We start from the raw sequence: 56,321 nt of genomic DNA on the forward strand, positions 1-56,321 counted from the left end.
GGTGGCCAGCGACTCGCCTTCTCCGACCTTGATGCCGACATCCGGGCCCGCCAGCCGCGCGAACGCCTTCTCGTCGGTGACGTCGTCGCCCAGGAAGACCGTCGCGGTCGCGCCCGCCTGATGGCGCATGAAGTCCAGCGCCTCGCCCTTGTCGGTGCGGATGACCGCGAGCTCGACGACCTCCTTGCCATCGGTGGTCGACACACCCTCCCAGGTGGACGGCCCACGGTGCACCTCAGCCAGGACTCTGCGACCCGCCTGGTACTCGGCCCGGCGGACGTGCACCGCGATGCTGGCGGGCTTGACCTCCAACGTCACGCCCGGCACGTCGAGCACCAGCCTCTCAAGCTCCGCCTGCAGGCGGTGGAACAGCTCGCGGGGCCCCGGCTCGATGGCGTGGACGAAGCCGATGTCGAACTCCGAACCATGACTGCCGACCAGGTGCACCTCGGCCGGCAGCCGCGACAGCGTGGCCAGGTCACGCAGGGCGCGGCCGGAGATGACCACGGTGGTCGTCTCATGCAGCGAAGCCAGGGACCGGAGCGCGCCGACCGACTCCGGAAGCGGCCGGGCCTCCTCCGGATTCAACGTGATGGGGGCAAGCGTGCCGTCGTAGTCGCAGGCAACCAACAGACGCGGGGTCCGAGCGATCTGGACGATGGCGCGTCGCAGCTCGGCGGGAAGGGCCTCAGCGGGCAACACAGCTCCTCAGGGAGTTCGAGTTCGACGGCGGGTTCGAGTTCGTGGGCAGGTTCGAGTTCGTGGGCGGGTTCGGTGCGGATCGGGGAAGTCGCCTTGACCCGTCCATCATCGCGGACCGCGGTGGCCGCGATGCAGATGTGTCCGTATCTCGCCAAACGGCCCGCGCGCGCCGGGGATTCAATTTCGGCCGATGGGCTGCTGCTTCGTGATCTCCGCCATGGCTTCGGCCTGTCCTTCGAGCACGTTCTGGTTCTCGAAGCTGTAGGTCGGATTCGTTGAAGACTCTCCTTGATGGCGCGGCGCTCGTCCATGGCGCGATAGGCCTCGGCGGCCTGTTTGAGCGGCAGGTCGTTCCTGGCGTGGCCTGGTGCTACCTGGTACGCGCCGTCAGCGGGTACTGCGGCGCGGGCCGTTGTATTCGATGTCCGTGACGTGCTCGAGCCAGGCGACCTCGTCGCCTTCCCACAGCGCGAGGTGCGCCATGAACCGGTCGGGGGCGGCGCCGTGCCAGTGCTCCTCGCCGGCCGGGGTGAACACGACGTCGCCGGGGTGGGCTTCGACGATCTCGCCGCCGCGGGCTTGGATCAGCGCGATGCCCTCGACGATGTACAGGGTCTGGCCCAGCCCGTGGGAGTGCCACGCGGTGCGGGCGCCGGGGGCGAAGCGGACCATGTTCGTCCGGACCCGGGAGGGATCGTCGCCGCGGTAGATCACATCCGCCCAGGCATCGCCGGTGAACATCTCCGCGGGCAGCTTCATGGTCGCGGGGCGCTTGAGGATCTCCATGGTGGCGCTCTTCTCTCTTCGTCGGGGGATCGTTGGCTTGGAACAGAAGTCGGCTACTCGGCGGCGGGCTGCTCAACGATCGCGTGCAACTGGTTGATCGCGGTCATCGCGCTCGGCCATCCGGCGTAGAAGGCCAGGTGGGTGATGGCCTCGGCCAGCTCTTGCTCACTCAGCCCGTTCTTGAGGCGGCAGGTGTTGAATCTCGCTCCGACCACTACTCAACCGGCGATCCCGACGACGTGGGAGTCACGCTCGAAAGGGGTAACGGCAGGGACTCCCAACCGCGGCTCCACCACCCCGAACGGTCAAGCGGTGCGGTCGGCCGGTTCGGCGGGGTCGTCGGAGGGTTCAGGTGTCGCGCTCCAGCTCGCCAGCAGCGCCAACGCGTCTGCGGTCGGCTGCCGGGCTCGGCGCTGTAGACGGCGAGGGTCTGGCCGGTTTCGGTCGGCAGCTGCAGAGTCTCGTGGTCGAGGTCCAGCGCCCCGAAGACCGGGTGATGCAGCCACTTCTTCTCCTGCCGGAAGACGTAGACGTCGTGGGCCGCCCATCAGGGGCCTTAGTCCCAGGTCAGGCTCAGCCCGGACGCCTGTGAAAAGAGGGCTGTCGGTGGCATGCCGTTAAATCCGTCGTCCCAAGACTGCCATCGCTACGATCCGGTCACGCGACTACGGAGCCCGCGGCGAAAGGGAACGACGTGCCATACCTGGGTCGAATCAACATCACCGGGCCGGAGCCCGAGGTGGAACGTCGGCAGCATTTCGTCAATGCCTTGTCTTCGGCCATGACCGAGGGGTGGACATCGGTCTTCGCGGTCGCTCTCAGCGCGGGCGACGTAGTCGGCCCGGCGGCGGGCCGAGTCGCGCCCGCTCGCAAGGTGCTCGAGCACCACACCATCTGCTACTCCGGCGGGGCGACGGTCACGGCCGTTATGGACGGCGACGGTTTGGACTTTGAAGAAGCGGCGGCTGCGCTCGCGTCGCTGGGGCGGCATCTGACTACCTGGAGTCCTGAACTGTTGCAGTACACGTTGCAGCGAGTCGAGATCTCCCGGCTTGAGCAGCGCTGGGATGAGGACCACTGGCTGCCTCCGCTCGATGTCCCCTAGAAGCTGCCGCCGATCCTCGATCTCATCGCCCGGCTCGCGTAGGAGGCCGCGCGCGAGACGATCACAGATCGGTGGCGCCGATCCAGCTGATCGACGCCACGAGGCCAGGGGCCGTGTCGACCGCCTCGGCAGCCAGCAACGCCCAGTCGCGGCAATGCGCGACGTTCCGGTCCCACGTCCAGCTACGGTCGAGGTCCCAGTCGACGTCGGACGCGCCGTGCCAGAACCGCCGTCCGTCGGTGCCGATCTGCCAGATCTGGAAGTACAGCACCGCCTGGCTGTGCGCCGCGAGGTCTTCGACGATCTCGGACAGGTGGACCATGGGCCACAACGGATACGCTTCGTCGCCGCTGCTGACGCGCAGCGCCGCCGACCGCGGCGGAAGCACGACACGACGAGCTCCGAGTCGGGTCAGGGCCCAGCGGATCCCCTCGCCTTCGCTATGGTCCGGTGACTCGCCGCGCTGCCGAAATGCCTCATAGGCCCTCGCCAAGGCTGGTACGGCACGCTCGACAGCGAGTTCACCCAAAGCCTCGGCGGCCCACTGTCGGACGGTGTCGCTCTCGCTGTTCAGCAGGCTGATGAGGATGTCCGCAGCCCTGGGGTCACCCAAGGCAGTGAAGATCTCAATCGCGCACAACTGTCCGAACCGGCCCATGCCGGGAACCGCGGCGATCACGTCGTCCAGAACGTCGGGCCCCATGGCCGTCAACGCGTGCTGAGCGTCCTCCGCGGTCTCGGTCGAGTCCGCGTCCAGATCGCGTACCCGGCGTGCGATCTCGCTGTTCACAGTCATCTCATAGTCATCGAGCGGCGCGGGGCAGTCGGAGGGCGGACACGAGGAAGAAGATACCTCCGAGCGCCGCATAGCCCGCGAGCACCTTCAGCGAGGGATCAGTCTTGGCCGAGTCGGCGAGGAACGAGGCGCCGGCCAGTACCGAGATGCCGCCACTGAGGATCATGGGCCACTGGCCGCCCATCGAGCGGCGCAGCAGCGCCACGGCGAGTTGGACCAGGCCTGCGGCGATGGCCCAGGCTCCCCAGACGCGCAGGGCGTTGGCGGTCCCGGAGGCGCCAGCGGTGCCAGCGGTGCCGGCGATGGCCAGGCCGATCGCGGCGGCGGTGCTGATGGCCATGTTGGCGTAGAGGGCCTTGGTGGAGCGTGTGGTCCGCGAAGTCTTGGCGTCGACGATGGCCGCCGCCACGTCGAAAGCGGGATAGAGGAACAGCAGGATCTTCGTCGCAGGCTTGAGATCGGGGCCGAGCGAGGCCAGGAGCGCCGCCCACAACGCGGCGAAGACGAAGCGGACGATGTACAGCCGGCGCAGGGTGGGAGCCGAGGTGGCCTGGTCGGATGTGGCGGTGAGAGTCATGGCTGCTCCGTAGGGTTTCGGTGGGGACGGGGACACGGAGGTGCGGCAGCCCGGTTGGCCGCTGCCCTGCAAAAGGAGTCTCGGCGTCTTCGGCCGGCGCCACGTACTTCGAACGAAGTAGTTCTCCGCCAAGGCCCCGCAGCCCCGCCAACCGGGTTCGCGTCTACATCGTTCGAAGTACGCGACCGCGGCACACGTGAACGAGAATCAAGCCATGGCCCAGCCGCAGGACGATCACCAAAGGACCGCGACTCCCCTGTGGATCCGCCGCCCCGAGGTGCTGCATCTCGCCGCCTACACCGTGGCCGCGCTGGTGTTCGCCGGCCAGGTCGTGGCCGTGCTGGTGCGGGGTTCGGACTGGCCGACGTCCCTCGCCGTGCTGCTCGCCGGCGGTGGTGTCGCCCTGTCGTGGCGGTGGCCGTGGGCCGGCCTGGTCGTCACGAGCGCGGCGTCCTTCGCCGTCACCGCCGTGGGCCGGGATCCCCTGTCGGTGTGGATGATGGCCGTCCTCGTGCTGTTCTCGGTCACCTTCCGGGGACGCCAGGCCCTGATCGGAATCGCCGTCGTGGCGGCGTCCTTCCTGGGAGCGTTCATGACGGTGGGAGGCTTCCGCGGCGGCGCCGTCGTGGGCGCCGCCGCCCTCTTCTCGGCCATCGCAGGCGGAGCGACCGGGGCGGCACTGCGCATCCACCGCGACCGGTGGTGGATGCTGGCCGAACGCGCCGCGAGCGCCATCGCCACCCGCGAGATCGAAGCCACTCGGCGGGTGGTCGAGGAGCGGCTGCGGATCGCCCGGGACCTGCACGACGTTGTCGGCCACCAGGTCGCGATGCTGAGCATGCATCTGGGAGTCGCGGAGATCGGACTCCCCGAGGGCTCCGACGCGTCCCGGCAGGCCCTCGTCTCGGCCAGGTCCGCCGCGCGCACCGTGGTCGTCGAGACGCAGCGGATTCTCACGCTCCTGCGCCGCACGGACGACGCGTCAGAGGCTGAAGCGCTCCGGCCGATCCCCGCGCTGAGCAGTTTGGAAGGGCTCATCGGTTCCTTCGAGAGCATCGGCCTGGACATCCGGCCCTCGATCGACGTCCCCGCCGTCTTCGTGGAGCCCAGCGTCGGCGTGACCGTCTACCGGGTCGTCCAGGAAGCGCTGACGAATGCCCACCGGCACGGACAGGGGACGGCGACAGTCGATGTGCACGAACGCGACGGCAGGATCTGCGTCACCGTGGAGAACCGCGTCGGCCAGCCGTCCCCCGGCTCCAGCCCGGGCGGCGGACTCGGGCTCGTGGGCATGCGCGAACGCGTCGAGTCCTCCAGCGGACGCCTGACGATCGACAACGACGGCGAACGCTTCCGGGTCCGTGCCGAGTTCAGCCCGCTGGGAGCGGCCCTGCGATGACGCGCATTCTGATCGTCGACGACCAGGACGAAATCCGCGCCGGCATCCGGGCGATGCTGCGGCTCGACCCGGATCTGGTCGTCGCCGGCGACCTCTCCGACGGGCTCCAGGCCCTGCCCTTCCTCCGAGCCCACCCCGTCGACCTGGTCCTGATGGACATCCGGATGCCCGGCATCGACGGTGTCGAGGCCACCCGCCGGATCCGCAAAGAACACCCGCCCGAGAAGCTGCGGGTGATCGTCCTGACCACCTTCGACCAGGACGACATCGTGCTCGCCGCCCTCCGCGCGGGCGCCAACGGCTTCCTGAGCAAGACCGTGAGCCCCGCCGAACTCGTCGCCGGCATCACCGAGGTCGTCGCCGGAGGCGGTGCGCTCTCCGCGGTCGCGACCGCCGCGCTCATCGGCCACATGACCCACAATCCGCCGCCGGTCGTCGACCGGGAGCTGCTGCGGCGCTTCGACGCCCTGACCCCCAGGGAGCGGGACGTGATCGTGCTCGTCGCGAGCGGTCTGGGCAACGACGAGATCGCGGCCCAGCTGCACGTCTCGCCGTTGACTGTGAAGACGCACGCCGTGCGGGCCATGACGAAGGTCGGCGCCCGCGATCGAGCGCAGCTCGTCTCGTTCACCTTCCGCGCCGGCCTCTACCCCGGAGCCCCCGGGACTTGAACAGGGCCTGGGGCTTCCAGGCGAAGTTCGGGGGCAAGCCCAGCAACTCCACAGCGTCGACACTGCCCCGGACGAAGGCGTCGACGATGACGACGGCGACCAGCCTCGGGGTCTGGCTTGCGCCGGCGAGCGGGTGTCCGCGCCGCGGCCCGGGGTGAATCAGGGATTGTGTGACGTCTATGCGGCTGCTGCTCGTACCGGGGTCCGCCGCCCCAGACACCTGGCCGGGAGCGGGGCGGCGGACCTGCCAACCTCTGTCAGAAGTCCGCCAACCCCTTCGGCGTCCCCCACCCGGTGGGACCGTCGTAGCCGACCACCGCGTTGCACTGGTAGTCGCCGCCGCAGTCCATGCCGCTTACCGAGTTGTTCCCGCCGACCACGTCGTTGAGGCCGGACGCGTGCGCGTACAGGTACGACGCGTCGGGGAACCGTCCCGGGTGTCCGCCGAGGGCGACGACGCCGGCGAGGAACGGGGAGGAGGCGCTGGTGCCGCCGATGATGCCCCAGCCTTGGCAGCCTTCCGTGCAGTAGACGGCGGGGCCGGTGTTCGGGTCGGCGTCGGCTGCGATGTCGGCGACCATGCGGCCGGGGCAGTTCGGGTCGGTCTGCCACGCCGGTTTGGCGAACCAGGCCGAGCAGCCGCTGCCGGAGCCCGACCACGCCGTCTCGGACCAGCCGCGGGCGTTCGCGGCGCGGGTCAGCGAGGTGCCGCCGACGGCGATCACGCTGCTGTAGACGGCCGGGGCGCTGGCCGGCTGGAAGCCGTAGTCGCCGCTCGACGCGAGGATCGCGACCCCGGGGTGCGAGTAGTGCGGGGCGAGCCGTGCCGAGTCGGAGCCTTCGGGGCCGCCGTAGCTGTTGGAGACCTCGTTCGCCCCCAGCGCCACCGCTTCGTCGACGGACGCGGCGAGGTTGTCGGTCGTGGCGTCGTCAGCCTCGACCAGCAGGATGTGGCACTGCGGGCACGCCGCCGAGACCATGTCCAGGTCCAGCGCCTCCTCCACGCTCCAGCCCTGGTCGGCCGGCAGCGGCGTGGCGGCGCCGCGCTGGTTCACCTTGGTGAAGCAGCCGTTGGCGGTGGTGCACGCGGGCAGGCCGTAGGTGGTGCGGTAGACCGCGAGGTCGGCCTCGGCCGTCGCGTCGTCGCCGGCGTCGACGATCGCAACAGTCTGCTTCGCGCCGCCGGTGGCCGGGAGGCCGTAGGCCGCGCGCAGGTCGGTGGGGCTCAGGCCGGCGGGCAGTGTCGCGGCCGCCGGTGTGGCACGGGCCGCCGCCGGGCCCCGGACGCCGGTTCCGCCGTGGACGTCGGTCCGGATCCGGGCGAAGCAGCTCGCGTGGCCGGGCAGGGCCGTGGCGCACACGGGTACCGAACGTGCCGCGCCGAGCTGGGTCCCACTGCCGTTGGCGGTCGTCGGCGTCGCCGCCGTTGTCGCGCTTGTCGTGGTTGACGCGGTCGCCGCGCTCCCGGTCGCCGCGCTAGCCGTCGGCGCGACTGTCGTCGCCAGGCCGAGAGCCGCGGTGGCGCCGGCGGCCAGGAGTGCCAGGACTCTTATTCGAGACTTCATATCTGCGGGAATCTCCTTGCTGGAGCGCCGGTCAGCCGACGGTGTAGGGGTTGGTGACGGTCTGCGTGATCGAGCCGCCGATCGCGTCGGTCGCGGTGACGCGCACCGTGACCGAGCTCCCCGGCGCGGGGTTGCACCACTGCGCGACGTAGTGGCCGACAGCACCGAGAGTCGGCACGTCCTGCCAGCTGGTGCCGCCGTCGAAGGACACTGACACCCGCGCGGAGACCACCGGGGCGAGCGAGCCGTGCCCGCCGAAGGAGTGGTGGCCGATGTCCAGGACCAGCACCTGGTTCCGGCCGGTCGAGACGTTCGTCTGGGACAGCCCGCCGTACTTGTAGCCGACGGTCAGGACCGGCATGATCTGGCACGGCGCCGACGGCTGGCCCGCGGCCCGGGCCGCCGGGCAGTAGTTCCCGTCCGGGAGTGTGGACCACGCGTCGGTCTTGCCGGTGTACTGGAACGTCACGTCGGTGTGCGTCTTCGTGGACTGAGTCGCCCCGGCCGGCCGGGCGGCGTCCAGGACCGCGCGGATGGTCGCCGGGCCGGTACCGATGTTCGGCAGGATGATCGCCGGGGCCTGGAACGGCCCGGGCGGCTGGGACACCTGCTGGCCGTTCACATAGAAGGCCGCCGTGGTGGTGTCGCCGATGCCCGCGCCGATGGTGTCCGGGTTGCTGTCGCCGGTGTCGTCGAACTCGAGGTCCATGTTCCCGGCACCGACGCACGCCTGGCAGTCCTCATCGGCCGCGGCCTCGGGATAGCGGCCGAAGACCGGGGCGGACGGCGCCTTGCCCCAGGTGTGCTCCGAAACCTGGCCGGCGTAGTAGGTCTTCGCGCCGGACTGGAGGCCCAGTCCCCCCAGGCCGCCGGGCGCACTGGCCCAGGGACCGCTGACGCCGGTCACCCAGCGCCCCGGGGTGAAGTACGACGTCGACTTCAGCGGCATGGAGGTTCCGAACATGAAGGCATCACCCGCGCCCGGATCCACCGGTGCGGCGTCGACACCGCGCGTGGTGCCGGCGAGGGCCGGATCGGAGGCGATGTCCTCGGTCTCGGCGGCCAGGTCGCGGTCCGCGAGATGGTGGGTCTGATCGGCGTCGATGTGGTCCGAGGTGAAGTCCGTGAAGTACTGGTACTGGCTCTGGTCCGCAGTGGCGCCGACCGGGCCGGACGCGGACTCGAACGTGTCGATCAGGAACTTCCCGACCTTCGCCGTCGGCTGCGGCGACACCGTGATCGGCGTCGTGCCGGTGTAGATGAAGAACTCCCCGAGGACTACGGCAGGGCCCTGAGCCGGCGTCCGGACGATGCGCTGCATCGAGTCCTGCGGCGTCGAGGGCTGCTGCGTAGTGATGGAAACCGGCGCGGTGGCGGTCCGCGCGTCCAGGGTCAGCGCCGGCACGTCGCCCGACGCGGGGACCGCGAAGTCGTTGACCGCGACCTGCGCGTCCGCGGTGATGTCGCCGATGGAGTCGTAGGAGTAGTCGCTCATGTAGGCGGCGTAGTTCCCGGCGGGCAGCGCGATCCGGGCGACGCCGTTCTCGATCGGCTCGCTCAGCGTCATGATCCGCGAGTCGTCGGTGTTGATCACCGTGACGTAGCTGTCGAGGGCGGCCCCGTCGGTCCCGACGGCGTTGATCTGCAGGATCCGCATCGGATAGGCCGGAGTGACCGGCGTTCCGACGCCGGCCAGCCGCATCGAGGCCAGGCCGAGGAGCCCGCCGCTGCCCACGATCCGGCCCGCTGCCTTGTCGGCGGCGATCTGCTGCCGCAGCGCGGCGGCGAACGCGGCCCCGGACGCCGGGGTCAGGTAGCCGGTGGCCGTCTGCCCCGCGACCGCGGTCAGGGTGACGCCGGCCGGCGCGCTCGGCGTGACCCCGGCCCGGAACGCCAGCGACACCGGGACCTGCCCGTTCGGCGCGGTGGCGGCGAGCCGGGTGACGTCGAACAGCGACAGGTCGAGCAGCCGGCCGGCGAACGGCACCGCCTCGGCCGGGACCAGGTAGTTGTCGCCGTTGGCGTCGGTGAAGGTGTTGAAGGCCTGGCTCGGCCCCCCGGGCTGCACGCGCATGCCGGCCGGGGACATGGTGACGCTGTCGCCGGTGGGCAGCACGACCTGGCCGGTCAGGCTTGATGAGGCCTGGATCGCCGCCCCAGGTGTGGCGGCCCTGGCGACGTCAGCGGAAGCCCCCTCAGGCATGACGGTGAGCGCCGCGACAGCTGCCACGGCGACACCCAAGGCCGCCACGCGGGCGGTTCGAGTTCTCTGGTTTCGCACCCTGATTCCCTCTGGTGAAGGTCGGTAGGACGCACCCAATCAACCAGACAGGCGCAGTCTCCGTCAGGGAGCTGATTTGGCGAGAACCCGACAGGGCTACGAGCCAACCCGGAGGCCGGGCCAGCGCGTTCTCCGGACTGGCCGAGCTTTCACGCCGAGTCCGGAGAAGATCACGCCGATTCCCGGATCACCAGCTCCGGGGACAACGTCACCGGCGATCCGGCCGCACCGCCGCCGATCTGTGTCAGCAGGCTGTCGACCAGCGCCTGGGCCATGGCCTTCAGCGGCTGGCGCACCGTCGTCAGCGACGGGTCGGCCAGCTTCGCCGGCGGCGCGTCGTCGAACCCGATCACCGCGACGTCGTCGGGGATGGCCCGGCCCGAGGCGCGCAGCGCCCGGATCGCGCCCAGCGCCATCAGATCGCTGGCGGCGAAGACGGCGTCCAGGTCCGGCGCGCGGTCGAGCAACTCGGTCATCGCCGCCTCGCCCTGGTGCAGCGTGAAGTCGCCAAAAGCCACCACCGGCGGGCCTTGCAGCTCGCGCCGGAAACCGTCGAGGCGGTCCACGCCGGCCGCCATCTCCTGAGGGCCGGCGATCGTCGCGATCCGGCGGCGTCCGCCGGCCGCCAGGTGCCGGACGGCCCGCGCCGCGCCCTCGGCGTTGTCCGCGTCGACGTACGCCATGTCCGGCGACGCTCCCCGCAGCGGCCGGCCCAGCACCACGGCCGGGAACCGCGCCTGCGCGACGGACCGGACCGGCGGGTGGTCGTCGTGGAAGGACACCAGGATGACGCCGTCGACGGGGCCGCCGTCCAGGAAGCGATCCAGCCCGACGCGCTCGGCGGCACTGCCGACCATCTTCAGCACCATCTCGATGTCCGACCCGGCCAACGCCCGCCCGACCGCCCAGATCATCGAGCTCAGGAACGGATCGGCGAGCACCAACTCCGCGGGCTCGCTGACGATCAGCGCCACCGAGCCGGCGCGCCGCGTGGCCAGCGACCGCGCAGCGCGGTTGGGCAGGTAACCGAGTTCCGCGACCGCCGCCTCGACCGCCCGGCGCACCCGCGGCGACACCACCGACGAACCGTTGACCACCCGCGAGGCCGTGGCGCGCGAAACACCCGCGCGCGCCGCCACCGATTCCAGCGTCGGCAGATCGGGCCCGCGGCCGGCCGCCTCGGTCATCTGCCCCTCCCGTATGGCTCTTGGGAAAGCGTATCCCGCCGGCATCCCGCCGGGGCATGAGATTCCGCCGGGTAGAAGCCGGAGCCGACGTCGCGGGGCCGCCCGCCGCTCCGGCTCAGCCGGGCGAGCCGAGGACGCACAGGAACCCGCTCGCGTGCTGCGGGTCGAGCGCGTTCTCGATGAGGTGCCAGACGTTCGGGTCGTAGGCCTCGCCGATGTGGCCGACCGGGTCGAAGGGGCAGGTGTCCTGGACGTACTCGTTCGTGACGCCCGGTTCGTTCACGAAGGACGTGGCGGTCGGCGTGACGAGTTCGTCCGTGCGTGAGGTGATGACCGTGTAGTGGACGCCGGGCTGCGCGATCGGGCCGTTGTCGAGCGCCGTGACGGCGGCGCCCCCGGTGACGAGGTCGGAGCAGGCGCCGCAGCCGAAGGCGTCGAGCACGGCCTGGGTCTGCGGCTGGATGCCGAGCGCCATGGCGATCGAATAGAGCCCGGCGAAGCTGGTGCCGTGGGCCGGCGGGGCCAGCGCCACGACTTTGTCGACGGCGGCGGCGACGTTCTGCGTCTTGGTCACGTACAGCGCCTGGAACGCGCCCTCGGAGTGGCCGACCAGATCGACCTTCGGCGCGCCGGTCTCGGCGAGCACCTGGTGGATGAAGGCCGCGATCTCGGGGGCGGAGTCGCTGATCTGCCTCAGACCGCCGACCAGCGGGAAGCCGGGGTAGGCGCCGTAGGTCGCGCTGAAGGTGCAGTAGCCCTTGAGCGCGAGGTCGGCTTGGAGGAAGTTCAAGTCCTCGTAGTAGGTCGCGCCGAGACCGTGCAGGAGGACCACCGGGTAGGGATGCGCCGCGCTGGGCTTGCACGACGCGTCGTTGTCGCCGCCGCCGGTGCCCGCCGAGGCCTGGCCCGCGCCGGTAGTGAGGGAGGCGGCCAGGACGAGGGCGCCGGCGACCAAGGGGGCTGCGATCCTTCGGATCCGGCCGGATGGGGGCGTGCGGAAGCCTTTCGGTCTCATGGGGATCCCTTCTGCTGCGTCAGGGATGGTGTCTCGGTTCGATACCGTGCGGTATCGGATACTCGGAAGTATCGACCTGTTAGATTGAAAGTCAATACTCGACGACTCAGCGCGGGGAGGTCGACGTGGCGGCACCATCCACCGGCGACGCCGCCGATGCCATCACTCCTGCCGCCGTGCGCGCACGGAAACGCCCCCACCGGTCACAGACCCGGCGGCAGGTGCTCGACGCGGCGTTCGCCGTGTTCAGCGAACACGGGATCGCAGCCAGCAGCCTGAACCAAGTCGCCGCAGCGGCCGGCCTCACGAAGGGGGCCGTCTACTCGAACTTCGCCTCCAAGGACGACCTCGTACTCGCCCTGATGGAGGAACACGCCGCGGCCCGCACCGACGCCGCACTGGCCGGCTTCACGAGCGCCGACGCCGGCGACCCGCAGCGCGCCCTGGCCCAGATGGCCGCCGCACTGGTCCACGGAATGCGCGCCGACGCAGCCTGGCACCGGCTGCTCGCCGAGTACTTCGCGATGTCGTCGCACGACGCCGGACGCCGCGAAGGCCTGCGCCACCGGCGCCGCGAAGTCCGCGACGCGGTGGCACGGGCCGTGGCCCGCGTCAGCCAGGACCTCGCCATCAATCTGCCGTTCGCCCCGACGGAGATGGCCACGGTGATGCTCGCCTTGAGCAACGGCCTCGCGGTCGAAGCCGCCATCGACCCCGACGCCGTCCCGGACGACCTGCTGGGCCGGGTGCTGGTTCTGATCGCGGGCGACAGCGCCGCGCCGGGGTAGGCGGCGGTCGCGGCACGCCGGTGAGGGGTAGGTTCAGGCGGATTGGGCGCGCAGGGTAGCCCAGTGCGCGATCTTCCTACGGTTCAGCCGTCGCGGCAGCCGCCACCCTGATCACACGCGCCACGACGTCAGGCTGCGAAAGCGGGACGGCGTGCGAGGATGCGACCTCGGCGATCCGTGATCCGGCGCGGGCGGCCATGAAGTGCAGGATTTCCGGCGGGAGTGAGCGGTCTTCGGTGGAGACCACGGCCCAGGAGGGGATCGTGCGCCAGGCGGGCCGGCCCGTGAACGTCTCGCCGAGGGCCGCGGGCTCGATCGGGCGCTGGCTCACGGCAAGCACCGCGGCGTCCTGCGGGGGCAGGTCGGCGGCGTAGGCCTCCGCGAACCGCCCCGGCTTGAGGGTCAGGTCGGCGCCGCCCAGTGGGTTCGGAAACACATCAAGGTTCTCCGGAACCAGCAGAGTGCCGGGGTACTTGGCGTTGAGCTCCCCGGCGCTCTCCCCCGAATCCGGCTGGAACGCCGCGACGTACACCAGCGCGCTCACGCGGCCGGTGGCCGCGATGTCCGGATGCGAGATCACGGCGCCGGCCCACGAGTGGCCGGCCAGGACCACCGGTCCGTCGATGCGTTCCAGACAACCCACGAGGTAGGCCACGTCCTGCTCGAGGCTGCGCATCGGCAGTGCGGGGGCGGTGATCGGATGGCCGGAGTCCAGGAGTCGCCGGGCGACCTGATGCCAGATCGAGGCGCCGGTCAGGGCGCCGTGGACGAGGACGGCGGTGCGAGTAGAAGTAACGTTCGTTCTCTCCATGACGCGGAGCCTAGGGCCCGCGCTCGACGGGAGTCAACAGAACGTTCGTTCTCTAGTACCGCACGTCGCTTTGCAGAAGCGGCGGGTAGACCGCCGATTCCTCGCCGTCGACGGTCGTTCCGGCGAACTGGAGCATCGCACGCTGCGCGCCGTGCATCGGGGCCGGATAGTTCAGCGTCGGGGCGGAGACCTCGTTCAGGGTCCGTAGTTGCTCGGCGCTCAGGGTGACGTCGAGCACGGCGAGGTTGGACTCGAGGTGCGTGATCCGGCGGGCCCCGATGATGGGGACGACGTTGCCCTGGGCTCGGAGCCAGGCCAGGGAGACGGCTGCGGAGGTCGTGTCCAGCGCTTCGGCGATCGCGGCAACGGCCTCGATGACCTCGTACTCGGCCTCGGTCGGGCCGCCGACGAAGGAGGTGCGGGCCGAGTCGGTCACCTGCGTGCCGCGCCGGTATTTGCCGGACAGGAAGCCGTTCTTCAGGGGGCTCCAGGGGACCAGCGTCATGCCCTGGTCGTGTGCCAGAGGGCTGAGTTCGCCTTCGACCGTGCGGGCCAGCAGCGAGTACTCGACCTGCAGGGCGATCAGCGGGGTCCAGCCGCGCAGGAGGGCGGTCGTCTGGGCCTGCGCGGTGAACCACGCGGGGGTGTTGGAGAAGCCGAGGTAGCGGATCCGGCCGGCGCGCACGAGGTCGTCCAGAGTCTGCATCGTCTCCTTGACCGGGGTGTTGCGGTCCCAGTTGTGCAGCCAGTACAGGTCGAGGTAGTCGGTGCGCAGGCGGCGCAGGGTCTGATCGAGTTGCCGGCGGATCGAGCTCCGTCCGGCGCCGCCGCCGTTGGGGTCGCCGGGGTGCATGTTGAAGAAGAACTTCGATGCCAGGACGGTGTGCTCGCGGCGTCCGGGCCGGGCGGCGAAGTAGTCGCCGAGGATCGCCTCGGAGTGGCCGTTGGTGTAGAAGTTGGCCGTGTCGATGAAGTTGCCGCCCTGGTCGAGGTAGGCCTCCAGGATCTTCTCCGACTCCGCGACGCTGCATCCCGCGCCGCCGAGATCCTCGCCGAAGGTCATGGCGCCGAGCGCGAACGGGCTCACGCGCAGCCCGGAGCGGCCGAGGGTGACGTAGCTGTCGAGTGTCATGATCGTGCTCCTCAAAGCGAGTGGTGCATCGTGTCCCCTCGATCAAACCCTCGCCGATCTGCGGCTGGTAGACCAGAACGGGCCCAGGCTTGCACGATCCTGCTCCATCCGCGCGGATCGGGTTGTCCGAGCCGGGACGCGGATGGTTTCGTGAAGTCATGCTGGAGGAGATCCGCCGCCTCATCGCCGCGCACGCGCGGCCGGACCTGCGCACGCCGATCGACGGCCTGCTGCTCTCGCGCGTCAGCTCGAGCGAGACCGACTATTCGATGACCTCGCCGCTGCTGGTCGTGATGGCGCGGGGCGGCAAGCGCCTGCTGCTCGGCGACCGGGTCTTCCAGTACCGGGCCGGCGATCTGCTCCTGGTCACCGCTGACCTGCCGGTCACCGGCCACTTCTTCGACCTCTCACCGCGGGCCCCGTCGCTGGCCGTGGGCCTCGAACTGCGCCCCGCGCTGATCGCCCCGCTGCTCCTCGACGCGGCCTCCGCTCCCCCGGCTCGTCCCGGCACGGGCGCCAGGGCAGGCGCCAGGGCAGGTGCCAGTACAGGTGCCAAGGCAGGCGCGATCGCGACCGGCGTCGCGGACGCCGACCTGCTCGACGCCCTCGTCCGCATGCTGCGGCTGCTCGACCACCCGGCGGACGTGCCGGTGCTCGCGCCGTTGTACGAGCGCGAGATCCTCTGGCGGCTGCTGACCGGCCCGCACGGCGCGGTGCTGCGCCAGATCGGGCTGGCCGACAGTGCCCTGACTCACGTGCGCGGGACCATCCAGTGGATCCGCGAGCACTACGACGAACCGCTGCGGATCCCCGACCTCGCCCGGCAGGCCGGCCTGAGTCCGTCGGCGTTCCATCGCCGTTTCCGCGACGTCACCGCGCTGAGCCCCTTGCAGTTCCAGAAGCGCATCCGGCTCCAGCAGGCGCGGGAGCTGCTGGTCACCGACGCCGGCGACATCGCCGCAGTCGGCCACCGCGTCGGATACGACAGCCCCTCGCAGTTCAATCGCGAGTACCGGCGGCTGTTCGGCGCGCCGCCCGGGCAGGACGCGGCCAGACTGCGCGTCGGGTCGGGTTCGGGCTCAGGCGCCGAACCGCAGCAGGTCCTGCCCTAGTCGGCCGTGGTCGGCCGTAAGTCGGCGATCACTCGACGCTCGCCACGGCCTTCAGACGATCGCCGGAAGAAAGAACAAGCTCCCCCAGTTCGGCATTGACCGCTCCCAGCCACGCGACCAGGGCGGCGCCGTCCACGTCCAGCTCGGCCGCGAGGTCCCGCTCGTCGAAGCAGGAGCCGAGGTACGCGGCGCGGGCCCACCGCACCGCCAGCCGGTCCGTGAGCTCGGATTCGGTGTGCTCGAGTCCGAGTCCGTCGCGATCCAGCAATGCGACCGCGTGGAGAAGCGTCAAGTGGACGTACACGTGGAACGCCGCCAGAGTGCGGTCCGCGGTAAAACTGCGGCCGGGCCCTCCCCACGGCACCGGGGCACGGTGGCTGGCAGCATCCTGATAACCACTACGGAGCATGCGACGGGCCAGGCCGAAGTCGACGAGTTTCTGGTGCAGGGACTCATGAAGTACCGAGTCCGCGCCGGCCAGGGGGTCGGCCGCGACGCGTTCGTTCAGGTAGATCACGAGCGGCGTGGCGCTGATGTAGGCGCTGTGCGGCGCACCCTGGAACAACACGACGCCGTCGACGAGCGCCGCCGTCTCGGGAGCCACGGTCGGCAGGCACGCGTAGAGCAGCCGGAACGCCCGATCGACCGAGTCCTGCGAAGGCGCGGCCGGTTCCTGGAGCGCGATCTCGACGGTGAATCCGTCGTGGGCCATGGCCGCGTGGAAGCGCTGCGCGAGCTGTTGTCCGAGCGTGTCGTCGACGTCCGTGAGTGTCGGCGGCCGGAGCAGGCCAGCCGTCGCGGGAGCCAGAGCCGAGACCGGCACCGGCGGAACGGGCTCCAGGCTCCGCGCATACGCCACCAGCTCGACAAGCTGTCGCAGCCGTTCGTCGGAGCGCTCCTCGCGGTCGCGCAGCCGCAGGAAGGCCTCGTCGGCGAATCCGCGCAGCAGCGACCGGCTTTGCGGGCTGTGGGCCTTCTCGGCGAGATCCGCGAACGGCGGGAAGATCTTGCCCAGCAAGGCGTAGAGGCCGCCGTAGTAGACGTCTGCGTTGGCTCTCAGGGCGCTGCTGTCGCCGAACATCCCGCGCGCCAGATGCCGGTCCAGCTCACGGAGCCTGGCCAGCTCTGCGTCCGTCACTGTTCGGCCTCCTGCTGTTCCACCGACTCGATCAAGCCGACTCCACTGAGTCCGTCCAGGACACGGTCGAAGCGGCGTTCGGCCTCGTCCGCGCCGAGGCGTCCGCCGACCGTCGCCGCAAAGCGCTCCGCCGCCGCCTGCCGCGGGTGTCGGGTGACGAGCTCCAGGACGTACAGACTGACCTTGTCGAGGATCAGGACGTAGGGCTGCCGCCCCGTGAAGGCGAATGCGTTCGACAAGTCGTCGTACGGCCGGACGTCCCACTCCTGCGACCTGCGGTATCCAACACTCAGGGTCATGATTCCTCCCGCGCTCATCCGGTCGGGGCGGCGGCCTCGGATCGGGCCGCGCGCAGTGTCGGGGCGACTAGGGCGGCCACGCCGACGATGCTTCCGAGAACCCCCGCCGCACCGAGCACCACCGCGCTCGTCCGGACGGGGTCGGCGTGCGCCAGGTCCACCGCCGGGCCGGCGATGAGCAGCCCCAGCGGCGTCGCCGCCTGCACCAACGAGCGCCGGATCCCGAAGACCTGGGCCTGGCGCTCCAACGGCACCGCCGTCTGCCACAGCGTCTGGTAGGCGCTGGTGACGCTGGGCAGGACGAACGCCGCGCAGAACGCCGACACCAGCCACCACGGCGCCTGTCCGCTGACCGCGGTCAGCACCGGACCCGCCAGGCACGCGGCGGCGACCCCGGCGGGTACCAGAACACTGCTTCTCACCCGGCGCATGATGACGACGGCGCTCAGTCCCCCGAGCACCGCGCCCAACCCGGCGGCGGACGACACCGACCCCAGGATCACCGCGTTCTGCCCCGAGCGCAGCATCAACAGCGGCTTGCTGAGCACGGCACCGACCGCCGAGACGAAGTTCAGGGTGAAGAAGACGAAGACCAGCCCGCGCAAGGTCGGCCGGCTGGCGATGAAGCTCAGGCCGGCCCTCATGGTTCGCAGGGCGCTGTCCCGTCCGGCGCCTGCTCCCGCCCGGGTTTCGGCATTGTCCGCCTGCGGCTCCGCGCGATCGCCGGGAACCCTGGTGAACGCCAGCGTGACGAAGCCGGCCAGGTAGCTGAGCAGGTCCACGAGCAGCACCGCGGGAAGCCCGGCCAGCTTCAACAGCAGCCCGGCGGCCAGCGGCGCGATGACGGAGCCCGCCGATTCGCCGAAGCCGATCTGCGCGTTGGCGCGGGCCAGACCGTCGGCGCCGGCCAAGGTGGTGACGACTTTCGAGTAGGCGAGCCAGTGTGCTGCTTCGAGGACGCCCTCAGTCACGCCCACGAGGTACAGGTGCCACGTGCGCAGGTCGTGATGGTGCGCCAGAAGCAGGAGAACCACGGCGACGACGGCCAGAAGCGCGTCGCACGACAGCATCACGGACTTGGCGCTCAGCCGGTCGACCCACACGCCCAGAAATGGCGAGAAAAGTATTCCCGGCAGCAGATTGGAAAGCAACAGAAAAGAAAGCGTGGACGCGCGGCCGTCGGTCTGCCAGGCCCACAACGTAATGGCGAACCAACAGATCTGTCCACCTACCGCGGACGCGAATTGTCCGAGCCAGACCGTGGTGGCGGCGGATCTCAGAGACCGCGCGCGCAAAGTCGATCCGATGACCGCACCTCCCCGTGAACAGCACCGACGATCCCTGAGAGTAGCAGCGCCGCTCGGGGCGAACGCGATGACGGTGTTGCGTTCAACCGTCGAAACCGGGAAGTCCGCAGGCTCGGACAGCGGATTCAAGCACTTGACTGGCCGCTCAATCGCGTTCAACTGTCCAGCCGGGCAATCCGCTTTGTGTGGACAGTGGACTCCGGCATTGGCTAACTTCACGCCGAGCCGATCACATTCGGCTTGTGAGTAAAGGCACCGGTGCACCGTGCCCTGAGAAAGGGGAAAGCCCATGCAGGAATCGAGCACGCTGCAGGATCTCGAGGCGACGCTGGCCGCCACGTTCGAGGCCGGCGACTGGGGTCTGGACGCCGCGATCGCGGAGCAGTCCGGGACCGAGCTGGTCGACACCTCGATCCGTCCGATCAACATGGACCTCAACGACCTGATGGGCAGCCGTCCGGTCGGTAACTGAGTCCAGAACGGGCCCGACCCTCCCACAGGTGACACACGGGGACGGGACTAACCCGGGGATGGCCGGCCGGCCGCACCGCGGCCGCCGGCCATCCCCGCACGCGACGGGGATCACCGCATGAACCTTTCCGGCAGCCCGAGCGGTGCCGTGCTGCGCGCCGCCATCCGGGTCCCGAGCCCGGCGGTCGTGTACGACCTGGACCTGGTCACCGAGGCCGTGGCTGGGCTGCGGGCGGACCTGGGCGCCATCCCCGACGCCGCGATCCTGTTCGCCGTGAAGGCGAACCGGTTCCCGCCGGTGCTGCGGCATCTGGCGGGCCTCGGAGTCGGCGCGGACGTGGCCGGGCTCCGGGAGTACGAAGCAGCCGTCGAGGCCGGGATGACGCCGATCACCGCGACCTCGCCCGGTTTCGACGCGGCGGCGCTGCGCCGGCTGAGCGGCCTGGACGTCCCCGTCGACGTCAGCAGCCGATCGCAGCTGGAGGGCTGGATCGCGGCCGGCGGACTGCCGGCGGACGGGGAGATCGGCCTGCGGATCAGGGTTCCGGTGGCTCCGGTGGAGCGCGCGGGCACCGGAGTGGCGTGGAGCCGCTTCGGCGTCGATGCCGCGGATCCGGAGTTGCACGCGCTTCTGAAGCAGCATCGGCTGACGGTGACCCGGCTGCACGCACATGCCGGCGAGGTGATGACAGCGCGACGGGCCCGGGGCCTGATGACCGCGCTCCTTCAGTGCTGCACGGCTACGTTCCCCGACGTCTCAGTCCTCAACATCGGCGGCGGCCTGGCCGGTCTGTACGCCGACCCGGCCGAGGCGCGGCGGGCCTGGGCAGCGGTCGCGGCGGCGCTGAGCGAGTTCGCCGAGACGACCGGACGACGGCTGAAGCTGATCGTCGAGCCCGGGATGCTGCTGACCGCCTTGGCCGGCTACCTCGTGGTGACGGCCCGGGGAGTCGACGCCCATCCCGGCGGGGTCCCCGCCGTCACCGCCGACGCCTCCGGATGGAACCTGCTGAGCTGGACCCGGCCCCGGCTGGTCGCCCAGATCCCGGACCGGGGCGCGCCGCCGCGGCGCTACGCGCTGGTCGGCAACAGCTGTTACGAGGAAGACGTACTGGTCCCGGATCTGGCCGCCGGCGAGGTCCGAGTGGGAGACCGGCTGGTGCTGAACGCGGCCGGCGCCTACGTGACAAGCATGGCGCGGTCTCTGCACGGTATGGAGCCGCCTCACGAGGAGGTCGTGCGCGGAAGATGATGAAGATGACTGAGATGCTGCTCAGAGACCCGGCGGCGGTGCGGGCGCTGGCCGAGGCCTGGCTGTGGGACTTCGGTGCCGCCGACGATGCCGGGACCGAGGTTCTGGAGGGCGTCGGCAGCCGGTGCGCGGTCGTGGACCTGGGCGGCGCGCCCGGCGGCCTGATCAGCACCCTGAAGGAGATGCTCGACGAGTCGGCGCTGCCGGGCCCGGCGACGCGCGCGGTACTCCGTCGCTATGAGCCCGGCGACTACACCCCCGCGCACCGGTTCCGCGACGAGGCCGTCGGCACGGAGGGCGGCTGGACGGTGCTGTGCGCCCTGGACGACTCCGACCTCGACGCCCTCACGCACTGGGACGGCGAGCGCTTCACCAGGACGTTCGACCGCTGCGGGGTGGCGCTGCGGCTCCAGCCGGAGTGGTGGTGCTGGACCAGCCCGGTGCGCGGCGGCGTCCGGCACACGTTGGCGATCGGAGGGGACGAGCTGTGGACGAGCTGATCGTGGTACCGGATGTCGTGCCGAACTGCGCGGAGATCATCGAGATCGCTGAACGCCACCGGCGGCTGTTCGAGGACTATCCGTCGGCGGCGGCGCTGGAAAACCGGGGCGATCACGATCCGCTGAACCCGTACCGCGACTCCGAGTACGAGGACGACGACCGGTACCACGTCCTTCAGGCCACCGCGATGCCGGTGGAGCTGCGCCGGGCGATCCTCGCCGGCCTGGCGGACGAGGACTCGGACCTGAGCCGCTTCTACTTCCAGATCAACCGCTACGACCGCGGGGACTACATCCTCCCGCACCGCGACAAGCTTCAGCAGGGTCTTTACATGCTCAGCGACTCGGCGGCCGACGGCCTGGTGGTCCAGGCCGGCGACGGATCGATGGCCTTCGTCGCCGACCGGGCCGGGACGCTGGTGCACCACGACCCGGCGGCCTGGCACTGGGTCGACCCGGTCCGGTCCGCGGTGCGGTACACGCTGGTGACCATTTCCGCCCGACCGCCGCGCAAGCGGTCCTGATCGCCCGGAGGGATTCATGTCCACCCACGTCGCCGCCGATGCGCCGACCGGCACGCCGAGCACACCGAGCACACCGAGTACGCCGAGCACGACGGCCACGACGGTCGCCGGGGTCGCCACGCCGGCCGGCACCGCCGCGCCCGGCTCGCCGACAGCAGCCAGCCCGACCGCCACGCCCGAGCAGCCGACCGCACGCTCCAGCACCGCCGCGCCCACGGCACAGCCCGCGCCCAACACCCAGCCATCCACCCCGCCGGCCACGCCCGAGCCGCTGACCGCACGCTCCAGCACCGGCGCGCCCACGGCACGACCCGCGCCCAACACCCAGCCATCCACCCCGCCGGCCACGCCCGAGCCGTCGACCGCACGCTCCCGCGCCGCCGCGCCCACGGCACAGCCCGCACCCAACACCCAGCCGTCCGCCCCGCCGGCCGCGGTCGAGCCGCTGGTGTCCGACCCGCCGACCGCGCTCTTCAACCAGGCGCTGCGGGTGGGGACCCCGGCGCTGGTGTACGACTACCCGGGCATCGTCGCCTCGGTCCGGCGGATGCGCGAGGACATCGGCGTCGTCCCCGGTGCGCAGCTGAACATGGCGGTCAAGGCCTGCCACACCCCGGACGTGCTGCGCCGCCTGGCCGCGCTCGGACTCGGTGGCGACGTGGCCAGTGTCGGCGAGCTGGCGTTGGCGCAAGAAGCCGGGTTCGGCGAGATCACGACCACCGGTCCGGCGTTCGGCCCGGCCGACTTCGGCGCGTTCCGCGCCGCCGGAGTGGTCGTGGATCTGGACTCTGCGGATCAGCTCGACATCTACGGGTCCGAATATCCGGGTACAGAGATCGGCCTGCGCGTCCGCGTCCCGCTCCCCGAGGCGTTGCAGACCAACACCACCTTCGGCGTCAACAGCCGGTTCGGCGTCTCCATCACCGATCCGGCCGTGCACGACGCGCTGCGCCGCCACGGCCTGACCCTGACCCGGCTGCACCTGCACACCGGTCAGATGTCGCCCGAGGCCCTGGTCTACAAGACCGACTACACCCTGAAGGTCGCGGCGCGGTTCCCCGGCGTCCACACCATCGATCTCGGCGGCGGCTTCTTCCACCTCTACACCCACCGCGGCCGGGCCCGGGCCGCGTTCGCGCGCGTCGCCGAGATGGTCCAGGCCTGGCAGGCTCGGCACGGCCGCGCGATCGCGCTCCGGTTCGAGCCCGGCGGCGCGATCCTGGCCGCGCACGGCTACCTGTTCACCGAAGTCCGGTCGGTCACCGGGCATCATCCGCACTACGGGACGCGGGTGGTGACCGTCGACTCCTCCGCCTGGAACCTGGCGCCCTGGCACAAGCCGACGGTCCTGGCCGCCGACCCCGCGGCCGACGGCGGCGTCGTGGAGCCGGGCCTGATCGCCGGGAACACGTTGTACGAGAACGACTTCTTCGCCACCGGCATCCACGGCGAGCTGGCGCCGCTGACGTTCCCGCGCTGCCGTCCGGGCGACCGGCTCGTGATCACCGCGGCCGGCGCCTACACCATGACGAACTCGCGGCGGTTCAACCGGATCCCGGCCCCGACGGAGTTCGCGTTCGAGGACGTCGGCGGCGAACTGCGGCGCCTGGAAGCAGCACCGTTCGCATGACCACGGATCAGCCGACGGACTCCCGCCGCGTCCTCGTCGTCGCGCCGGGCTACATCCGGACCGGCGGCCGCGATGACGGCCAGGTGTTCTGGAACCCCGAGAGCGGGCACGAGATCAGGCTCGGCAACGCCCTGGCCGAGCTGGCCGCCCGGTTCGCGATGCCGTCGTCCGTAGACGTGGTGGTCGCCGCGGTGCCCGGCGCCGCGCGCGAATCCGCGCGGAACGCGGTGACCGCGCTGGAGGAGGCGGGGCTGCTCGTCGGCTACCGCACCGCCGCCGCGGCGGCGCCCGCGCCGGCTCCGGCGGCCACCGGCACCGGCCTATTCGGCGCCCCGGTGCTGGACGCACCGACGGCGCTGACCGGGGACACGACGGACGTGGTGGTCATCGGCATGCCCTACGACGTCGGCTCCACCCACCGTCCCGGCTCCCGCTTCGCGCCGGACGAGCTGCGGCAGATCAGCACGGCCCTGTTCCAGTACCGCTGCGACGCCGGCGAACGGCCGCGCGGACTGCACGACCCGCTGCGCGGCCGGGCCGTCCTCGACGGCGTCCGGATCGCCGACCTGGCGAACATCTCCCAGCCGGTGCACACCCGCAACGGTGACTCCCTGGAGGGCCTGCACCGCCTGGCGCGCTCGGCGTTCCAGGCCGGACGGTTCGTGCTGACGCTCGGCGGCGACCACTCGATCAGCCTGCCGCTGATCACCGCGGCGCTGGACGTGCACGGCCGGATCGGGGTGCTGCACGTCGACGCGCACTCCGACTTCGCCGCCCCGCGCACCGACGACTGGCGCCGCGACTGCCACCACGGCAACTTCATGAGCTGGGTGGTCGGGGACGCCAGACTCGGCGTGCTCGCGCAGTTCGGCGTCCGCCAGCTCACCGAGCACGAGATCGAGCGGCCGGAGCACGTCCGCGTCTGGCCGGGACGCACGGCCGTGCTGACCGATCCGGACTCGGTCCTGGCCGAGCTGCCCGAGGACATCCCGTACTACCTGACGATCGACGCCGACGGCCTGGATCCCTCCGCGCTGCCCGACACCGGCACACCGCTGCCCGGCGGGTTCGGCCACGCCGAGCTCGTCACGCTCCTGGAGCACCTGGCCGGCCACCGGCGCCTGATCGGCATGGACTTCGTCGAACTCATTCCCGGCGACCGGGAGACCTCGACACTGACGGCGGCGGACCTGATCCTGCGCGTCCTCGACGCCGCGACCGCGTCCGACAAGGGAGAACGGGGATGAGCGAGCCGGCCTGGTACGAGCGCACGGCCGAGGCCGTGAACGGGAACCGGATCGAGCGGGAGATCCTGCTCGATCTCGTCGAACGGTGCGCGAAAGCCGCTGCCGAACCCGATCCCGCCCTGGACCGGCTGGTCGAGGACCTGGCACGGCTGTCCGACCATCCCGAGCCGGGATCGCTGGATCTGGAACGGCGCCTGGATTCGGTTTCGCAGCAGCTACGACGCGCGTTGCTCGCGCGAGCACACAGCAGCATCGATCCCTACTTCCGCTCCCCCACGCATGAGCGTCCGACCGTGCTGCCCTCTGGCAGAACCATGAAATACAGCTACGAACGCAGCGCGGATCCCGCATGGCTGGAGGAACGCCTCGGCCGCTCCGCTCCGGACGCGCCGAACGCCACCGGCACCGCGAACGCCACGGACGGCTGGCACAGCGAGCATGTCGTGTTCGGCAGCGGCACGGCGGCCATCAGCGCGGTCCTCAACTGCTATCTGCGGATGGTCCCCGCGGACGTCGGCCATCCCGTGCGCGCAGGGGTGTGGGCGAGCTACTTCGAGACCGACATGGTCTTCGAGTTCAGGAGTTCGCCGCTGTTCGGCTGGGAGCGCCTGACCGATCTCGGCAAGGCCGTGTCGCAGGGTGCTTATGACCTGCTGTTCGTGGAACCCGTCCGGTACAACTGGGACCTGGACGCGGTAGACCTGCGGGACGTCCTTTCCCGGTGGCGCGCACGGGGCGCGGGTCGGCCGCGCTGCGTGGTGTTCGACACCACGCTCAGCTCGTTCACCTGGCCCTCGCGCAAGGTCCTGGAGGCGCTGCGCGACGGCGACCCGCTGCTGGTCGTCGAGCTGCGCTCCGGGCTCAAACTGGACCAGCAGGGACTGGAGCTCGGAAACCTCGGGCTGGTGACGGTCCACAGCGTCGACGAGGACGCCGGCACGCCGAGCGCCGAACAGTTCGCGGGCCATCTGCGGATGAGCCGTGCGGTGACCGGGACGTCGGTGCCGGTGGACGCGGCCGCCGCGCTGGACGTGCCGATCGTCCTGGATCCCGCGCTGACCGCCCGGCACGCCGGGCAGGTGTTCCTGGCCAACCAGTGCCTGGCCGCCGAGCTGGAGTCCGAGGCGGGGCTGTTCAGCGCGGTGGGACATCCGTCGCTGCCGGACGTGCCGGCCGGGACGCCGAAGCACGCGCCGTTCGTGGTGTGCCGGCTGGCCGAGGACGAGATCGCGCACCACGGGCTGCTGCTGGCGGTGGTCCGGCACGAGGCCTTGCGGCGCGGCCTGCTGCTGGACTGGGGATCGAGCTTCGGGTTCCGCGGGCACCGGTGCGAGACGATCCTGCCGCGGCTCAAGGACCGCAAGGGCTTGTTCAAGATCGCGATGGGAGCCAGGTCCGGGCCGTCTCTGGCCGGTACCGTCGAGTTGCTGCGGGAGATGGCGCGGTTCCCCGACTTCCGGTCCTTGCGGGCCGCCTACCCGGACGTGCCGCAGATCGATCTGGCCAAGTACGCGGACCCGGCCGATGCGGTGGAGGAAGGAGGGGATCAGCTTGCTGAGAAGGTGCGCGCATAGCCCGCCCACACGTGGGCCCGCCGGAAACCCGCCTGTTCGTAGACGTCGAGCTGCGGAGCCGGGTCGTCGGACCGGACGCTGAGCGCGGCGCGCTGGTAGCCCTGTTCGGCGTGGGCACGACCGGCGTGCGTGAGCAGGGCGTCGACGACTCCGGTGCCGCGTGCCGAGCGCCGGGAGCCGACGCCGGTGATCCAGGCCTCGCGGACGCCTGTACGTTCGGTGTCGGTCGGGTAGTGGTCGGCGAGCAGGACGCCCACCACGGCCCCGGAGGCGTCCCGGGCGAGGAACGAGGATTCCGGACGGAAAGAAGGGGCGGATGTGGCCCGATGCCAGGAATCCGCGGTGTGCTGCGGGTTTCCGGGCGACGAGGAGAAAGCGTCATTCCAGACCACGCGCGCCGGCTCGGCGAGATCGCTCGAGTAGGAAATGATTTTCCCCGTCCACACCGAGTCCCGCGATACCGCGTGGCTCGATTTCGGATTCCGCGATATCGGATCCTGCGATATGTCCGCGGGCAAGTCGCGTTCCAGATCGGTGAACCAGCATTCCGGCTCGAATCCCCGCTCCAGGACCGTCAAAGCGTGCGCGGGGTTGCGGTCACTGACCCGGCTGTGCAGCGTGACGCTGTGCCCCGCAGCGGCGGCGCGTGCCGCCGCCCATTGCTCGAACCAGCCCACCACCGCCCGACCCAGACCTTGTCGGCGCAGGTCGGGAGCTACGCCGCCGTCCACCACCGCGTGCTCGCCGCCGTGACCGCCGCGACTGCCGTGTCCGCCGCGCGGCCGGATCACGCCGTAGGCCACCAGGCGGTCGGCGTGGAACGCGGCGAAGGAGTCCCCGGACGAATCCGGGCCGGTGCACGCGGCGAGTTGGACGGCGAGGTCTTCCAGCCCGAAGTTCTCGCCCCGGCGGTCGACTTCTTCGATGCTCTCCAGAAGATGCGACCAGGAGTGGAGATCGGACGTTCGCAAGGCACGCCACCGCAGTTCCATGACTATATCTTAGTATTGATCCAAGGCGGAGTGAAGGGAATCGAAGATGGAAACAGAGGGCGAATCCAGCGATGCCTACACGGAGGTCTTCGACCGGTTCGGCATTCAGGCCGCTGACATACCGGACAGGTCCTGTTATGTGTACTCGCCGGTATTCCGCACCGTGGTCGGCGGCCGTCAGGCGGCGGTGAAGCGGACGCGCAGACCGATCGGCGCCGCCGACGCGCTGGCGAGCTGGCTCGGCGAGCTGTCCCGGCGGGGAGTCCGCGTGGTCCAGCCGCTGCCGGTTCCGAACAACCCGGCGGCGGTCGGCGACCGCTGCTGGGTCGCCTACCCCTGGATATCCGGCACGCCCTACGACGGCTCCGCCGAGCACATCGCGCTCGCCGGCGACCTGCTCGGCCGGATGCACGCCGCGGCCGGCGGACCGGAGGAGATCCCGCGGTTCACGTGGCCGGACCACGATCAGGCCTCGGTCGACGAGGACGTCGAAGGACTCACCGCGGTCTTCAAGCGCCACGCCCCGGAGCTGCTGGACCACGTGTTGCCGCGGCTGTCGTCGTGGCTCCAGGACTTCATGGCCGAGACGCTGCCGCCGATCCGCGACGCCGGGCTGCCGGTCGTCGTGGCGAGCATGGATTTCCGGGCCAACAACCTCGTCTACACCCCGGACGGCCCCATCCTCATCGACCCGGACAACGCCGAGACGGCCGCGCGGATCCTGGATCTGGCGCTGGCCGTCCTGCTGTTCCACAACGAGGCCGAGGGCGCGCCGTCCCGGTTGTTCGACGTGAAGGAGTGGGCTGTCTTCCGCGACGCGTACGTGCAGCATGTGGAACTCACGCCCGATGAGCGGCGGCTGTGGCCGGTCGCGCTTCGGTACATGCTGCTGGAGTGGTGCGTCTGGTCGCTGATCGCCGCGGAGGAGTGGGGCGACTGGGAACGTCCGCAGCAGCGGGACTTCCTCACCGCTTTGGCCGACGCCGACCTCGGGGCCTACGAACTGTGAACGCCCCGGGCCGCAGAAGCGGACCGGGGCGCGTGCGCGGCAAGCGCGTCAGCTGACGGCCTCGGCGGCGTCCTTGATGAGGTCGGCGACGATCCTCGGGTGGCTGAGCATCGCGACATGGGACGAGGTCGGCACCTCGACGATCTTGCGGGCGTTGGCGCGGGTGTACATCCAGCGCTCGCACGCCGGCGGGATCGCCTTGTCCCGGCCGGCGACCAGGCCCCAGACCGGGATCGTCTTCCAGGCCGCGGCGGTGGTCGGGTAGGTAAACGAGGCGGCGTCGAACGGCCGCTGCGTGGCCTGGAGCACCCGGAAGGTCTCGGTCGGGATGTCGGCGGCGAAGGCGGCCTGGCCGTCCTTGCTCAGATACAGGTCGGTGCCGGTGGTGCCGTCGGCCTTCGTGTACGGCACCGGCACGCTCACCGGCAGGACCTCGCTGCCGGGGAACTTGTTGATCAGGTCGCCCTGCGTCTCGCCGACGTCGGGCACGAACGCCGAGATGTAGACCAGCGCCTTGACGTTCGCCTTCCCGGCGGCGGCGTTGGTGATGACCGTGCCGCCCATGGAGTGCGCGACCAGCACGACCGGGCCGGTGATCGAGTCCAGCAGGCTCGCGATGTAGGGGGCGTCGGTGGGGATGCCGCGCAGCGGGTTCGCCCCGCAGATCGTGGTGTAGCCCCGGTGCTGGAGCTCCGCGATGGTGGCGTTCCAGCAGGACGAGTCGGCGTAACCGCCGTGCACCAGGACGATCGTGGGCTTCACCTTCGGGTTCCCCTTCGTGGTGGCGGCCGGGGCCGTGGCGGACGCCGTTCCTTCCTGACTGGCGACCAGCGCCGCCGACCCAGCCAGCACCGCTCCGGCGGCCAGCACCTTGCGGCGGGACATTTCTGTACTCATGGGACTCCTCACACAGTGGATCGGTGTGGCATGCGATGGACACTAGGAGGAGGGGTTTCGGGGCGGCTTCCGTAATGTGACTTAGATTCGCGAGCGCGTGGCGCAGTAGGCATACACCGGCCATTGCCGCGCGCGCCGGTGGCCTGTTCTCGGTCGCGCGGCTGTCCACCTGATGTTCACCTTCGGCGGCGCGTGGCCGCCGTCGCTCGCTATCAGGGCTCGTGAGCTGCGGCTATAGCCCATCGATATGGGCTATGACAGCGATAGCCGCCGTCTTTGTGAACTCTTCGCGCAACACCTTGTCCCGGCGCCGCACCGCGTCTTCGATGTGCGGTGAGCCGCTCACTCCAGTCTGCGCAGACTGTCCTTCCCCACCCCTGTCTTCGACGACGAGGAAGTTCGTCATGCCCCGATCCAGACCTCTGTTCCGAACCTCGGCGGCCGTGCTGGCCGTCGCCGCCGCGAGTGCGCTCGCCGGAGTGGCGGGTGCCGCGGCGCCCGCCGCCGCGTCGGCCTCCTCCCCGGCTGGCACGAACCTGCTGCTCAACGGCGGCGCCGAGACCTCGCAGTGCAGCCCCGGCGGTTGGGAGGAGACCACCGTCCCCGGCTGGACCCTCGCCTCCGGCGACCCGGTCATCAACTGCTACAACTCCACCAACGGCGCGAACACCACCACGCCGGGCGCGGACGGCACCGCCTACTTCCAGGGCGGCTCGCGCGGCTCCTCGGAGATGACGCAGACCACTGACGTCTCCAGCGCCGCGACCGCGATCGACGCCGGCGGAGTGCACTCGACGCTTTCCGCCCGCCTCGGCGGCGTGGCCGCCTACAACGACGCGGCGCAGGTCACCATCACGTACCGGGACGCCTCGGGCGCCGGCCTGGGCACGTCCTCGATCGGCCCGGTGCTCGCCGCCGACCGCAACAGCACGACGTCGTTCGTCACCAAGTCCGCCACCGCCTCGGTGCCGGTCGGCACCCGCTCGATCACCACCACGGTCGACTTCACCATGACCGGCACGCAGAACGACGGTATGGCCGACGACCTGGCGCTGAGCCTGGACACCGCCGCGAGCGCCCCGACGCTGAGCGTCCCGGCGTCCACGGTTCCGGGCTACGACCACGTGTTCGTCGTGATGATGGAGAACAACAACTACTCGGCGTCCTCCAACACGGTCGACGGCGGGGCGGGCATCATCGGCAACTCGGCCGCGCCGTACATCAACAACACGCTGGTCCCGATGGGCTCGCTGCTCACGAACTACCACGCCAACACGCACAGCTCCGACCCGAACTACGAGGCGATCGCGTTCGGCAACTCCTTCGGCCGCAGCAACCACAGCACGCCGGGCGCGGACTGCATCACCGATGCGGCCTGCGCCGCGACGAACAACGGGCTCGACTACTACATCGACGGGGCCGGGAAGACCTGGAAGCAGTACGTCCAGTCGCAGACCAGCAACTGTCAGACGTCGAACTCGGGCAACTACGAGAGCGACGACGTGCCGTTCTACTACGACCCGAAGATGCAGAGCGACAGCGCCTACTGCCAGGCGCACTGGCAGCCGCTGCCGCAGCTGATGAACACGGACCTGGCCTCGGCCTCGACCACGCCGAACTTCGTCTGGGCCGACGCGGACTCGTGCTACGACATGGAAGGATGCGGGATCGCGTCCGGCGACACGTGGCTGAGCCAGAACCTGCCGACGATCTTCACCTCGCCGGCGTGGACGCAGCAGAAGTCGCTGCTGATCCTGACCTGGGACGAGGACGGGGCCAACTCGCCCGGCGGGTTCGGACCGGGGCAGAGCAACCAGGTGGCGACGATCGTCATCGGGTCGCAGGGCACGGTGAAGGCCGGGTACCAGGACGCGACCCGGTACGACCACTACAGCACAGCGCGGGTGATTGAGGGGGCGCTCGGTCTGACGGCGTCGATGACGAACAACGACAAGTGGGCGACGCCTTACAACGAGGTCTTCGCCAACGGCGCTCCGGGGAACACGGTCAGCGTGACCGATCCGGGCGCGCAGAGCTCGACTGCTGGTACGGCGATCAGTCCGCTGCAGATCCAGGCCAGCGACTCGGCTGGCGGGCAGACGTTGGGTTACGCGGCTTCTGGGCTGCCGGCGGGGCTCTCGTTGAACGCTTCGACTGGGGTTGTCAGTGGGACTCCTACTACGGCCGGGACCGGGACTGTGGCGGTGACCGTCACTGACGGCACCGGTGCCTCGGGGCGGACCAGCTTCAGCTGGGCCGTTGCCGCCAACCCGAACGCGTACAGCGTGCCGATCGTGAATCCGGGTGCTGAGACGGGTTCCTGCCAGAGCTCGATCGGGACTGGGACGCCGGCTCAGGGCTGGACGCTGAAGAACAAGCCGCAGCAGGTTTGCTACGGCGCGTCTGGCGGCTTCCCGACCGCTGCCGAGGGACCGCAGCCGACTGGTAGCGGTGGGCAGGCGTTCTTCGATGGTGGGAGCACGGCGACGGCTTCGATGTCGCAGACGGTGAGCGTCAGCGGGCAGGCGTCGCGGATTGCCACCGGGACGCTGCCGTACAACCTGTCGGCGTGGATCGGTGGCTACTCCACGCAGGGTGACAACGCGGGGGTGGTCGCGACGTTCCTCAATGCCTCGGGTGCCTCGCTGGGTACCGCGACGCTCGCGCCGGTGACGGCGGCGCAGCGCGGCAACCAGACCGAGCTGCTGCAGGAGACGGCGACGGGGACGGTGCCGGTGGGGACCAGCAGCGTGACGTTCACCGTGAACTACACACGGCAGGCCGGGACTGGCGATGACGGGTACGTCGACAACATCGGGATGACCTTCGGCGGCTGATCCGGCGCTGGAAGAGGGATGGGCTGGCGCGCGGTTTGAGTCCGCGCGCCAGCCCATCAGGGCTTTCCGCCTTAGGCGCTCACGGCCTCGGCTCTGCCGGTTCCCGCGCGGGCAGCCCGCGCAGCAGGGCGTCGAGGAAGAGGTCGAACCTGGGCGCCGCCTCGCCGAGGTCGAGGGAGTTCTCGGTGGTGGCGAGCCAGCTGACGATCGAGGTGACGAAGATGTACCAGCTCTGCTCGGCCATCTCGGCAGAGGCCCCGGCGGCCGCGAACGCGGCGGTCACCTGCTCGCGCATCCGCGCGAAGGGCGCCGGGCTGTGCTGGTGCGGCCGCGCGATGCGCGAGGCGTAGCCGGGGACGGCGAGGAACTCGTCGTGCATCGACCACGCGAGCCGCCGCAGCCACTGCCGCCACTGCCGAGGGCGCGGCGCGTCGGCGGGCAGCACGCGCTCGACGATGACCTCGCTGACCAGGTCGGCGATCGCCTGGTGGCTCGGCACCCAGCGATAGAGCGCCCCATGGCGGACCCCGAGCCGCGCGGCGAGCTCACGAACCGTGAGCGTGTCGAGGTTCGACTCCAACGCCGCCGCGACGATGAGGTCGCGACTCAGCTGCGCGGGGCGTCCACGCTTCGGGGGCGTGGCGGGCGGTGGCGCGGGCGGGGCCTGATCGGTGGGCGGGCCGCTGGTGGCGGGCATGGGGCGATTGTACGGAGGGCGGCGGAGTGGGTGGTCGCGGCGCGGCGCGCGGAGCGTGGCGAGCTATTTGCCGGCCCCGGTGACGGCGAGCGCCGTGGTCCAGTTGGTCGCTATGGCCTCTTGGGCGGCGGCCAGGGTGACCTTGTGGTCGCAGACGGCCTTGTGCAGGGCGTTCTCGACCGTGTCCTTCGGGTTGGGGAGCGAGCCCGGCTCTATCCACAGGTTCCTCGGGTCGTTGCTGCCGCCGAGTTCGAGGGACACCAGGTGGTCGAGTTCTGACGGGGTGCCGTCCGGGACGCCGTACGCGCTGTACATGTCGCGCTTGACCTTGTCGGTGGCTGAGGCCGGCGGCCGGATCTTGGTCGTGTAACCGGTGACGCAGATGGTCGAGCCGATGTTGTTCTGCGTGACCGAGTCCTCGACCGTGCCGGGGGTGCACGCGGGGTCGGGCCGGTACGTCGTCGGGGTCGTGCCGCTCATGTGGCAGTGCATGCCGGCGGCGGGCATGGTGACGGTCCCGGGCGCCAGCCGGGTCCGGGCCAGCGGCGCGGTGGCGCCGCCGTGCGCCGCGGTGGTGGGTGCGCTGCCGGAGGTGCTGCTTGAGGTGCCGCCACCGGCCCGGAGTTGGCTGCCGCACCCGGCGCACCAGACCATCAACGCGGCGGCCGAGGCGGCCAGAAGCCAGGTCCTTCTCCGGGCGGCACGAGCGGTCGACGCGCTGGTCGCAGTGCTCGTGGATGATCGCGGGGACGTCACAGGCTTTGGGTTCACAACAGCATTTACCCATGTATGCCCTCGGCATTCGGCGGCGGGGTCGTCGACAGACCTCGACGGGCATCGCGGAACGCCGGACGTCATCAGTACCCTGACGCTAGGCTGGCCACAGCGCGGATCCAAGCGGCGGGGACGGCCCAAGTGGGGTGGCCGTCCCCGCTCTCGCGTCTGACGACGTCACCGCGGGCGGCATGGCGGCCGCGCGATCGCGGACCGCGGGGAAACCCCACGGTCCGCGATCAGTCCTTGCGAGCGGGCACCGAGCTCCAGGTCCGTGACCCCGGGCTCGGAGTACCGGATCAGCCCACTGCGATTCCCTCGCCGCCGGCCCCGCCGGCCACCGTGACCGAGCCGATCGCGGTCAGCGAGCCGTCGGGCGCGACCGAGTACTCGTCCACGATGCCCTTGGCGCCGGTCTGGACGTAGAGGTTGTGGCCGGCGGCCGCGGCGTCGACGGTGCCTCCGTCGGTGGCGGTGTTGCCGAGGCCGGTCAGGGCGCCGCCCCGACCGAGGCGGATGCCGGTCTCGGTAGCGCTGCCGGCGTTGGAGGCGAACAGCAGGTCGCCGTCGCGGGCGATCCAGCACGTCGCCGCCTGGCCGGTGGCGTAGGAGGACTGCTGCGTCAGCGTGCCGTCGGCGGCGACCCGGTAGCTCACGACCGCGCCGGCGCCGGCCTGGACGAGGGCGATCTCGTGGCGGCCGGTGGCGACGAAGGCGAAGGGCACGGTGCCGGGGAAGGCGTTGACGGTCGGGGTGTGCGCCGGGGCGCCGTCGAAGCCGAGGCGGTAGACGAGCACGTCGTTGCTCGCGGCCTTGGTGGTCACGACCAGCTGCCGGCCGTCGCCGGTGAAGCCGACCTGGCCCGGGGTGTGGGTGAACTGCGGCGTGCCGGTGGCGTCCAGGCCGAGCGGACGGTTCCAGTCCTTCCTGAGCTCGAGCCGGCCGTACGACACCTGGTAGCCCTGGACGCTCGCGCCGTCCTCGGCGTTGAGCACGTAGACGACGTCTCCGTGCACTGCGACGCTCACCGGGAACGCGCCGCCGGAGGAGACGACCTGGACCAGCGTGAGCCCGGCACCGTGGACGGCGAACACCGAGACCGTGTTGCTGCCCGCGTTGACCGCGTAGAGCAGGTGGTGCGCGGCGTCGTAGGTCAGCGCGCCCTGCGAGGCGGTGTGGTCGACGGCGCTGCCGGTGAGGATGCCGCCGAGGCCGCCGGTGTCGTAGGTGTGGGCCAGGGTCAGGGTGCCGTCGGCGGCGCGCTGGTAGGCGGCCACCTGGTTGCCGGAGGTGTTGTCGGTCTGCACGAAGACGGCGTCGGAGCCGTTGGCGATGTGAGCGGCGGCGGCAGGGGCCGAGGTGGCCGCGTTCGCCGGGGCGGCGGTCAGCGCGATGGCCGCGCCGCCGAAGGTGAGTGCTGCTATGGACAGGCTCGTGCGACGGGAAATCTTGGACATGACGGGGTGCACTCCTCGTTCGCGGTTCATACAGATGCGGCGGACTCAGGTCCGCACACATGTGCAGTTCCGTTTCCGGGCCAGGCGTTACAGGCCGCCGACTTGAGAGTCCTTACGAGTCGAGGAACTGATCATGGAACCGGGCCGGAACGGGCTACTGTTTCCTTCGCCAGACCGCAGAACGCAGAACGCAGCCGCAGGGAGTCGTCGTGGGGGATCCGTCCCGGCTACCGCCGGACGCCGAGCTCGTCGCCCGCTTGCGCGTCGGGGACGAGGCGGCCTTCCGCTTGGTGTTGGACGCGTGGTCGCCGTCGATGCTGCGGCTGGCGCGCTCGTTCGTCTCGACCGGGGACTCCGCCGAGGAGGTCGTGCAGGAGTCCTGGCTCGGGGTCATACAGGGCATCGACCGCTTCGAGAGCCGTTCGTCGCTGAAGACGTGGGTGTTCCGGATCCTGGTGAACATCGCCAAGGGACGCGGCGCCAAGGAGAGCCGGACGCTGCCGTTCAGCAGCCTGCTGCCGGAGGACGAGGGGCCGTCGGTGGATCCGTCGCGCTTCCGGCCCGACACCGACGCGTATCCGGGGCACTGGAATCCGGGCCAGAAGCCGCAGGCCTGGGCCTCGCCGGAGAGCGAGGCCCTGCACGGCGAAGCGCGGCGGGTCGTCGGCGAGGCGCTGGCGGCGCTGCCGGATCGGCATCGGGTGGTGGTGGCGCTGCGGGACGTGGAGGGCTACACCTCCGACGAGGTCTGCCACCTGCTGAACATCTCCCCGGGGAACCAGCGCGTGATCCTGCACCGGGCGCGGGCCGCGGTGCGCACGCGGTTGGAGACGTACTTCGCCCCGGTCGAGCCCCAGCGGCACAGCGGCGCGAGCACCCGGCCGCGGCGTCCCACGCGGCACGCGGCCGAGGCCGCGAGGCCGACGCTCCGGGACTGCGGCCGGGGCTGAACCGGGCTCACGCCCCGCGGTGGAACCCGCGGAAAGCGCTGAGGAGCTTGTCCCGTGCCTCGCCGGAAATCGAATCCGCGGGCAGCCCACCGAGGGTGTCGATGGTCTGACGGAACTGCGCGAGATAGGTCTCGCAGCCGTCGCAGGCGGTCAGGTGCTCGACGAAGCGGGCTTCGTCGGCGTCGGGCAGGGCGCCTTCGAGGAAGTCCGTGACCAGTTCGACGAACTCGTCGCAGTCCATGGGATCTCCTCCCGAGTCGGCGGCCGTTCCACCATTGGATCACGCCGACCCGGGAGCATGCGAGGCCGCGGGCGAAAGCGTCAGGACGCAATCAGCGGGGCGCCGACTGCCTTCAGTAGTTGTACGGGCGGCTGACCATCAGCGGGTGCATGGCGCCGTCCGTTGTGTCGTAGGCCCCGGACACCGTGAGCGTGCCGTCGTCCGCGACCGCGCCGTAGGGCGAGTCGAACACACCGAGCGCCGGCAGGTTCAGATCGGTCCAGGTCCGGCCGTCGTACGCCTCGCCGTAGGGCGCGCCGGTGTTCCGGGTGTAGCCGATGAAGGCTGTGCCGGAGCGCGTTTTGGTGACGGCGAAGATCTCGCCGGTGCCGGGAGCCGCGACCTGGGTCCAGCGGTGCCCGTCGAAGTGCTCGACCAGCGGGCCGGAGGCGGTGCCGCTGTCTCCGGCGGCCCAGACGTCGTTCGGGCCGTCGGCCGCGATCGTGTCGAACTCGGAGCCGCCGGCGGCCGTCGGCAGGTTCGGCACCCGGGACCAGGTCCTGCCGTCGAAGTGCAGGATCACCATCTGCTGGTTCAGGGAGCCGGCCGCCCACACATCGTTCGGGCCGCTCGCGCTGATCGAGGACAGGTAGGCGGCGGCGGGGTCGACGGGCAGCTTGACCGCCTGCCAGGACGATCCGTCCCAGTACTCGATCATGCTCTCGCCGGTGGACACGTTCCCGTCGACCCGCTGCACGGCACCGACGGCCCACGCGTCGTGCTGATTCAGAGTGCTGACACCGAGCAGACTGGCCGCGAGCGTGTCGGAGGGCACGGGGGCCGACGCGGTCTTCCAGGCATGGCCGTCCCAGTGCTCGGTGAAGATCGGGGCGCCGTAGACGACAGGGTTGCCGGAGTCGTTGTCCCCGACGACCCACACGTCGTCCAAGCCATGCGCGGAGATGGCGTTCGCCCGCGAGCTCACCGTGTCGCCCGGCGTCGCCACGCGCTGCCAGCCCTGGCCGGTGCGGTCGTCGCGGGAGAGCACCACCGGGTTGAGCCGCTCGGTCTTGCCGCCGGTCGACGTCACCTCGAATCCGGCGGCCCACGTGACGTGCGGCGCGACGGCCGTCAGCGCGGCGATGTTGCCGGACGGGACCGGCACCGGCTCCTGCTGCCAGCCGGCCGCGGCCTGCGCGCCGCCGGCCGTCATCACGGCCAGCGCGCCCGCCGCGGCGAGCGCTGTTATCGACCTGGTCTTCGAGAGCATCGTCGTTCTACCTCCGGGTCCGGAGACGACGAACTGCCGCCTCCAGAGATACCAGAGGCGACAGGGCCTTGATTCGTTACTCTTCGCCGGTCAGGGCTTGATCATCGCTGTGGAGCGAGGTGTGGATGACGGTTTCGGACGTCAGCGTCCGGTGCACCGGGCACTTGTCCGCGATCTCCTGAAGCCGGGCCCGCTGTTCCTGCGTCAGCGGACCCTCGAGCCGGATCACGCGATCGATGCGGTCGATGAATCCGGCGGTGCTCTCGCACTCCTCGCAGTCCTTGGCGTGGATCCGGTCGTGGCGCAAGGCGACCGTCACCTTCTCCAGCGGCAGGTTCTTGCGCTCCGCGTACATCCGCAAGGTCATCGAGGTGCAGGCGCCCAACGCGGCGAGCAGGAGGTCGTAGGGGTTCGGGCCGGTGTCGCCGCCGACCGGGACCGGTTCGTCAGCGACGAGGCGGTGGCGTCCGGCGGTGATCAGCTGCTGCAAGGGCCCGGTTCCGGTCTCGGTGACGATGACCGCGGTGTCCTGCTGCGCCTCGAAGACGGCCTGTTGCGCTTCAGGGGAAAAGTCCGGCACGGGAAGGTAGCGCGAGGCCCACGCCGCGAGCACCGACGCGGCGTACTGCGCGTCGGGACGGCGGGTCAGCAGGTGGTCGGCGCCGTCCAGGGAGACGAACGACTTCGGATGCCGCGCGGTGTCGAAGATGCGCCGGGCGTTGTCGACGCCGACCACCTCGTCCTGCGGGGAGTGCATGACCAGCAGCGCGGCCTTCAGCTCGCGGATGCGCTCGGCCTGCGGCTGGTCGGCGATGTCGGCGAGGAAGCTGCGCCGGACGCAGAAATCGCGGCCGCCCAGGGAGACCGTCGCCTCGCCCTCGCGCTCGATGGTGTCGCGGGCATCGCGCAGCAGGTGCGCGATGTGCGAGGGGTCGGCCGGCGCGCCGATCGTCGCCACCGCGCGCACCTCGGGGACGAGGTGCCGGGCCGCCAGGACCGCCGCGCCGCCGAGGGAGTGGCCGACCAGCAGGCTCGGGGCGGCGTGCTCGGCGCGCAGGTAGTCCGCGGCGGCGACCAGGTCCTGCACGTTGGAGCTGAAGCCGGTGTTGCCGAAGTCGCCGCCGGACTGGCCCAGGCCGGTGAAGTCGAAGCGCAGGACGGCGATGCCGTGATCGGTCAGGGCCCGGGCGATCCGGGAGGCCGCGACGGCGTCCTTGCCGCAGGTGAAGCAGTGGGCGAAGATCGCGTACGCGCGGGGCTCGGCGCCGTCGGGGAGCTCCAGACGGGCGGCCAGGGCGGTGTCGCCGCCGCCGGTGAAGGTGACCTTGAGCGAGGTGGGCATGGGGTCAAGCATCCCCGACGCGGGCCCCCTTGCCGAATCCCCCCTCCTGCCCTTGTTCTCTCACGCGCTGCTCACGGGCTCCCTTCGCGCCACCCCCGCGGGCATGTGACGCAAGTGACTGGTGTGACTGGATGGACGCAATGGACGGACCTTTACTCGCTCTTGACATCTTTGACCCGGTTATTCCTCGACCGCTCCAGCGGTCGGCGCTAGGTTCCGTCGCAGTGGGTTCAGCGACCTGACATCAAGTCACTGATCCCACTGCTCCGCCGGGCGGACCATCCCGCTCCGCCCGGATTCCCCCACAGTCGCCACCAGTCCGCGGGCCCACCCCTGCCCGCGTGCTTCCAGGTGCGACGGAATGGAGTACTGGGAAATGAGTGAACGGAACCTCGCTCCGCGCCGGCTTCGCCGGGGCATGGCCGTGGTCGGCGCGCTCGCGCTGGCCGCGGGCCTGGCCGCCTTGGGCGGCGGAACGGCATCGGCCTCGGCGCCGCACGCGGCGGCACCGCTGGCCAAGCACCACAAGCCGCAACCGCACGGCCGGTTCGGCATCGTCCCGATGCGGTCGACGTCGACAGCGTCGACGGCCTCTCGGGTCCACACCTTCTCCCCCGAGTCCGGCGGCACCGGCGGTCCGCTGAACTACGGCGGCGGCCCCGTGCAGCACAACGTCCAGGTGTACCTCGTCTTCTGGGGTTCCCAGTGGGACAGTGACTCCAACGGCGTCGAGAGCTACATGCAGAACCTGTTCAGCGGCCTGGGCACCGGCTCGGACTCCTGGTCGACGGTCACCAGCCAGTACACCGACAACTCCGGCTCGGGCCCGACCTTCGGCGGCGCCGTGCTGGCCGGCACCTGGGTGGACGACGGCAGCGCGGCCCCGCAGTCCGCGGCGCAGTCGGACATCGCCGCCGAGGCGGAGAACGGCGTGTCGCACTTCGGGATCACCCCGACCGGCGACACCCAGATCGTGGTGCTGAGCCCCTCCGGGACCAACCCCGACGGCTTCCCGAACTCCGGTTTCTGCGCGTGGCACGACTACGACGGCACGGTGTCCTACACCAACATGCCGTACGTCCTGGACGCCGGCAGCAGCTGCGGCGCGAACAGCGTCGCCAACCAGCTCGACGGCTTCAGCATCGTGGAAGGCCACGAGTACGCCGAGTCGATGACCGACCCGCAGCCCTCCTCGGGCTGGGTCGCCAGCGACGGCGAAGAGACCGGCGATTTGTGCGCCTGGTACAACCTCGGTTCGATCAGCCTGTCCACCGGCAGCTTCGCCATGCAGCCGACGTGGAGCAACTCAGCCAACGGCTGCGCGATGTCGGGCTGAGGCAGGCGGGCAGCCACACGACGGATGCCTGATCCGACACGGATCAGGATCCTGAGTTGAGGAACAGCGGAGCCGGCCCCGTTCGCGCGGGGCCGGCTCTGTGGTTCGGCGGGTACGACCGGATCACGAGCGCCGCCACTCCCCTGCCGTCAGTTGTGCACCGAGACCAACCCGCCGTTGTAAGCGATCTTCTGAATCTTCGCCGACTTGTCCGGCGGATCGATCGCGGCCGCCATCCACACCGCCTCCGCGGTGAAGCCCCCGGCCATGCTGTCGGCCCCGGCCACCTTGGCCCACCCCTGGTTGCTGAACGTGAACGTGTGCCCCGATTCCGCCGTGCGCACCGCTGTCCGGGTCCCGTACAGCGCCAGCTCCCCTCCGTTCTTGAGCGGGATGTACGTCGGAGGCGGCTTGAGGTCCGTGGTCACCGTCAACGACGAGGTGGCGCCGGGCTCGCTGCCGCCCTCGTTCGTGATCCACTTCTGCTCGGCGTTCGTCGCGTCGTCGCTGAGGAACGGCGAGCCGGGCTGGCCCGCGTTGTTGTCGGCGAGCACGGTCCGGTCGGCGGCCGCCAGGTCCACCGTGCTCAACGGCAGCTGGTCCAGGTGCGTCGCGGAGTCGTCCAGCACGCCGCCGGAGTCGACGGCGAACGCCGGCCACTGCTGGCCCGACAAGAGCGTCACGTCGAAGTCCACCAGCCAGGGCGCGCCGGACGTGTCCTGCGTGAAGTGGATCAGGACCGAGGTGTTGGCTTCGCCGGACTGGACGCCTGTCGCGATGGCGAAGAACGCCCGCGGATAGTCGGCGGCGCGCACTGGGTAGAACGTCGGATTCGTCAGGGAGATCGCTGTCTCGTCCTGCTTGGCCCGGCTCCCGCCGGCGCCCTGGTCGTAGACCATGTTGCACTGGTCCAGGGCCAGCAGCGATCCGGTCTCGGCCTTCGCGATGGCGGTGGTGTCCAGGGAGGCGTTGGCGGTGTTGTTCTCGGTCTGATAGATCTTCAGCACCGCGGCGGCGTCGTCCTGGGACACGGTGGCGTCCGGCGGGGCCGACGACGTGGTCGGGCTGTCCGGCACCCCCGACTGCTGCGTCGGCGCGGCCGAAGTGCTGGGACCTCCGCTGGTCGGCGCGGTACTGCTCGAGGGTTTCCCGATGGCGCTCACGGTCCCGCTCGCGGAACACCCCGCCAATGACAAGCCCAGTATCAGCGTGGCCGCCGATCCACCGCGGCCGACCGCTCCCCACCTACGCATTGCGCCCCCTGGTGTGTCCTCACACGGAGAGCGCAGGCTACTGCGGCAGCGCCCCCGCCGGGACGGTACTTCCTGCGGCAGCCGGGGTGGCGAGACTCTCCATGGACGCCAGCATCGCCTCCCGTGCCCCGGCATACTGAGCCCGCACTCCGGCCCCGATGCCGGCCTTCACGTTCGGCGAGTCCTTGAACATCACCGCCTCGTTCCACGTCGGCGGGGCCTTGGGCGCCTCGCCGCCGGGCGCCGTGGACGCCGCCAGCACCCACGCCGCCTGCCGGGCCGCGCCGATCGCCATGATCTCGCTGCCGCCGAGCATCACGGCGCCGGTGGGCCGGCCCGAGCCAGGCCGCGGCACGCCGGTGGCGTCCAGGGCCGCGAACACGCCGGTGGACGTCAGGCCGCCGCCGGGGCCGTCCTCGAACGAGCCGGACACCGCGACCGCGACCGGCACCCCGAAGATCGCCGGGGCTATCAGCCGCACCGCGTCCAAGCGCGCGCCCTTGCCGGTGAGTATCACGCGCCGCAGCGGGGTTCCCACCGCGGCCATCTGCGCGGCCAGCGCGTCCAGGCCCTCGGCTATCCCGCAGAGCATCCCCTCCACCGCCGCGCGCGCCAGGTTCGGCGCGGTCATCCGGGCCAGCCGCAGCCCGGTCAGCGAGCCGGGCTGGCCGGCCATCGGCGGCACCATGACCACGCCCTGCGCGCCGGGGGTGGACTCCAGCGCGAGCCGCGACAGGCCCTGGAGGTCCACGCCGGTCATCTTCGCGGCGGCCTCCAGCGTCGGCATCGCCTCGCCGGTGCGGGCCATGGCCAGGAAGCCGCCGGTGGCGTCGGCGAACCCGGAGACGGTGCCGCCGGGGTCGGCGATCGGCCGCTCCAGGCCGCCGGCGAACAGCGTGCCGGTGGCGCCGACGCTGATCACGACGTCGCCGGGCTCCGCGGACAGACCGAGCACCTGCGCCATCGCCGAGCCGGTGCCGGGGGCCACTAAAACCCCGGCGTTGGTGGTCCCGGCCGGCTCGACCGGACCGAGCACCCGCGGCACGGCCAGTTCGCGGCCGAAGGCGTGGATCAGCAGGGCCGTGCGGTAGTCGTTGGAGAACGGCGACCAGTAGCCGGTGCCGGAGGCCTCGCCGCGGTCGGTGACCGGCCCGGCGGCGGCGCCGAGCAGCAGCCAGGTGAGCCAGTCGTGCGGCTGGAGCGCGGCCGCCACCCGCGCGGCGTTCTCCGGCTCGCGCTGGGCCAGCCAGCGCAGCTTGGCTATCGGGAAGGCGGCGGTCGGCACCGAGCCGACCGCCGAGGCCCAGGCGCCCGGGCCACCGCCCTCGACGACGAGGTCGTCGGCGGAGTTGGCGGCGCGGAAGTCGGTGGACATCAGCGCCGGGCGCACCACTCCCCCGGCGTTGTCCAGCGCGACCAGCGCCTGGCGCTGCCCGGAGACGGCGACCGCCTGGACTCCGTCCAGGATGTCGCCGTCGCAGGCCTTCACGAGCGCGTTCCACCACTCGTGCGGGTCGTCGTCACCGGCGGCGGGGTGGGCCACCGCCGATTTCCGGATCACCTTCCCGCTGAGGGCATCGCAGACGACGACTCGTGTGGTGCTGGGCGAGGAATCGATACCCGCGACGATCGGCATGACGCCAGATCATGCCGTATGCGCCGCGCGCCGGAAACAGGTCCCGCCCAACCTGTTCGGCGCTGGTCCGGTGCGATTCAGTATCCTGTTGGTGACCCACCGTCATCGCAGGTAGTCAAGCAGCTGATCGGCGTAGGTGTGCCCGCGCAGCTTGGCCAGGGTCTTGGCCTCGATCTGCCGGATCCGCTCGCGCGTCACACCGAAGGTGCGGCCGATCTCCTCCAGAGTGTGCGGCTGGCCGTCGGTGAGCCCGTAGCGCAGTTGCACCACGCGCTTCTCCCGCTCGCCGAGCGTCGACAGCAGCGCGTCCAGGTGCTCGCGCAGCATCACCACGGCGACCGAGTCGGCCGGGGAGACCGCGTCGGCGTCCTCGATGAGGTCGCCGAGCGCCACGTCGTCCTCCTCGCCGACCGGCGCGTGCAGCGACACCGGCTCCTGGGCCAGGCGCAGCACTTCGACGACGCGCTCCACCGCGACGCCCAGAACCTCCGCGATATCGTCCGGCGACGGCTCGACGCCGTTCTCCTGCAACAGCCGGCGCTGCAGCCGCACCACGCGGTTCATCAGCTCGACCACGTGCACCGGCACCCGGATGGTGCGGGCCTGGTCGGCCAGCGCGCGGCTCATCGCCTGCCGGATCCACCAGGTGGCGTAGGTGGAGAACTTGTACCCGCGGGTGTAGTCGAACTTCTCGACCGCGCGGATCAGCCCGAGGTTGCCCTCCTGGACCAGGTCCAGGATCGACATGCCGCGGCCGAGATAGCGCTTGGCGATCGACACCACCAGCCGCAGGTTCGCCTCGATCAGGCGGCGCTTGGCGGCCTGGCCCTCCAGGACCAGGATCGCCAGTTCGCGGCGCAGTTGCGGCTTCAGGTGGGTCTCGTAGGTCAGCTTCTCCTCGGCGAACAGGCCGGCCTCGACGGCCTGCGCGAGTTCCACCTCCAGCACCGCGTTGAGCAGCGGCACCCGACCGATTTCCCGCAAATACTGCCGAAACAAGTCGCCGGCCGGTCCGGCGGAGTCGGCCCAGGCGTTGACCTTAGAATCCGCCTCGGCTTCCTTCTCCGGCTCGGTTTCGGCCTCTTCCTCCAGCACCGCTTCGAGCTCTGCGATCTCCGGCCCGGCCGGGCCTGGGACTCGCAAGGGGTTGAGCTCTTCCGGCTCGCCCAGACCGACAGCGGTCCGGGCCTCGGCCACGGACGAAGAAGTGGGGTGGGGGGTCGGCGCGAGGGTGTCGAGGAGGGCCACCGGTCCCTGTGCGACAGCACTGTTCACGACAAGCTCCAAGGTGGGGGTTCGCGACGTCTTCGCCACACGCTTACCCCGCGCGCCGCAGAGCTATCCCAGATAACGGAAACCAGTCCAAGATCAGTGTCGCCCGCCGGTCACGAAACCGTGACCGTTATGAGACTTCCGCCAGGCCACGCTTGTATTGCTCCAACGCCACGAGTTCACCGAAGAGTTTGTTGTATTCCTCTTGCCCGGTAACGGGATTCAACCGCTGCAGTTTGGATCTCACGTCCTTGATACGGCGGTCGACGGTGTGGATGCGGACCCTGGTCATGACTTCGGCGACATACCGCTCGTCGGCCGGGCCGCGGAAGTGCACCGGCTCCACCGTCAGCTCCGTGACCAGGCCGCGGATCGCGTCGTCAGGGGCCTGATCTTGAACCCGGCCGGTCCAGTTGTTGTCATTGCCGGTGGTGCAGCCGCCGGCCGCGCGCACAGCCGCGCACACCGCGGCATACGCGGGAACGGTGAACTCCTCGGGCGCCAGACCGTCGAAAGTGACGCCGGCCAGTTGCGGGAATTGCAACGCCATCTTCAACGCTTCGCGCTCGGCGCCGGCGACCGGATCACGGTGTCCCGGAACGGTCGCGGCCTCGGCGCCGAACAGACCGTCCTGGTTCGGGGGGCCGTATCCGCCGCCTCCGTAAGCGTCGCCGTAGCCGCCGCGATCGTCGCGCCCGCCGAAGCCGCCCCGGTCGTTACGGCCGCCGCCCCGGCCGCCACCGCGACCGCCGCCGTAGCCGCCGTCCCGGCCGCCCGAACCGCCCTGGCCGCCTCCGTAACCGCCGCGCCGGTTGTTCGAGCCCTGATTCCCGCGGCGGTCGCCCCAGTCGCCGCCACGACCCCCTGAGGACCCGTAGCCGCCGCCCTGGCCGCCGCCGCCCGGTCCGCCGGAGACCGGCACCTCCGGGCGGACCCCGGAGGCCGCGAGCAGCCGGCGCACCGTGGCCTGCACGTCCCGCTCTTCGAGCCCGAGCCAGCCGGCGAGCCGGCGCGTGTAGTCGTTGCGCAGCGCCGAGTCGCGGATCTTCGCCACGATCGGCGCGGTGGTGCGCAGCGCGTGCACCCGGCCCTCGGACTCGTCGAGGTTCTGCTTGGCCAGCTCGGCGCGGATCACGAACTCGAACAGCCGGGTCCGGGTGGCGACCAGCTCGCGCACCGCCGCGTCGCCCTTGGCCAGCCGCAGATCGCACGGGTCCATGCCGCTGGGCTCGACGGCGACGAAGGTCTGCGTGACGAACTTGTCCTCGTCGAGATAAGCGCGCATAGCGGCTTTTTGCCCGGCGGAGTCACCGTCGAAGGTGAACACCACCTCGACACCGAGGAACTGGTTCCGGTCGGCCAGCAGCCGTCGCAGGATCTTGATGTGTTCCTCGCCGAACGCGGTGCCGCAGGTGGCCACCGCGGTCGGGACGCCGGCCAGATGGCAGGCCATCACATCGGTGTAGCCCTCGACCACGACCGCCCGCTCCTGCTTGACGATCTCCTTGCGCGCCATCTCCAGGCCGTAGAGCACCGAGGACTTCTTGTAGATCGGCGTCTCGGGGCTGTTGAGGTACTTCGGAGTGTCCGGGTCGTCGGTGAGCCGGCGGCCGCCGAACCCGATGACGTCGCCGGACAGGTCGGCGATCGGCCACATCAGCCGGTTGCGGAAGCGGTCCATCGCACCGCGGCGGCCCTCGGAGGCCAGACCGCCGGTCAGGATCTCCTTGTCGGTGAAGCCGCGGGCGCGCAGGTGGCGGACCAGCGATTCCCACGATTCCGGGGCGAACCCGACGCGGAACTGCTCGATCGCGGAGGCGTCGAAGCCGCGCGCGCTCAGGACTTCGCGGGCCTTGACGGCGGCCGGGGTGGAGAGCTGGTCGATGAAGTACTCGGTGGCGACCTTGTGCGCGTCGATCAGCCGGGTGCGCTCGCTGCGGCCCTCCCCCTGCTTCGTGTAGCCGCCCTCGCTGTAGCGCAGCTCGATGCTGTACTGACTCGCCAGCCGTTCGACCGCCTCGGCGAAGGTGAGGTGGTCGTACTCCATCATGAACTTGATGACGTCGCCGCCGACGCCGCAGCCGAAGCAGTGGTAGAAGTTCTTGGCCGGGCTGACCTGGAAGGACGGCGACTTCTCGTCGTGGAAGGGGCACAGGCCCTTCAGGTTCCCGCCGCCGCCGTTGCGGAGTTGGACCACGGCGCCGACGACATCGACGATCGAGGCCGCCTTGCGTACTCGCTCGATGTCGTCGTCATTGATCCGTCCAGCCACAGCCAGAGTTTATAGCGGTGGTCAGACGGTACCCATTCGCCTGCTCAGGGCGTACGCGGCGTCATCGGTGAGCGACGCGACCTGGTCCACGACCACGCGCAGGCGAGTGCAGTCGTCGGTGGCCTCGGCGTACCAGGCGCGGAAGGCCGGCTCCAGGTGGTCCGGCAGTGCAGACAGGCCTTCGACCAGGCTGGCGACCAGCTCGCGCTGGAGCCGGCGGCGTTCGCGGGCGTCGTCGCGCTGCATGACGTAGCGCGCGGTGACGGCCTTGAGCAGCGCGCATTCCAGCCGGGTCGCACGCGGGACGATCAGGTCCGCGGCGTAACGGGTCAGCGGGCCGGTGGCTCCGTCGGCAGCCAGCTCGCCGGCCCGGTCCCGGGTGGCGGCGGCCGCGGACTGGCAGAACCGGCCGATCAGGCTGCTGGTGGCGTTCTTCAGCGCGGCCTGCGCGGCGAAGGAGCCGTCGTAGTCGCCGGGCCAGTACTCCAGGGCCATCAGCCGGCCCAGCGCCTCGGACAGCTCGGCCGCGCTGGCGCCCGGTGCGTAGCGGATCTCGGTGAGCTCGAACAGCTCGGTCTGCTCGGCCAGCGACAGCAGGTTCTTGGGGACCAGGTGGCCGGCGTGCAGGGCGTCCTCCAGGTCGTGGACCGAGTACGCGACGTCGTCGGACCAGTCCATCACCTGCGCCTCGAAGCAGGTCCGGCCGGGCTCGGCGCCGCTGCGCATCCACTCGAAGACCGGCTCGTCGTCGGCGTAGACGCCGAACTTCCCAGTGCCGCGCCCCTGGCCCTCGGCGCGGGTCCACGGGTACTTCGTCGCGGCGTCCAGCGCGGCCCGGGTCAGGTTCAGCCCGCCGGGCTCGCCGTTCGGGCCCAGCGCCTTGGCCTCCAGCCGGACCAGGATGCGGAAGGACTGCGCGTTGCCCTCGAAGCCGCCGCACTCGGCCGCGGCCAGGGCCAGCGCCTCCTCGCCGGTGTGGCCGAACGGCGGGTGGCCCAGGTCGTGGGACAGGCAGGCGGTCTCCATCAGATCCGGGTCGGCGCCGAGTTCCTTGCCCAGCTCGCGACCGATCTGCGCGCACTCCAGGCTGTGCGTGAGCCGAGTGCGGGGGCTGTCCATGTAGGCGCCGAAGGCCGAGTCGTTCGAGCCCGGCGCCACCACCTGGGTCTTGGCCGCCAGCCGGCGCAGCGCCGAGCTGTGCAGCACCCGGGCACGGTCCCGCTCGAACGCGGTGCGGCGGTTGTTGCTGGGGTGGTCCGGCAGGTGCCGCTGCCGGTCGGCGTCGGTGTAAGCGTCGGTCTTGGCATCGGTCACCGCCCCACGGTAACCCGCGCGGGCCAACGGAAACTGAAGACTCGGCGGTGGCGCGGCGACTCTGGCCCGGCGGCCGGACCGCGAAATGATGAGGAAACCCTCGCCGAGGTCATGGAGATATTCGGAACCACCGTCAAAGCGCGAGCCGTGCGGGCCGCCCTGGAGGATGTGGTGAAGCGCCACCGCCGCCAGGTGGGAATCGACATGCTCAAGTCCGGGGAACTCGTCATCGAGGACCGGAAAGCCGACACGGTAACGGACACCGCGTGAACCATCGCACGGTCCTGTTCCTCGTGGACGACTCCGCGTTCGCCCGGTGGCGGCAGCCTTCAGCCGAGCGCGCTGCGGCCGCCTGGGAAGGGTCCCCGGGCGGCCGCTTCTGCTCGTCGTCGGATCGTCGTCGGGTCGCTGGCCCTAGAGCAGTTCCTCGAAGGGTTCGATGACCATGTTGCGGCAGGTCGCGTACACGGCCAGCTTGTCGACGTCGTCGGCGACCGCGCGGGCCTCCGGCGAGTCGATGCCGGCGCGCAGGTCCTCCATCGTGTCCCAGCGGAGCTCGGCGATGCGGAAGAAGGGCTCGCCGCGGACCGGGAGGGGGTTGTCGGTGATGGCGTAGGAGCGCAGCCCTGGGATCTTGCGCGCCAGCGGGATGTGGATCTCGCGGTAGTGGCGCTCGAAGGCCTCGGGGTCGGACGGCCGCTCCCAGAAGACGAGGAAGCGGGCTGGGGTGGTGGTCATGGCGGGTCCTCTCGGTCGGTGTCTCGCCTCTACATACCGGCGGCACCGACCGGACTCATCGCCCGAGGCCGAAGATCTCGAACAGGAACGGGTCGGCGAAGACCACGTTGGCCGTGACCAGGTCGTCGACGACGGTGAAGACCTGGAGCGTGTGCGCCTTGTGGCCGCCGCCGGGGAGCGGGGAGTATGCGGCCAGGGCCGGCTGGCCGTTCGCCGAGGTGGGGACGGCGCGCCAGCCGGGGCCGTGCATGCGGAAGACGCGTTCCATGAAGCGGGCGTAGTCGTCGCGGCCTTGGTACCAGAGCGGGACCGGCGGCATCTCCATGACGACGTCGTCGGCGAGCAGCTTCACCAGCGCCGGGACGTCGGCGGCCTCGAAGGCGTGGATGTAGCGCTCGACGGTCGCGTTCCGGCTCGGGTCGGGCGCCGCGCGGACCTCGGCGGCGTCGCCGAGCCCGTCGACGGTCGCGCGGGCCCGTTGCAGAGCGCTGTTCACGGCGGCGACGGTGGTCCCGAGCTGCTGAGCGACCTCGGCGGCGGAAAAGTCGAGGACATCGCGCAACACCAGCACGGCCCGCTGCCGCGCGGGCAGCTCCTGCACCGCCGCGACCCAGGCCAGCCGCAGATCGGCCCGCAGGTCGGCATCGAAGCGCGCGTCGGGGAAGGGCTCCAGCCACGGGATGTCGAGCGCCGGCCGCAGCGGCGCCTCGGTGTCCCGGCTCGGCGCGCCGAGGCCGGACGGCAGGGGACGGCGCCCGCGCGATTCGAGCGCGGTGAGGCAGACGTTGGTGGCGATGCGGTAGAGCCAGGTGCGGACGGAGGCCTTGGCCGGGTCGTAGCGGTCGCGGGCCTTCCAGGCGCGCAGGAGCGTCTCCTGGACCTGGTCCTCGGCGTCGTGGACGGAGCCGAGCATGCGGTAGCAGTAGGCCGTCAGCTCGGCGCGGTGCGTTTCGAGATCGACGCGGTCGTCCACGAGGTCAGGCTACGCGGGAGGACCGACAAGTACCGTGTCGGCATGACCGACACGGACTGCTGGCTGCACCCCGATGCGGAAGTACGCGAGTCGGAGATCGAGGGGCGCGGCCTGTTCGCACAGGCGGCGATCGCGCGCGGGACCGTCGTGTCCCGGCTCGGCGGGCGCCTGGTGACGGAGGCGGAGCTGCGGGAGATCTTCCGCACCGCGGACACGTACGTCGACACGATCGCGGTGACCGAGGACCGCCACCTGGTCCTCCCGCCGCGCCGGCCCAACGGCTACGGGAACCACAGCTGCGACCCGAACCTGTGGTGGCACGACGCGTACACGCTCGTCGCGCGCCGCGACATCGCGGCCGACGAGGAGCTGACGAACGACTATGGGACGTCGTCGGGGCTGCCGGACTTCCGGATGGACTGCCGGTGCGGCGCGGGGCTCTGCCGCGGCGTGATCACCGGGGATGACTGGCGGCGGCCCGAGTTGCGGGAGCGGTATGGGGAGCACTGGGTGCCGGTGCTGCTTGAGCGGATCAATGACAACAGGCCGGATGCCCTCGCGGACACCCGGCCTGTTCGTACTCACCTCACCGCGAACCAATCACCACGGACCGATCAGCGCGAATCGCTCCCCGCCGACTCGATCGCCGCCCGAGCCGCCTCCAGGCGGGCCACCGGCACCCGGAACGGCGAGCAGGAGACGTAGTCCAGCCCCACCTCGTGGAAGAAGTGCACCGAGTCCGGGTCGCCGCCGTGCTCGCCGCAGACGCCGAGCTTCAGCTCCGGCCGGGTCTTGCGGCCCTCCTCGGCAGCGATCTGGACCAGCCTGCCGACGCCCTCGCGGTCCAGGGTCTCGAACGGGGAGACGCCGAAGATGCCGCGGTCCAGGTACGCCGAGAAGAACGCACCCTCCACGTCGTCGCGGGAGAAGCCCCACGTGGTCTGCGTCAGGTCGTTCGTGCCGAAGGAGAAGAACTGCGCGGCCTCGGCGATCTGGCCGGCGGTCAGGGCCGCGCGCGGGAGCTCGATCATGGTGCCGATCAGGGAGCGGACGTCGGCGCCGGTGCGTTCCTTGACCTCGTCCAGGACCTGCTGGGCCTCGTCGCGGACGATCTCCAGCTCCTGGACCGCGCCGACCAGCGGGACCATGATCTCCACGCGCGCCACGCCACCGGCCTTGGCGACCTGCGCGGCGGCCTCGGCGATGGCGCGGACCTGCATCATGAACAGGCCGGGGATGACCAGGCCCAGGCGCACGCCGCGCAGGCCCAGCATCGGGTTGGCCTCGTGCGTCTTGTGCACGGCCTGCAGCAGGCGCAGGTCGTTCTCGTTCTCCTCGCCCTTGGCCTCGGCCACCGCCACCCGGACCGACAGCTCGGTGATGTCCGGCAGGAACTCGTGCAGCGGCGGGTCGAGCAGGCGCACCGTCACCGGCAGGCCGCCCATGGCGGTGAAGATGGCGACGAAGTCGTCGCGCTGCATCGGCAGCAGCTCGGCCAGCGCGGCCTCGCGCTCGTCGTCGTCCTCGGCCAGGATCAGGCGCTCGATCAGCGCGCGCCGCTCGCCCAGGAACATGTGCTCGGTACGGCACAGGCCGATGCCCTGCGCGCCGAAGCGGCGGGCGCGGGCGGCGTCCTCGGGGGTGTCGGCGTTGGCCCGGACGTAGAGCCGGCGGCGCTCGTCGGACCAGGTCATGATCCGGTGCACAGCCTTGACCAGGTCGTCGGCCTTCGGGGAGTCGGCGCCGAGCCGGCCCTCGAAGTACTCCACGACCGGGGAGGCGACGACCGGGACCTCGCCGAGGTAGACGGCGCCGGAGGTGCCGTCCACGGACACGACGTCGCCCTCCTCGACCACCACGCCGTTCGGCGCGGTCATCCGGCGGCGCTTGGTGTCCACGTCCAGCGACTCCGCGCCGCACACGCAGGTCTTGCCCATGCCGCGGGCGACGACGGCGGCATGCGAGGTCTTGCCGCCGCGCGAGGTGAGGATGCCCTGCGCCGCGATCATGCCGTTAAGGTCGTCGGGGTTGGTCTCGCGGCGGATCAGGATGACCTTCTCCCCCGAGCGCGACCACTTCACCGCGGTGTAGGAGTCGAACACGGCCTTGCCGGAGGCGGCGCCGGGCGAGGCGTTCATGCCCTTGGCGATCATCTCGGCTTTGCGAATTGTTTTCCCTTGTGTCACAGCGTCGTCGAAGCGCGGGAACATCAGCTGCGCCAGCTGCGCGCCGGTGACCCGGTCCACGGCCTCGTCCGGGCCGATCAGGCCCTCGTCGACGAGCTGCACGGCGATCCGGAACGCGGCGCCGGCGGTGCGCTTGCCGACCCGGGTCTGGAGCATCCACAGCTTGCCGCGCTCGATGGTGAACTCGATGTCGCACAGGTCGCGGTAGTGGTGCTCGAGCTTCGCCATGATGTCGGTGAGCTCGGCGTAGCTGGCGGCGTCGATGTTCTCCAGGTCCTGCAGCGGCACGGTGTTGCGGATGCCGGCCACGACGTCCTCGCCCTGCGCGTTCTGCAGGTAGTCGCCGTAGACGCCGGTCTGGCCGGAGGCGGGGTCGCGGGTGAAGGCCACGCCGGTGCCGGAGTCCATGCCGAGGTTGCCGAAGACCATCGAGCAGATGTTGACCGCGGTGCCCAGGTCGTTGGGGATGCGCTCCTGGCGGCGGTAGAGCTTGGCGCGCTCGCCGTTCCAGGACTCGAAAACGGCGCGGATCGCCAGGTCCATCTGCTCGCGGGGGTCCTGCGGGAAGGTGCGGCCGGCCTCCTTCTCGACGATCGTCTTGAAGGACTCGACCAGGCCGCGCAGGTCCTCGGCGGTGAGGTCGAGGTCGTTGTGCGTGCCCTTGGCCTTCTTGACGTCCTCCAGGGCCTCGTCGAAGTGTTCGCCGTCGACGCCGAGGACGGTCTTGCCGAACATCTGGATGAGCCGCCGGTAGGAGTCCCAGGCGAAGCGGTCCGACTTTCCGTCGGAGTCGGCGCCGTCGGCCTGGGCGGCCAGCCCCAGCACCGACTCGTCGTTCAGTCCGATGTTCAGGACCGTGTCCATCATCCCGGGCATGGAGAACTTGGCGCCGGAGCGTACCGACACCAGCAGCGGTCCGTCGGCCTGCCCCAGCTTCTTGCCCATCTTCGCCTCGAGCGCGTCGAGGTACTGGGACACCTGCTCCCGGAGCTCCGGTGGCTCCTGGCCGTGCTCCAGGTAAACGCGGCAGGCGTCGGTGGTGATCGTGAAGCCGGGAGGGACCGGCAGCCCGAGGTTGGTCATCTCGGCGAGGTTCGCACCCTTGCCGCCGAGGAGGTCCTTGAGGTCCTTGTTGCCTTCGGTGAAGTCGTACACGAACTTCGGCACGCAGATACTCCCTGACTGATCTGTGTGGCACACACCGCGGCGACGGCGGGACGGACTGAGGGGGTGTCCCGCCGCATGCCCTGACGCTGCGGAGCGTAGCGCGTCGGCCGGGCGTGTTCGCCAGGGCTATACCCGGATTCAAGCGTTTCGTTCCTGTGAGTCGCCTCACCCGGACCGCGCACGTCACCCGTGCGGACGCCACGGGGAACCGCCGGGAATGAAAGTGCAGCAGGGTGTGCTGTGGGGGGCGATAGGTTAGTTGAAGCCTCAACCATGATCGCTCGGCGCGGACCCGCCCGAGCCCACCAGGAGGAAGAGTTATGAGCACGGATTACGCGTCCCTGACCGGCGATTACACCTTTGACGTCGCGCACAGCACGGTCGGTTTCATCGCCCGGCACGCGATGGTCACCAAGGTGCGCGGGGGCTTCAACGAGTTCGAGGGCCAGATCCACATCGACGGCGCCAACCCCGAGAAGAGCAGCGTCGAGGCCACGGTGAAGGTCGCCAGCGTCGACACCCGCAACGAGCAGCGCAACGGCCACCTGCTGTCCGGCGACTTCTTCGAGCAGGACAAGTTCCCGGAGATGACGTTCAAGTCCACCGGCGTCACCGTCAAGGGCGAGGACACCTTCGTCCTGCACGGCGACCTGACGGTCAAGGACGTCACCAAGCCGGTCGAGTTCGACGTGGAGTTCCTCGGCACCACGGTGGACCCCTACGGCAACACGCGCGTCGGCTTCGAGGCCAAGACCACCGTGAGCCGCAAGGACTTCGGCATGACCTGGAACGCCGCGCTGGAGACCGGCGGCGTGCTGGTCAGCGACAAGATCCAGCTGGAGCTGGAGATCTCGGCGATCAAGAACAGCTGAACCACCTGGTCGCCGAGGAGCGCCGGGACCGCCTGGAGGGTCCCGGCGCTCTTTTGTGTTTTCTGGCTTGTCCTGTCGGCGACGGGACGGGTCGGCGAGCGGTGTCAGCCGCCCGAGTCCTCCATCTCGGCGCCGGCCGGCACCGTGTCGTCGTCCCGGTCGTCGAGCCAGCCGTACGGCAGCGTGACCTTGCCCGGAGAGTTGGTCCGCCCCCGCGGCTTGCCGAGCGTGTCCGTCGGGAACGGCGTGGCCGGGTCCAGCTGCGCGAAGAAGCCGTCGAGCTCGGCCAGCGAGGACGCCATCGCCAGGCCCCGGCGCACGTCGCCGCCGACCGGGAAGCCCTTGAGGTACCAGGCGACGTGCTTGCGGAAGTCCACGACGCCCTCGCGCTCGGTGCCGAGCCAGGAGGCGAGCAGTTCGGCGTGCCGGCGCATGGTGGCCATGACCTCGCCGAGGTCGGGCAGCTTGCGCTCGCTGCGGCCCTCGAACGCTGCCGCGAGATCCCCGAACAACCACGGCCGCCCAAGGCAGCCCCGCCCGACCACCACGCCGTCGGCGCCGGTCTGGCTCATCATGCGCAGCGCGTCGTCGGCCTCCCAGATGTCGCCGTTGCCCAGGACCGGGACCTCCAGCTCGTCCTTCAGCGCCTTGATCGCGGTCCAGTCGGCCTCGCCGCTGTAGCGCTGGGCGGCGGTGCGGCCGTGCAGCGCGACCCAGGCCGCGCCGGCGTCCTGGGCGATGCGGCCGGCCTCCAGGAAGGTGTGGTGCTCGTCGTCGATGCCGATGCGCATCTTGACCGTGACCGGGATGCCGGCGGGGGCTGCGGCCTGGACCGCGGCCTCGACGATCTGGCCGAACAGCCGGCGCTTGTAGGGCAGGGCCGCGCCGCCGCCCTTGCGGGTGACGCGCGGAACCGGACATCCGAAGTTCATGTCCACGTGGTCGGCCAGGTCCTCGGCGGCGATCATCTCGACCGCCTTGCGGACTGTGACCGGATCCACTCCGTACAGCTGGAGGCTGCGCGGCTTCTCGTCGCTTGCGAAGCTCACCATCCGCAAGGTCTTCTCGTTCCGCTCCACCAGGGCGCGGGTCATGACCATCTCACAGACGTAGATCCCGGCCCCGTGCTCGCGGCAGAGCTGGCGAAACGCCACGTTGGTGATGCCGGCCATCGGCGCGAGCACCACGGGCGGCGCAACGGGCAGGGAGCCCAGAGTGAGGTTCTGTTTGTCTGGGGAAGTCACCGTTCCAGGATCGCATAGCACGGCGGAGCACCCGTTCGGATATTCCAGTCGGCCTTCGGACAACCGGCCCGTTAGTCTGAACGTCATAAGGAAAGAGTTAAGAAACCGGCGGGGGGACCGCTGGAACAGCAGAACAGCGGGTGGGCGAGAGTGAGTGGAGAAGTGGTGAGAGCCAACCGCACCGACGGCAGCGGTGCGGAAGCGACCGGCCCGCGGGGGCGGGGGCCGGAGCGCGGGCGCGACAAACTGGCGACCGGCCTGCTGGCCGGCGCACTGGGGGTCTTCATGGCGGTCGGGATCTCGGCGTGCAACACGAACCCGCACGCCGCGGACGTGCCGCCGCCGTCGACCGAGAACCAGCCGGCGGCCAACGGCCAGACGCCGAACACCGAGTCGAGTTCGCATCACAAGGCGCCGCCGAAGCCGGGCATACAGCTGCCGAACACGATCAACGTGTTCTACGCGACCACCCCGGCGTTCCAGGACCTGACGCACCACATCGTGCTGTGGAACGCGACCCAGGCGTACAAGGCCGGCTACGTGGCGGCCTACCAGCCGGCCGAGGCCGGCACCCCGGACCTGAAGCGCTACTGGACCGGCACCGGCTACCAGCAGGCGCACGCCTGGGCGCAGAACTGGATCGACCACAAGCAGCAGCCGGTGGGCTTCGCGGTGCTGTCCAAGGTGGTGGTGGAGAACCTCACCCCCGAGCAGGCCACCGTCGGCTTCTGCCAGGACCTGTCCGGCGTGGTGCGCGGCAACGTGCTGACCCACACCCCGGGCAAGGAGCTGCAGCCGAAGAACTCGCTCGGCGACCGGGTGGAGTACAGCATGGTGCCGACCGGGGTGAAGGGGCAGTGGCAGGTGAACGGGGAGTCGATCGCGCACGCGTCGGCGCTGTGCCCGCCGCCTTCGGAGAAGCACCACCACTGAGCTCATCCGGCGCCGGACGCGCTGAAGGGGTGGGCCCCGCGGGGCCCACCCCTTCAGCGTTCGAACAGGCTTCGAGCCTCAGGCCCCGATGAGCCGGGCCGCGAGGTAGCCCTCGACCTGGTCCAGGGCGACCCGCTGCTGCTCCATCGAGTCCCGCTCGCGCACGGTCACGGCCTGGTCTTCGAGGGTGTCGAAGTCCACCGTGATGCAGAACGGCGTGCCGATCTCGTCCTGGCGGCGGTAGCGGCGGCCGATGGCCCCGGCGTCGTCGAACTCGACGTTCCAGTTCTTCCGCAGCAGCTGCGCCAGGTCGCGGGCCTTGGGCGAGAGGTCCGCGTTGCGGGACAGCGGCAGGACCGCGGCCTTGACCGGGGACAGGCGCTTGTCCAGGCGCAGGACCTTGCGGACCTCCATCTGGCCCTTGGCGTTCGGGGCCTCGTCCTCGGCGTAGGCGTCGAGCAGGAACGCGAGCATGCCGCGGTTCACACCGGCCGCCGGCTCGACCACGAACGGCGTCCAGCGCTCGCCGGTCTCCTGCTCCAGCTGGGAGAAGTCCTCGCCGGAGTGCTTGGCGTGCGTGGACAGGTCGAAGTCGGTGCGGTTGGCGACGCCCTCGAGCTCGGAGAACTCCTGGCCGCCGAAGTTGAACCGGTACTCGATGTCGACGGTGCGCTTGGAGTAGTGCGACAGCTTCTCGGTCGGGTGCTCGAAGAACCGCAGGTTCTCAGGACGCAGACCCAGGTCGGTCCACCAGTTGTAGCGCTCGTTGAGCCAGTACTCGAACCACTCCTCGTCCTCGCCGGGCTTGACG

52 protein-coding genes and 2 pseudogenes (2 of these 54 cut by a window edge) are annotated in these 56,321 nt (G+C 70.6%); 20 read left to right on the forward strand and 34 right to left on the reverse strand.

Annotated features, from left to right (window positions below):
- The 4 genes and pseudogenes from otsB to ABH920_RS07165 form a co-directional block, all read right to left on the reverse strand.
- On the reverse strand, positions 1-699 hold the 5' end (the start) of the coding sequence (gene otsB, locus ABH920_RS07150; protein WP_370348060.1) for a trehalose-phosphatase. 1,833 nt of this gene lie to the left of the window's left edge; the window shows 699 of its 2,532 coding nt (coding positions 1-699); its start codon is at positions 697-699; its stop codon lies beyond the left edge, outside the window.
- A 390-nt stretch (positions 700-1,089) separates the two neighbouring features.
- The gene (locus ABH920_RS07155; protein WP_370348061.1) at positions 1,090-1,488 is read right to left on the reverse strand and encodes a cupin domain-containing protein; all 399 of its coding nucleotides are present in this window, start codon (positions 1,486-1,488) and stop codon (positions 1,090-1,092) included.
- A gap of 53 nt (positions 1,489-1,541) precedes the next feature.
- Positions 1,542-1,673: pseudogene (locus ABH920_RS07160) on the reverse strand (carboxymuconolactone decarboxylase family protein); the annotation flags it as partial.
- A 29-nt stretch (positions 1,674-1,702) separates the two neighbouring features.
- Positions 1,703-2,023: pseudogene (locus ABH920_RS07165) on the reverse strand (hypothetical protein); the annotation flags it as partial.
- Positions 2,024-2,182: 159 nt separating this feature from the next.
- On the opposite strand from ABH920_RS07165, the gene ABH920_RS07170 reads away from it, so the two are divergent.
- Entirely contained in the window at positions 2,183-2,593 is a 411-nt protein-coding gene (locus ABH920_RS07170) for a hypothetical protein (protein WP_370348062.1), read from the forward strand.
- Between the two features lie 61 nt (positions 2,594-2,654).
- Here the strand turns inward: ABH920_RS07170 and ABH920_RS07175 are convergent, their stop codons facing one another.
- Together ABH920_RS07175 and ABH920_RS07180 are read right to left on the reverse strand one after the other, a co-directional pair.
- Positions 2,655-3,383, reverse strand: a complete 729-nt coding sequence (locus tag ABH920_RS07175; RefSeq protein ID WP_370348064.1) for a HEAT repeat domain-containing protein — start codon at positions 3,381-3,383, stop codon at positions 2,655-2,657.
- 13 nt (positions 3,384-3,396) lie between these two features.
- Positions 3,397-3,966, reverse strand: a complete 570-nt coding sequence (locus ABH920_RS07180) for a hypothetical protein (RefSeq protein WP_370348065.1) — start codon at positions 3,964-3,966, stop codon at positions 3,397-3,399.
- 214 nt (positions 3,967-4,180) lie between these two features.
- On the opposite strand from ABH920_RS07180, the gene ABH920_RS07185 reads away from it, so the two are divergent.
- Together ABH920_RS07185 and ABH920_RS07190 are read left to right on the forward strand one after the other, a co-directional pair.
- Positions 4,181-5,365 (forward strand): sensor histidine kinase, encoded by a 1,185-nt coding sequence (locus ABH920_RS07185; RefSeq protein ID WP_370348066.1) that lies wholly within the window; start codon positions 4,181-4,183, stop codon positions 5,363-5,365.
- A complete protein-coding gene (locus ABH920_RS07190; RefSeq protein WP_370348067.1) occupies positions 5,362-6,036 on the forward strand; it encodes a response regulator in 675 nt (224 codons plus the stop codon). Before ABH920_RS07185 ends, ABH920_RS07190 begins: the two co-directional genes overlap by 4 nt.
- Before the next feature lie 257 nt (positions 6,037-6,293).
- Here ABH920_RS07190 and ABH920_RS07195 read toward each other — a convergent pair whose 3' ends face one another.
- The 4 genes from ABH920_RS07195 to ABH920_RS07210 form a co-directional block, all read right to left on the reverse strand.
- Entirely contained in the window at positions 6,294-7,601 is a 1,308-nt protein-coding gene (locus ABH920_RS07195) for a S8 family serine peptidase (protein ID WP_370348068.1), read from the reverse strand.
- A 31-nt stretch (positions 7,602-7,632) separates the two neighbouring features.
- Positions 7,633-9,831, reverse strand: coding sequence for a hypothetical protein (locus tag ABH920_RS07200; protein ID WP_370348069.1), 2,199 nt, complete (start codon positions 9,829-9,831; stop codon positions 7,633-7,635).
- A 221-nt stretch (positions 9,832-10,052) separates the two neighbouring features.
- The gene (locus tag ABH920_RS07205) at positions 10,053-11,069 is read right to left on the reverse strand and encodes a LacI family DNA-binding transcriptional regulator (protein ID WP_370348070.1); all 1,017 of its coding nucleotides are present in this window, start codon (positions 11,067-11,069) and stop codon (positions 10,053-10,055) included.
- A gap of 115 nt (positions 11,070-11,184) precedes the next feature.
- A complete protein-coding gene (locus ABH920_RS07210) occupies positions 11,185-12,024 on the reverse strand; it encodes a lipase family alpha/beta hydrolase (RefSeq protein ID WP_370348071.1) in 840 nt (279 codons plus the stop codon).
- A 185-nt stretch (positions 12,025-12,209) separates the two neighbouring features.
- Here ABH920_RS07210 and ABH920_RS07215 point away from each other — a divergent pair, with 185 nt between their 5' ends.
- Complete coding sequence (locus ABH920_RS07215) at positions 12,210-12,872, forward strand: TetR/AcrR family transcriptional regulator (protein ID WP_370348072.1); 663 nt, start codon at positions 12,210-12,212, stop codon at positions 12,870-12,872.
- Between the two features lie 76 nt (positions 12,873-12,948).
- Here ABH920_RS07215 and ABH920_RS07220 read toward each other — a convergent pair whose 3' ends face one another.
- Positions 12,949-13,683, reverse strand: coding sequence for an alpha/beta fold hydrolase (locus ABH920_RS07220; RefSeq protein ID WP_370348073.1), 735 nt, complete (start codon positions 13,681-13,683; stop codon positions 12,949-12,951).
- Positions 13,684-13,735: 52 nt separating this feature from the next.
- Entirely contained in the window at positions 13,736-14,815 is a 1,080-nt protein-coding gene (locus tag ABH920_RS07225; protein ID WP_370348074.1) for an aldo/keto reductase, read from the reverse strand.
- A gap of 158 nt (positions 14,816-14,973) precedes the next feature.
- Here ABH920_RS07225 and ABH920_RS07230 point away from each other — a divergent pair, with 158 nt between their 5' ends.
- Positions 14,974-15,927: an AraC family transcriptional regulator N-terminal domain-containing protein gene (locus ABH920_RS07230; RefSeq protein ID WP_370348075.1), complete on the forward strand. Its 954-nt coding sequence runs from the start codon at positions 14,974-14,976 to the stop codon at positions 15,925-15,927.
- Between the two features lie 28 nt (positions 15,928-15,955).
- Here ABH920_RS07230 and ABH920_RS07235 read toward each other — a convergent pair whose 3' ends face one another.
- The 3 genes from ABH920_RS07235 to ABH920_RS07245 are packed head-to-tail and all read right to left on the reverse strand — an operon-like array spanning position 15,956 to position 18,962.
- Positions 15,956-17,065 carry a hypothetical protein gene (locus tag ABH920_RS07235; protein ID WP_370348076.1) on the reverse strand — a complete coding sequence of 370 codons (1,110 nt, stop codon included), beginning with the start codon at positions 17,063-17,065 and terminating at the stop codon, positions 15,956-15,958.
- Positions 17,062-17,364: a hypothetical protein gene (locus ABH920_RS07240; RefSeq protein ID WP_370348077.1), complete on the reverse strand. Its 303-nt coding sequence runs from the start codon at positions 17,362-17,364 to the stop codon at positions 17,062-17,064. Before ABH920_RS07240 ends, ABH920_RS07235 begins: the two co-directional genes overlap by 4 nt.
- 14 nt (positions 17,365-17,378) lie before the next feature.
- On the reverse strand, positions 17,379-18,962 hold the full coding sequence (locus ABH920_RS07245; protein WP_370348078.1) for an MFS transporter: 1,584 nt from the start codon (positions 18,960-18,962) through the stop codon (positions 17,379-17,381).
- On the opposite strand from ABH920_RS07245, the gene ABH920_RS07250 reads away from it, so the two are divergent.
- The 7 genes from ABH920_RS07250 to ABH920_RS07280 all read left to right on the forward strand — a co-directional run bounded on the left by ABH920_RS07250 (position 18,961) and on the right by ABH920_RS07280 (position 25,869).
- Positions 18,961-19,143, forward strand: coding sequence for a hypothetical protein (locus tag ABH920_RS07250; protein WP_194909267.1), 183 nt, complete (start codon positions 18,961-18,963; stop codon positions 19,141-19,143). The two genes, ABH920_RS07245 and ABH920_RS07250, sit on opposite strands and share 2 nt — an antisense overlap.
- A gap of 117 nt (positions 19,144-19,260) precedes the next feature.
- Positions 19,261-20,394 (forward strand): hypothetical protein, encoded by a 1,134-nt coding sequence (locus tag ABH920_RS07255; protein WP_370348080.1) that lies wholly within the window; start codon positions 19,261-19,263, stop codon positions 20,392-20,394.
- A gap of 5 nt (positions 20,395-20,399) precedes the next feature.
- Entirely contained in the window at positions 20,400-20,894 is a 495-nt protein-coding gene (locus ABH920_RS07260) for a hypothetical protein (protein ID WP_370348081.1), read from the forward strand.
- Positions 20,882-21,418: a 2OG-Fe(II) oxygenase family protein gene (locus tag ABH920_RS07265; protein WP_370348082.1), complete on the forward strand. Its 537-nt coding sequence runs from the start codon at positions 20,882-20,884 to the stop codon at positions 21,416-21,418. The genes ABH920_RS07260 and ABH920_RS07265 overlap by 13 nt, the downstream gene beginning before the upstream one ends.
- 16 nt (positions 21,419-21,434) lie before the next feature.
- Positions 21,435-23,048, forward strand: a complete 1,614-nt coding sequence (locus ABH920_RS07270) for a hypothetical protein (protein WP_370348083.1) — start codon at positions 21,435-21,437, stop codon at positions 23,046-23,048.
- On the forward strand, positions 23,045-24,295 hold the full coding sequence (locus ABH920_RS07275; RefSeq protein ID WP_370348085.1) for an arginase family protein: 1,251 nt from the start codon (positions 23,045-23,047) through the stop codon (positions 24,293-24,295). The genes ABH920_RS07270 and ABH920_RS07275 overlap by 4 nt, the downstream gene beginning before the upstream one ends.
- The gene (locus ABH920_RS07280; protein ID WP_370348086.1) at positions 24,292-25,869 is read left to right on the forward strand and encodes a hypothetical protein; all 1,578 of its coding nucleotides are present in this window, start codon (positions 24,292-24,294) and stop codon (positions 25,867-25,869) included. The genes ABH920_RS07275 and ABH920_RS07280 overlap by 4 nt, the downstream gene beginning before the upstream one ends.
- On the opposite strand, the gene ABH920_RS07285 is transcribed toward ABH920_RS07280, so the two are convergent.
- A complete protein-coding gene (locus tag ABH920_RS07285) occupies positions 25,842-26,861 on the reverse strand; it encodes a GNAT family N-acetyltransferase (RefSeq protein WP_370348087.1) in 1,020 nt (339 codons plus the stop codon). The genes ABH920_RS07280 and ABH920_RS07285 overlap by 28 nt on opposite strands.
- A 46-nt stretch (positions 26,862-26,907) precedes the next feature.
- Here ABH920_RS07285 and ABH920_RS07290 point away from each other — a divergent pair, with 46 nt between their 5' ends.
- A complete protein-coding gene (locus ABH920_RS07290; protein WP_370348089.1) occupies positions 26,908-27,870 on the forward strand; it encodes a phosphotransferase enzyme family protein in 963 nt (320 codons plus the stop codon).
- A 48-nt stretch (positions 27,871-27,918) separates the two neighbouring features.
- On the opposite strand, the gene ABH920_RS07295 is transcribed toward ABH920_RS07290, so the two are convergent.
- Both ABH920_RS07295 and ABH920_RS07300 read right to left on the reverse strand, forming a co-directional pair.
- Positions 27,919-28,767 carry an alpha/beta fold hydrolase gene (locus ABH920_RS07295; protein ID WP_370348090.1) on the reverse strand — a complete coding sequence of 283 codons (849 nt, stop codon included), beginning with the start codon at positions 28,765-28,767 and terminating at the stop codon, positions 27,919-27,921.
- 232 nt (positions 28,768-28,999) lie between these two features.
- Positions 29,000-29,173, reverse strand: coding sequence for a hypothetical protein (locus ABH920_RS07300; protein ID WP_370348091.1), 174 nt, complete (start codon positions 29,171-29,173; stop codon positions 29,000-29,002).
- On the opposite strand from ABH920_RS07300, the gene ABH920_RS07305 reads away from it, so the two are divergent.
- Positions 29,172-31,604 (forward strand): putative Ig domain-containing protein, encoded by a 2,433-nt coding sequence (locus ABH920_RS07305; protein ID WP_370348092.1) that lies wholly within the window; start codon positions 29,172-29,174, stop codon positions 31,602-31,604. The two genes, ABH920_RS07300 and ABH920_RS07305, sit on opposite strands and share 2 nt — an antisense overlap.
- A 79-nt stretch (positions 31,605-31,683) precedes the next feature.
- Here the strand turns inward: ABH920_RS07305 and ABH920_RS07310 are convergent, their stop codons facing one another.
- The 3 genes from ABH920_RS07310 to ABH920_RS07320 all read right to left on the reverse strand — a co-directional run bounded on the left by ABH920_RS07310 (position 31,684) and on the right by ABH920_RS07320 (position 34,532).
- Positions 31,684-32,301 (reverse strand): TetR/AcrR family transcriptional regulator, encoded by a 618-nt coding sequence (locus ABH920_RS07310; RefSeq protein ID WP_370348093.1) that lies wholly within the window; start codon positions 32,299-32,301, stop codon positions 31,684-31,686.
- Between the two features lie 63 nt (positions 32,302-32,364).
- Positions 32,365-33,057: a hypothetical protein gene (locus ABH920_RS07315; protein WP_370348094.1), complete on the reverse strand. Its 693-nt coding sequence runs from the start codon at positions 33,055-33,057 to the stop codon at positions 32,365-32,367.
- Positions 33,058-33,374: 317 nt separating this feature from the next.
- Entirely contained in the window at positions 33,375-34,532 is a 1,158-nt protein-coding gene (locus ABH920_RS07320) for a beta-propeller fold lactonase family protein (protein ID WP_370348095.1), read from the reverse strand.
- A 209-nt stretch (positions 34,533-34,741) separates the two neighbouring features.
- Between ABH920_RS07320 and ABH920_RS07325 the strand changes: the two genes are divergently transcribed.
- On the forward strand, positions 34,742-35,482 hold the full coding sequence (locus tag ABH920_RS07325; protein WP_370348096.1) for an RNA polymerase sigma factor: 741 nt from the start codon (positions 34,742-34,744) through the stop codon (positions 35,480-35,482).
- A gap of 7 nt (positions 35,483-35,489) precedes the next feature.
- Here the strand turns inward: ABH920_RS07325 and ABH920_RS07330 are convergent, their stop codons facing one another.
- The 3 genes from ABH920_RS07330 to ABH920_RS07340 all read right to left on the reverse strand — a co-directional run bounded on the left by ABH920_RS07330 (position 35,490) and on the right by ABH920_RS07340 (position 38,314).
- On the reverse strand, positions 35,490-35,723 hold the full coding sequence (locus ABH920_RS07330) for an anti-sigma factor (RefSeq protein ID WP_370348097.1): 234 nt from the start codon (positions 35,721-35,723) through the stop codon (positions 35,490-35,492).
- A 112-nt stretch (positions 35,724-35,835) separates the two neighbouring features.
- Positions 35,836-36,972 (reverse strand): hypothetical protein, encoded by a 1,137-nt coding sequence (locus ABH920_RS07335; RefSeq protein WP_370348098.1) that lies wholly within the window; start codon positions 36,970-36,972, stop codon positions 35,836-35,838.
- 76 nt (positions 36,973-37,048) lie between these two features.
- Positions 37,049-38,314, reverse strand: coding sequence for an alpha/beta fold hydrolase (locus tag ABH920_RS07340; protein WP_370348099.1), 1,266 nt, complete (start codon positions 38,312-38,314; stop codon positions 37,049-37,051).
- 376 nt (positions 38,315-38,690) lie between these two features.
- Between ABH920_RS07340 and ABH920_RS07345 the strand changes: the two genes are divergently transcribed.
- Positions 38,691-39,650 (forward strand): hypothetical protein, encoded by a 960-nt coding sequence (locus ABH920_RS07345; protein WP_370348100.1) that lies wholly within the window; start codon positions 38,691-38,693, stop codon positions 39,648-39,650.
- A gap of 149 nt (positions 39,651-39,799) precedes the next feature.
- On the opposite strand, the gene ABH920_RS07350 is transcribed toward ABH920_RS07345, so the two are convergent.
- From ABH920_RS07350 to ABH920_RS07370, 5 genes are all read right to left on the reverse strand, one after another.
- The gene (locus ABH920_RS07350; RefSeq protein ID WP_370348101.1) at positions 39,800-40,813 is read right to left on the reverse strand and encodes a hypothetical protein; all 1,014 of its coding nucleotides are present in this window, start codon (positions 40,811-40,813) and stop codon (positions 39,800-39,802) included.
- A 127-nt stretch (positions 40,814-40,940) separates the two neighbouring features.
- Positions 40,941-42,539: an FGGY family carbohydrate kinase gene (locus ABH920_RS07355; protein ID WP_370348102.1), complete on the reverse strand. Its 1,599-nt coding sequence runs from the start codon at positions 42,537-42,539 to the stop codon at positions 40,941-40,943.
- Positions 42,540-42,641: 102 nt separating this feature from the next.
- Positions 42,642-43,814, reverse strand: a complete 1,173-nt coding sequence (locus tag ABH920_RS07360) for an RNA polymerase sigma factor (protein ID WP_370348103.1) — start codon at positions 43,812-43,814, stop codon at positions 42,642-42,644.
- 127 nt (positions 43,815-43,941) lie between these two features.
- Complete coding sequence (dnaG, locus tag ABH920_RS07365; RefSeq protein ID WP_370348104.1) at positions 43,942-46,083, reverse strand: DNA primase; 2,142 nt, start codon at positions 46,081-46,083, stop codon at positions 43,942-43,944.
- 21 nt (positions 46,084-46,104) lie between these two features.
- The gene (locus ABH920_RS07370) at positions 46,105-47,397 is read right to left on the reverse strand and encodes a deoxyguanosinetriphosphate triphosphohydrolase (protein ID WP_370348105.1); all 1,293 of its coding nucleotides are present in this window, start codon (positions 47,395-47,397) and stop codon (positions 46,105-46,107) included.
- Positions 47,398-47,508: 111 nt separating this feature from the next.
- Here ABH920_RS07370 and ABH920_RS07375 point away from each other — a divergent pair, with 111 nt between their 5' ends.
- Positions 47,509-47,667: a hypothetical protein gene (locus ABH920_RS07375; RefSeq protein ID WP_370348106.1), complete on the forward strand. Its 159-nt coding sequence runs from the start codon at positions 47,509-47,511 to the stop codon at positions 47,665-47,667.
- A gap of 144 nt (positions 47,668-47,811) precedes the next feature.
- Here the strand turns inward: ABH920_RS07375 and ABH920_RS07380 are convergent, their stop codons facing one another.
- Together ABH920_RS07380 and ABH920_RS07385 are read right to left on the reverse strand one after the other, a co-directional pair.
- Complete coding sequence (locus ABH920_RS07380) at positions 47,812-48,135, reverse strand: EthD family reductase (RefSeq protein ID WP_370348107.1); 324 nt, start codon at positions 48,133-48,135, stop codon at positions 47,812-47,814.
- Between the two features lie 55 nt (positions 48,136-48,190).
- Complete coding sequence (locus ABH920_RS07385) at positions 48,191-49,048, reverse strand: sigma-70 family RNA polymerase sigma factor (RefSeq protein ID WP_370348551.1); 858 nt, start codon at positions 49,046-49,048, stop codon at positions 48,191-48,193.
- 102 nt (positions 49,049-49,150) lie between these two features.
- On the opposite strand from ABH920_RS07385, the gene ABH920_RS07390 reads away from it, so the two are divergent.
- On the forward strand, positions 49,151-49,813 hold the full coding sequence (locus ABH920_RS07390; protein ID WP_370348108.1) for an SET domain-containing protein: 663 nt from the start codon (positions 49,151-49,153) through the stop codon (positions 49,811-49,813).
- Here the strand turns inward: ABH920_RS07390 and ppdK are convergent.
- On the reverse strand, positions 49,723-52,461 hold the full coding sequence (gene ppdK / locus ABH920_RS07395; RefSeq protein ID WP_370348109.1) for a pyruvate, phosphate dikinase: 2,739 nt from the start codon (positions 52,459-52,461) through the stop codon (positions 49,723-49,725). The two genes, ABH920_RS07390 and ppdK, sit on opposite strands and share 91 nt — an antisense overlap.
- A 320-nt stretch (positions 52,462-52,781) precedes the next feature.
- Here ppdK and ABH920_RS07400 point away from each other — a divergent pair, with 320 nt between their 5' ends.
- Positions 52,782-53,333, forward strand: a complete 552-nt coding sequence (locus tag ABH920_RS07400) for a YceI family protein (RefSeq protein ID WP_370348110.1) — start codon at positions 52,782-52,784, stop codon at positions 53,331-53,333.
- A gap of 104 nt (positions 53,334-53,437) precedes the next feature.
- Here the strand turns inward: ABH920_RS07400 and dusB are convergent, their stop codons facing one another.
- Positions 53,438-54,577 carry a tRNA dihydrouridine synthase DusB gene (gene dusB, locus ABH920_RS07405; RefSeq protein WP_370348111.1) on the reverse strand — a complete coding sequence of 380 codons (1,140 nt, stop codon included), beginning with the start codon at positions 54,575-54,577 and terminating at the stop codon, positions 53,438-53,440.
- Between the two features lie 165 nt (positions 54,578-54,742).
- Between dusB and ABH920_RS07410 the strand changes: the two genes are divergently transcribed.
- Complete coding sequence (locus ABH920_RS07410) at positions 54,743-55,510, forward strand: hypothetical protein (RefSeq protein ID WP_370348112.1); 768 nt, start codon at positions 54,743-54,745, stop codon at positions 55,508-55,510.
- A 78-nt stretch (positions 55,511-55,588) separates the two neighbouring features.
- On the opposite strand, the gene ABH920_RS07415 is transcribed toward ABH920_RS07410, so the two are convergent.
- Positions 55,589-56,321: the 3' portion of a glycine--tRNA ligase gene (locus tag ABH920_RS07415; protein ID WP_370348113.1), read on the reverse strand. Its footprint extends 650 nt past the window's final position; 733 of the gene's 1,383 nt are visible here — the last part of the coding sequence; its start codon lies off the right edge, out of view; the stop codon is at positions 55,589-55,591.

The sequence above is a fragment of the Catenulispora sp. EB89 genome (assembly GCF_041261445.1).
GTDB lineage: Bacteria > Actinomycetota > Actinomycetes > Streptomycetales > Catenulisporaceae > Catenulispora.

Excerpts from the sequence above, each read along its gene's own strand:
- ABH920_RS07380 (WP_370348107.1), bottom strand. The coding sequence starts at position 48,135 with ATGACCACCACCCCAGCCCGCTTCCTCGTCTTCTGGGAGCGGCCGTCC.
- ABH920_RS07240 (WP_370348077.1), bottom strand. The coding sequence starts at position 17,364 with ATGACCCTGAGTGTTGGATACCGCAGGTCGCAGGAGTGGGACGTCCGG.
- ABH920_RS07295 (WP_370348090.1), bottom strand. The coding sequence starts at position 28,767 with ATGAGTACAGAAATGTCCCGCCGCAAGGTGCTGGCCGCCGGAGCGGTG.
- ABH920_RS07225 (WP_370348074.1), bottom strand. The coding sequence starts at position 14,815 with ATGACACTCGACAGCTACGTCACCCTCGGCCGCTCCGGGCTGCGCGTG.
- ABH920_RS07320 (WP_370348095.1), bottom strand. The coding sequence starts at position 34,532 with ATGTCCAAGATTTCCCGTCGCACGAGCCTGTCCATAGCAGCACTCACC.
- ABH920_RS07340 (WP_370348099.1), bottom strand. The coding sequence starts at position 38,314 with ATGCCCACCTCGCTCAAGGTCACCTTCACCGGCGGCGGCGACACCGCC.
- ABH920_RS07285 (WP_370348087.1), bottom strand. The coding sequence starts at position 26,861 with ATGGAACTGCGGTGGCGTGCCTTGCGAACGTCCGATCTCCACTCCTGG.
- ABH920_RS07290 (WP_370348089.1), top strand. The coding sequence starts at position 26,908 with ATGGAAACAGAGGGCGAATCCAGCGATGCCTACACGGAGGTCTTCGAC.
- ABH920_RS07400 (WP_370348110.1), top strand. The coding sequence starts at position 52,782 with ATGAGCACGGATTACGCGTCCCTGACCGGCGATTACACCTTTGACGTC.
- ABH920_RS07190 (WP_370348067.1), top strand. The coding sequence starts at position 5,362 with ATGACGCGCATTCTGATCGTCGACGACCAGGACGAAATCCGCGCCGGC.
- ABH920_RS07375 (WP_370348106.1), top strand. The coding sequence starts at position 47,509 with ATGGAGATATTCGGAACCACCGTCAAAGCGCGAGCCGTGCGGGCCGCC.
- ABH920_RS07345 (WP_370348100.1), top strand. The coding sequence starts at position 38,691 with ATGAGTGAACGGAACCTCGCTCCGCGCCGGCTTCGCCGGGGCATGGCC.
- ABH920_RS07355 (WP_370348102.1), bottom strand. The coding sequence starts at position 42,539 with ATGCCGATCGTCGCGGGTATCGATTCCTCGCCCAGCACCACACGAGTC.
- ABH920_RS07155 (WP_370348061.1), bottom strand. The coding sequence starts at position 1,488 with ATGGAGATCCTCAAGCGCCCCGCGACCATGAAGCTGCCCGCGGAGATG.
- ABH920_RS07275 (WP_370348085.1), top strand. The coding sequence starts at position 23,045 with ATGACCACGGATCAGCCGACGGACTCCCGCCGCGTCCTCGTCGTCGCG.
- ABH920_RS07220 (WP_370348073.1), bottom strand. The coding sequence starts at position 13,683 with ATGGAGAGAACGAACGTTACTTCTACTCGCACCGCCGTCCTCGTCCAC.
- ABH920_RS07300 (WP_370348091.1), bottom strand. The coding sequence starts at position 29,173 with ATGACGAACTTCCTCGTCGTCGAAGACAGGGGTGGGGAAGGACAGTCT.
- ABH920_RS07205 (WP_370348070.1), bottom strand. The coding sequence starts at position 11,069 with ATGACCGAGGCGGCCGGCCGCGGGCCCGATCTGCCGACGCTGGAATCG.
- ABH920_RS07385 (WP_370348551.1), bottom strand. The coding sequence starts at position 49,048 with ATGCTCGGCTCCGTCCACGACGCCGAGGACCAGGTCCAGGAGACGCTC.
- ABH920_RS07245 (WP_370348078.1), bottom strand. The coding sequence starts at position 18,962 with ATGGGCTTTCCCCTTTCTCAGGGCACGGTGCACCGGTGCCTTTACTCA.
- ABH920_RS07260 (WP_370348081.1), top strand. The coding sequence starts at position 20,400 with ATGACTGAGATGCTGCTCAGAGACCCGGCGGCGGTGCGGGCGCTGGCC.
- ABH920_RS07335 (WP_370348098.1), bottom strand. The coding sequence starts at position 36,972 with ATGCTCTCGAAGACCAGGTCGATAACAGCGCTCGCCGCGGCGGGCGCG.
- ABH920_RS07330 (WP_370348097.1), bottom strand. The coding sequence starts at position 35,723 with ATGGACTGCGACGAGTTCGTCGAACTGGTCACGGACTTCCTCGAAGGC.
- ABH920_RS07185 (WP_370348066.1), top strand. The coding sequence starts at position 4,181 with ATGGCCCAGCCGCAGGACGATCACCAAAGGACCGCGACTCCCCTGTGG.
- ABH920_RS07270 (WP_370348083.1), top strand. The coding sequence starts at position 21,435 with ATGTCCACCCACGTCGCCGCCGATGCGCCGACCGGCACGCCGAGCACA.
- ABH920_RS07280 (WP_370348086.1), top strand. The coding sequence starts at position 24,292 with ATGAGCGAGCCGGCCTGGTACGAGCGCACGGCCGAGGCCGTGAACGGG.
- ABH920_RS07195 (WP_370348068.1), bottom strand. The coding sequence starts at position 7,601 with ATGAAGTCTCGAATAAGAGTCCTGGCACTCCTGGCCGCCGGCGCCACC.
- ABH920_RS07180 (WP_370348065.1), bottom strand. The coding sequence starts at position 3,966 with ATGACTCTCACCGCCACATCCGACCAGGCCACCTCGGCTCCCACCCTG.
- ABH920_RS07310 (WP_370348093.1), bottom strand. The coding sequence starts at position 32,301 with ATGCCCGCCACCAGCGGCCCGCCCACCGATCAGGCCCCGCCCGCGCCA.
- ABH920_RS07390 (WP_370348108.1), top strand. The coding sequence starts at position 49,151 with ATGACCGACACGGACTGCTGGCTGCACCCCGATGCGGAAGTACGCGAG.
- ABH920_RS07250 (WP_194909267.1), top strand. The coding sequence starts at position 18,961 with ATGCAGGAATCGAGCACGCTGCAGGATCTCGAGGCGACGCTGGCCGCC.
- ABH920_RS07255 (WP_370348080.1), top strand. The coding sequence starts at position 19,261 with ATGAACCTTTCCGGCAGCCCGAGCGGTGCCGTGCTGCGCGCCGCCATC.
- ABH920_RS07230 (WP_370348075.1), top strand. The coding sequence starts at position 14,974 with ATGCTGGAGGAGATCCGCCGCCTCATCGCCGCGCACGCGCGGCCGGAC.
- ABH920_RS07305 (WP_370348092.1), top strand. The coding sequence starts at position 29,172 with ATGCCCCGATCCAGACCTCTGTTCCGAACCTCGGCGGCCGTGCTGGCC.